Below are 56027 nucleotides of genomic sequence, written 5' to 3'. Positions count from 1 at the left end.
AGCGGAGGACGCCGTCCGGCATTACACCGGACCGTCCGAGCAGTAACGTTCCACCCCTCAGGGGTACGCCGACGACTGATCCACCGGTCGAACTGTTCGAGCAGATGCCCCACATAGTTTTCCAGCCGCCTCGTGATCGCCTCGGTGATTGCTCGGAGCCGCGGAACTCGACGAGGACAACATGAAGCTGCTGCAGCAGAGGATCTCTGCTGCAGCAGCGGCCGGGGCTGTCCCGATCCCTGGGCGGGTTCGGGACAGCCCCCTCAGAACTGTTCAGGTCATGCAGAGCCAGGAATGCAGACCGCGTACGACTGGACGGTCTGCGGGCCGGCACCACTGTTGTACGCGGAGACGTGCCAGGTGTTGGTCGGGGTGTCCGGGTAGCTCGCGGTCCAGTGGATCTCATCGTTCTGCAGCTGGTTCACGGCGCCTCCCCCGGTCAGCACGGTCCCGGCAGGGCAAGTGGCAATGATGTTCTCGACACTGCCGCCGGCGGGAATGAGCGTGGCTGCGCTGGTAGCAGTCTGGGACGGACCGACAGGCCCGGCGGGCCCGGTGGCACCCGTCGGACCGGTCGCGCCGTCAGCACCGGCCGCACCATCGGCACCAGTCGCACCGGTCGCACCCGTCGGACCCGTCGCACCATCAGCACCGGCCGCACCATCGGCACCGGTCGCACCGGTCGCACCATCGGCGCCGGTCGCACCCGTCGGACCCGTCGCACCATCGGCACCGACCGCACCATCGGCACCGGTCGCACCCGTCGGACCCGTCGCACCATCAGCACCGGCCGCACCATCGGCACCGGTCGCACCCGTCGGACCCGTCGGACCCGTCGCACCATCAGCACCGGCCGCACCATCGGCACCGGTCGCACCGGTCGCACCCGTCGGACCCGTCGCACCATCAGCACCGACCGCACCATCGGCACCAGTCGCACCGGTCGCACCCGTCGGACCCGTCGGACCCGTCGCACCATCAGCACCGGCCGCACCATCGGCACCGGTCGCACCGGTCGCACCATCGGCGCCGGTCGCACCCGTCGGACCCGTCGCGCCGTCAGCACCGGTCGCACCATCGGCGCCGGTCGCACCCGTCGGACCCGTCGCACCATCGGCACCGGTCGCACCCGTCGGACCGGTCGCGCCGTCAGCACCGGCCGCACCATCGGCACCGGTCGCACCCGTCGGACCCGTCGCACCCGTCGCACCCGTCGCACCATCAGCACCGACCGCACCATCGGCACCAGTCGCACCGGTCGCACCCGTCGGACCCGTCGCACCATCAGCACCGACCGCACCATCGGCACCAGTCGCACCGGTCGCACCATCGGCGCCGGTCGCACCCGTCGGACCCGTCGCACCATCGGCACCGGTCGCACCCGTCGGACCCGTCGCACCATCAGCACCGGCCGCACCATCGGCACCGGTCGCACCCGTCGCACCACCAGCACCGGTCGCACCCGTCGGACCCGTCGCACCATCAGCACCGGCCGCACCCGTCGGACCCGTCGCACCATCAGCACCGGCCGCACCATCGGCACCGGTCGCACCCGTCGGACCCGTCAGACCCTGCAGACCCGTCGCACCCGTCGGACCCGTCAGACCCTGCAGACCCGTCGCACCTGTCGGACCCGTCGAACCCTGCAGACCCTGCAGACCCGTCGCACCTGTCGGACCCGTCGAACCCTGCAGACCCTGCAGACCCGTCGCACCCGTCGGACCCCGCAAACCCTGCAGACCCGTCGCACCTGTCGGACCCGTCGAACCCTGCAGACCCGTCGCACCTGTCGGACCCGTCGAACCCTGCAGACCCGTCGCACCCGTCGGACCCGTCGAACCCTGCAGACCCTGCAGACCCGTCGCACCCGTCGGACCCATCGAACCGGTGGGGCCAGTCGGACCAGTGGGGCCCGTCGGACCGGTGGCGCCGGTCCCCGGGTAGTCGTCGCAGAACGGAACGGTGGTCTGTGTCGAGATGTAGCGGGCGCTCATCCAGCCACTGCCGTTGGACAGCAGGTACCACAGGGAGTTGCCGCCGACGTTCTGGCCGAACACCTGGCAGGCGATGGACACCTGGCCGCCGGACGGCACGCTGCCCACGATCGCCGACTGGGTGGTGGGACCGCTGCGGATGTTCTGAGAGATGTTGGAGATGACCGTCCCGGACACGCTGGCCAGCACCCGGCTGGCCATCACTCGGTTGGACGCCTGCGCACCCATGGGGTTCGGCGCCCCGTGAGCAGCGCTCATGGGGCACAGCGCCAGCGTCATGCCCAGCGACATGGCGCCCAGGGTCGAGCGAGACAAAATGTCCCAACTTCTCGATTTGTACATCTCGGTTCCTAACCACTTCTGCAGGGATTGGAGCCGTGAATGTGACATTTGCAACGAGTGATCGGCATATGTGCCACGCGTCGATCTGCCGTTTGAGCGCGGACCACACCTCTTGCGGGTGAGGCCGACACAACCATCTACCCCTATTTTCAATGTAATTGGATCTATTGGTTATTTCGGCGGAGACGGTATCGGACAATTGAGGGAATCCGGGTGCGAAACCGAGCAGGCCGTCCCGGAAACACCGCGTCGCGCCCCGTGCGCTCACTTCCGGTACAGCGCCTCGATCTCGGCCTCGAAGTCCCGCGCGACGGCGTCCCGCTTCAGTTTCAGCGAGGGCGTCAGATGGCCGCCCTCCTCGGTGAAGTCCACGGGCAGGACGGTGAATTTACGGATCGACTCCGCACGGGAGACCAGCCGGTTGGCCTCGTCGACGGCGCGTTGCAGCGCCTTGCGCAGTTCCTCGTCGTCGACGAGTTCCCGCATCGGCAGGTGCTGCTTCTTCGTCATCTGCCGCCAGTGGGAGAGCCCGTCCGGCTCCAGGGTGATCAGGGCGGTGATGAAGGAGCGGTTGTCGCCGACCACCATGCACTGGCTGACCAGGGGGTGGGCGCGCAGCCAGTCCTCCAGGGGTGCGGGGGTGACGTTCTTGCCGCCGGAGGTGATGATGATGTCCTTCTTGCGGCCGGTGATCGTGAGGTAGCCGTCCTCGTCGAGCGCGCCCAGGTCCCCGGTGGCGAACCAGCCGCCCTCCTGCACGGGTACCGGCCGGCCCCGTTCGGCGTCCCAGTAGCCCTGGCTCACCTGACCGCCGCTGAGCAGCACCTCTCCGTCGTCCGCGATCCGTACGGCGGTGCCGGGCAGCGGCCAGCCGACGGTGCCCAGTCGCGGCTTGAGCGGCGGGGTGACGGTGGCGGCGGCGGTGGTCTCGGTCAGGCCGTAGCCCTCGAAGATCTCGATGCCCGCGCCCGCGTAGAACGCCGCGAGCCGGTGGCCCAGCGGGGAGCCGCCGCAGATCGCGTACCGGACATGGCCGCCGAGCGCGGCCCGGATCCGGCGGTAGACCAGCGGGTCGTACAGGGCTCGGGCTGCCCGCAGTCCCAGCCCGGGGCCGGGGCCGGTGCCGTGTTCGGCGGCCTCGACGGCCTCCCCGTACCGCTGGGCGATCCGGGCGGCGCGGTCGAACGACGAGGCGCGGCCCATCTTCTCGGCGGTGGCCCGGCCGGTGTTGTAGACCTTCTCCAGCACGTACGGGATGGCCAGCAGGAACGACGGCTTGAACCCCGCCAGGTCGGCGAGCAGGTCCTCGGTCCGGATGGACGGGGCATGGCCGAGGCGGACCCGGGCGCGCAGGCAGCCGATCGCGACCATCCGCCCGAAGACATGGGAGAGCGGGAGGAACAGCAGGGTGGAGGCGGGGTCCTTGCTGACCGACTTGAAGACCGGGTGGAGCAGCTCGATCGCGTTGTCGACCTCGGCGAAGAAGTTGCCGTGGCTGAGCACGCAGCCCTTGGGGCGGCCGGTGGTGCCGGAGGTGTAGATGAGGGTGGCGGGGGTCTCCGGTTCCAGGGTGGCGCGGCGGGCGGCGACGGCGTCGTCGGGGACGTCCCGGCCGAGGGTCTTCAGCCGGCCGAGCACGCCCGTGTCGAACTGCCACAGGTGGTCCAGGTCGCCGAGCTGCTTGCGCTCCTGGCTGATCAGTCGGCCCTGGTCCGCGGTCTCGACGGCGCATGCGACGGCGCCGGAGTCCTGGAGTATCCAGCGGGCCTGGAAGGCGGAGGAGGTCGGGTAGATGGGGACGGTGACGAGCCCGGCGGCCCAGGCCGCGAAGTCGAGCAGGGTCCACTCGTAGGTGGTCCGGGCCATGATCGCGATCCGGTCGCCGGCCCCGAGGCCCTCCGCGATCAGGCCCTTGGCGACGGCGAGCACCTCTTCGGCGAAGGCCGCCGCCGTCACGTCCCGCCAGCCGCCGTCCGGCTGCTTGCGGCTGAGCACGGCGTCGGCGGGGGCCTCGCGGGCGTTGTCGAACGGGATCTCGGCGAGCGAGCCGCGACGGACGGGCGGCGCGGCCGGCGGTACGGAGACCTGCCGCACCGAGCCGTCCGCGGCCCTGACCTTGGTCGGCTCGACGAGGATGGGGACGACGGCGGGGGCGGTGGGTGACGTGGACACGTGCGGCTCCTCAACGTGGGGTCGGGTGATCCCGCCGGGTCCGTCCGGCGGCCGGTTCGTCCGAGGCGTCGGGGGCATGGCGGATGCCTCGGGCGTCTCGGGGGCAGGAGGTCAGGGGCGTTCGAGGATGGCCGTGACGCCCTGGCCGCCCGCCGCGCAGATCGAGATCAGGCCCCGGGACGATCCGTCGCGCTCCGCCAGGAGCTTGGCGAGGGTGGTGACGATCCGGGCGCCGGTCGCGGCGAACGGGTGGCCGGTGGCGAGCGACGATCCCGCGACGTTGAGCCGGTCCCGGTCGACGGGGGCCAGTCCCTGCTTCTCCCAGGCCGCGAGGGTGGCCAGCATCTGGGAGGCGAAAGCCTCGTGGATCTCGAACAGGTCGAAGTCCTCGATGGTGAGCCCGGCACGCTCCAGCAGGCGCGGTACGGCGTACGCGGGCGCCATCAGGAGCCCGTCGTCGCCGTTCACGTGGTCGACGGCGGCGGTCTCGTACAGGGAGAGATAGGCGAGCGGCTCCAGGTCGTGCGCGCGGGCCCATTCCTCGCTCGCCAGCAGTACGGTCGCGGCGCCGTCGGTGAGCGGGGTGGAGTTGCCCGCGGTCATCGTCGCGTCGGGGTGGTCGGTGCCGAACACCGGCTTCAGCGTGGCGAGTTTCCCGGCCGTGGAGCCGGGGCGCAGGTTCTGGTCACGGGTCAGGCCCTGGAACGGGACGACGAGGTCATCCAGGAAGCCGCGCTCGTACGCCGCCGCGAGCCGCTGGTGGCTGGTGGCCGCGAGGAGGTCCTGGTCCTCGCGGGTGATGCCCCACCGGCGGGCGGTGACCGCCGCGTGCTCGCCCATCGAGAGGCCGGTGCGGGGTTCCGCGTTGCGCGGGATGTCCGGGACGAGGTGGCGGGGGCGTACGCCCGCGAGCGCCTTGATCCTGCCGCCCGCCGTCTTCGCCCGCCGGGCGGCGAGGAGCAGCCTGCGCAGCTCGTCGTTGACGCCGAGGGGCGCGTCGCTCGTGGTGTCGGTGCCGCCCGCGATCGCCGAGTCGACCGCCCCGAGCATGATCTTGTTCGCGGCGGCGACGACCGCCTGGAGGCCGGTGCCGCACGCCTGCTGGACGTCGTACGCGGGGGTGCGCGGGTCGAGTGCCGAGCCGAGCACGGTCTCCCGGGCCAGGTTGAAGTCGCGGCTGTGCTTGAGCACGGCGCCCGCGACGAACTCGCCGACCCGCTCCCCCTGGAGCCCGAACCGCTCGACCAGGCCGCCCAGCGCGGCCGTGAGCAGCTGCTGGTTGGAGGAATGCGCGTACGGGCCGTCGGAGCGCGCGAACGGAACGCGGCTGCCTCCGATGACCGCGACCCTGCGGGGCTGCGGGAGTTCGAGGGGGATCATCTCGACCAGCTCCTGACTCTTGAGTAACCTTACTCCGGAGTAAATCTACGACCGAGCAGGGAGTCTGGACAATGGCCGACCGCTATCTGCACTTCACCGGCACAGCACCCGGCCGCTTTCTGACCCGGAGGCTCGGGCTCCCGCAGCCCGCCCCGCTGCGCCGCTGGTCGCCCGGGACCCCGACGCTGGACGGCCCGCTGCTGCACCTCACCGCCGGTGACTCCGCGGCCACCGACGAGCTCGGCGCGCTCCTCGCGGCCACCGGCCTCGAAGTCACCGGGAGCTCCGAACGCCCCGCCGGGATCGTGCTGGACGCCACGGCCGTCGACACCCCCGGCAAACTGGCCGGTGTCCACGCGGCGCTGCACCCGGTGATCCGCTCTCTCGCCCCGGGCGGGCGCGTCGTGGTGCTGGGGGTACGGCCGTCGGCCGACGACCACCACCAGGCCGCCGCCCAGCAGGCGCTGGAAGGGCTCGTACGCTCGCTGGGCAAGGAGATCGGCAGGGGCGCCACCGTACAGCTGCTCCGTATCGCGCCGGAAGCCGTCGGCGCGGCCGAATCCACCCTGCGGTTCCTGCTCTCGCCCCGCTCCGCGTACGTCAACGGCCAGGTGATCGAGCTGACCTCGGCCGCCCCCGGCCCCGTCGCCGACTGGGCGGCCCCGCTCGCCGGGCGCACCGCGCTGGTCACCGGTGCGGCGCGCGGCATCGGCGCCTCGGTCGCCTCGGTGCTGGCCCGGGACGGTGCCCGGGTCGTCTGCCTGGACATCCCGCAGGTGCGCGAGGAGCTGGCCCGTACCGCCGAGGAGCTCGGCGCCACCGCGCTGCCGCTGGACATCACCGCGGACGACGCCGCGGAACGGATCGCCGCAGCGGCCCCCGACGGCCTGGACGTCCTCGTCCACAACGCGGGCATCACCCGCGACCGCCGCCTCGCCAACATGCCGGCCGAACGCTGGGCCTCGGTCGTCGACGTGAACCTGGACAGCGTGCTGCGCACCACCGACGCCCTGCTGAAGGCGGGCACCCTCAACCGCGGCGGCCGGATCGTCGCCACCGCTTCCATCGCCGGCATCGCGGGCAACAACGGCCAGACGAACTATGCGGCGAGCAAGGCGGGCATCATCGGGCTGGTCCGCTCACTGGCCCCGCGCGCCGCCGCCGACCACGACGTCACGGTCAACGCGGTGGCCCCCGGCTTCATCGAGACGAAGATGACCGCGGCCGTCCCCCTCTTCATTCGCGAGGCGGGCCGCCGGATGAACTCCCTCGCGCAGGGCGGCCTCCCGGTCGATGTCGCCGAGACCACCGCCTGGTTCGCCCAGCCCGCCTCGACCGCCGTCAACGGCCAGGTCGTACGGGTCTGCGGCCAGAGCCTGCTGGGGGCGTGACACCCATGCCGAATCCGAACGTGTCACTTGGCCGGGCAACTGTCACGTTCCCGTTCAAGAGGGCCGGCCACCCCGACGGGGATGTGACCCCATGCCGAATCTGAACGTGTCACTCGTACGGGCAGCTGTCACGTCCCCGTTCAAGAGGGCCGGCCGCCCGGGGGTCACCCTGCCCGCCGACCGGGCCGTGCTCCCGGCCGCACCGATCGCCGCCGCCCCGCTCGCCTCGTACCGCCGGATCTGCGGCTTCGCCGAACCGGACACCCTGCCGCTCACCTACCCGCACGTACTGGGCTTCCCGCTCGCCATGCGGCTGATGACCGCCCGGAGGTTCCCGCTGCCGGTCGTCGGTCTCGTCCACACCTGGATCGAGATCACCCGGCACCGCCCCCTGCACCCCACCGACCTGCTCGAACTCACGGTGTACGCCGAGAAGTTGACGCCACACCGGCGCGGCACCGAGGTCACGATGGTCACCGAGGCGCGGCTGGCGGGCGAGCTGGTCTGGGAGTCCCGCAGCGGCTACCTCTCCCGGCACGCGAGGGACGCGGCCACTTCGACGGACCCGATCCCCGCCACGCGGGACGCAACCGCCACCGCGACGGACCCGGCCTCCGCCATCGCGACAGACCCGGCCTCCGCCACGCGGGGCGCGACCTCGGTCACGAGAGACACGGCCCCGGTCGCGGAGCTCCCCGCCCTCGCCCAGTGGCAGCTGCCCGGCGATCTGGGCCGGCGATACGGCGCCGCGTCGGGCGACCGGAACCCCATCCACCTGTATCCGATCACCGCCCGGCTCTTCGGCTTCCCCCGGGCCATCGCCCACGGCATGTGGACCGTCGCCCGCTGCCTGGCCGAGGCGCCGCGCCCCGATGACGTCCAGGGCGTACGGGCCGACTTCAGGGCCCCCGTCCTGCTGCCCGCCACCGTCACCTACGCGGCGGACGCCACCGGCTTCCAGCTGCGCGGCACCGGCCGCGTCCACCTCACCGGCCGGATCCTCGGCGGGGACGGTCCGCGGCAGGGCCCGGCGGCTGCCAGGGGCGGCCGTTCATAAGGTTCTCCAGCCCCGCCCAGGAGAAGTTCATCAGGGTGGCCGCGGCCTCCTTCGCCGAGACGCCCGGGGTCTCGTTCGCCCACCCGGCGAGCGACTCCGCGGCCCCCACGAGCGCCTGCGCGAGCCCCGACACATCGCGGTCGGGCAACGCCGGGTCGTGGTGCGCCTCGCGCGCCGCGGCCCCGATCAGTTCCGTCACGAAAGCAACGATCTCGTCCCGCATCGCCGTCACCTCGCCCGCGAACGGCTCCCCGTGCGTACGCGCCTGACGGTGCAGCACCGCCCAGCCGTCCGGGTGCTCCGCCGTGTGCGTGAAGAACGCCCGCAGCCCGGACCACAGTTGCCGATCGGCCGGCAGCCCCGGCTCCGCCCCCGCCCGCACCGCTTCGACCAGGGCTTTCGCCTCGCGCCTGATGCAGGCGGTGAAGAGCTCTTCCTTGGAGTTGAGGTACAGATAGACGAGCGGCTTGGACACCCCCGCCAGCTCGGCGATCTCGTCCATCGAGGCGGCCCGGTAGCCACGCTGCCCGAAGGTCTGCACGGCGGCGTCCATCATCTGCTGCTCACGCACGGCCCGCGGCATCCGTTTGCTCTTCACAGCACCCACGTCGACTTCCTCCCACCCCCGTGTGCCACTCCCCGGTAAGGGTACGGCGCGGGCCCCTGCCCCGTCGTACGCGGCGGAGCCCGCGGGGCCGCACGGGGCCGGTACGGCACAGGAGCGCCCCCGGTCCTGCCGCGAGGCGGACCGGGGGCGCTCCTGTGTGCCGTGCGTGCGCGTGCTTACGCGGCAACCGCCACCTTCTGCGGGTCGCTCTCGCGCACCTCGTCGTCGACCGGGGAGGACGTGGCCGAGTTGTACGCGTCGTGGTCGAGGATCTTCTCGCGGGCCGAGACGATCACCGGGACCAGCGCCTGGCCCGCCACGTTGGTGGCCGTGCGCATCATGTCCAGGATCGGGTCGATGGCCATGAGCAGGCCGACGCCCTCCAGCGGGAGGCCCAGGGTCGACAGCGTGAGGGTCAGCATGACCGTCGCACCGGTGAGACCGGCGGTGGCCGCCGAACCGATCACCGAGACGAACGCGATCAGGACGTAGTCACCGACACCCAGCTGGACGTCGAAGATCTGCGCGATGAAGATCGCCGCCAGCGCCGGGTAGATCGCGGCGCAGCCGTCCATCTTGGTGGTGGCGCCGAACGGGACGGAGAAGGAGGCGTACTCCTTCGGGACGCCGAGGCGCTCGGTGACCTTCTGGGTGACCGGCATGGTGCCGACCGAGGAGCGGGAGACGAAGGCCAGCTGGATGGCCGGCCAGGCGCCCTTGAAGAACTGCACCGGGCTGAGCTTGGCGACCGTGGCGAGCAGCAGCGGGTACACGCCGAACAGCACCAGGGCGCAGCCGATGTAGACGTCGGCGGTGAACGTGGCGTACTTGCCGATCAGGTCCCAGCCGTAGTCGGCGATCGCGTAGCCGATGAGGCCGACGGTGCCGATGGGGGCGAGGCGGATGACCCACCACAGGGCCTTCTGGAGGAGCTCCAGGACGGACTCGCTGAGGGTGAGGATCGGCTGGGCCTTCTCGCCGAGCTGGAGCGCCGCGATACCGGCGACGGCGGCCATGAAGACGATCTGGAGCACGTTCAGCTCGGTGAACGGGGTGATCACGTTGTCCGGAATGATGCCGGTGAGGAAGTCGAGCCAGGAGCCCGCGTGCTCCGGCAGCTTGCCGTCCTTCGGCGTGAGGCCCGTCCCGGAGCCCGGGTTGGTGATCAGACCGATCGCGAGGCCGATGGCGACCGCGATCAGCGAGGTGATCATGAACCAGAGCAGGGTGCGGGTGGCCAGCCGGGCGGCGTTGTTGACCTTGCGCAGGTTGGTGATCGACACCAGGATCGCGAAGAAGACGAGGGGCGCGACGGCCAGCTTCAGCAGCTGGACGAAGATGTGGCCGACCTTGTCGAGCGTGGTGTAGAGCCAGCCGATGTCGTACGTACGCGTGATCCAGCCGAGTACGACACCGAGGACGAGACCGGCGACTATCTGGGCCCAGAACGGGACCTTGGGTATGCGGAAACCGGAGCCGGACTGGCTGCCGGCGGCGGTGGACGCGGGGTTCGCGGACACGGACACACTCCAGATGTGACGCATCGGGGCGCACGGGGACGACCGTGCAGGGGGACGGGGGTGCGGCGCCCGCGTCAGGGGCGGCGCCGCTGCATGGTGCCGGTTCAGACGTTGCGGCAACAGACCGCGGACATACAGCGGCAGAGATCGACATGCAGGCGCTCCACGAGCGGGACGCTCGCGGCAGATCGATGGCGCACTGCTGTCTTCATGTCGAACACGTTAACACTTGAACTTTGAGAAGCTCAAAGCTCTTCTTTGACCCCGACGGTCCCGCACCGGTGCCCTCACCGCGCCCCGAACCCCTGCAGGAACGACAAAACCCCAGTACAGGAGCGGATGCTCCGGCGCTGGGGTTTCGAACGGAAACCATGCGGATGTGAGGAAGGTTACGCAGCCCTGCGGAACCTTCGCGTCACCGCCGCCGTCAGGGGGTGACGTGGTCCTCGCGGGTGCGGTTCGCCTCGAGGCGCGCCTTGGCGCGGTCGACCTTGGACACGATCTGCTCGGACATCTCGTCGCGCTGCTTGCGCAGCAGTACGTAGCTGAGCGGCGCGGACAGGACCAGGGCGAGCAGGATCACCCAGACGAAATTGGAACCGTTCGTCCCGGAGGGCAGCAGACCGAAGTGGACGGCCACGGCGGCGACGGCGAAGCAGCCGACGAAGATGCTGAGGCGCATCGCGGTGTACCGGATGGTCGCGCTCGGCTTGGCAGCGGACACAGTTGGCCCCTCTCTCGACGTGTGACGGTCCTTCGATCCTGCCCGACCAGTGAAGCATGCCCCGGAATCGATCAGTTCGCAGGGCTCCGCCAAAGGGTGCGGGGCCTGCTTCAGAGGCCGAGCGGCAGCAGCATGACGATGTCGTCGCGGTCGTCCCCGTCGGCCACCCGGATCGCGTCCGGCACCCGCCCGACCTCCTTGTACCCGCACGAGGCGTAGAACCGGTCGACGCCGGTGCCACCGCGGCAGGTGAGCCGGACGGCCTCGATCCCGTCGATCCCGCGGGCCGCCCGCGCGGCCGCGTCCATCAGGTCGCGCCCGTAGCCCCTGCCCTGGTGGCGCGGGTGGACCATCACCGTGTAGAGCCAGAGCCAGTGGGTCATCAGCCGGTGGGTGTTGAGGGCGAGGAAGGCCGTGGCGGCGACGGCGCCGCCCTCGTCGCGGCCGATCAGCAGGCGGGTGCGCCCCTCGGCCATGGCGGCCAGATGCTTGGCCAGCTCGGGCCGGATGTCGTCGTCCGTGACGGGCGGCACGAAGCCGACCGCGCCGCCCGCGTTGGAGACATCGGTCCACAGACCGGCGATCCCGTCCCGCAGCGTGCCGTCGACCTCGGGATCCAGCTCAAATGTAAGTGCCATAAGCGCAGAGTAACCATTACCGATCCACCGCCTCAAACCCTGTCCAGCACGCGAGAAAGCCCCGGCCGGCGGCCGGGGCTCCCGTACTTCCGGACTGCTGGGGACCGGTGGGTCAGACGCGCATCGGCTGCGGCGACTCGCGCCGGCCGGCGTCCGGGCCCGGGTACTCGCGGATGATCTCGTACCGGGTGTTGCGCTCGACGGGACGGAAGCCCGCGTCACGGATCAGGTCCAGCAGGTCCTCGCGGCCGAGCTTGTTCGGCGTGCCGTAGTTGTCCGCGTCGTGCGTGATCTTGTACTCGACGACCGAGCCGTCCATGTCGTCCGCGCCGTGCTGGAGCGCGAGCTGGGCGGTCTGCACGCCGTGCATCACCCAGAAGACCTTGACGTGCGGGACGTTGTCGAAGAGCAGCCGCGAGACCGCGAAGGTCTTCAGCGCCTCGGCGCCGGTCGCCATCGTCGTGCGCGCCTGGAGCTTGTTGCGGACCTTGCCGTCCTTCATGTCCACGAAGTCGTGCTGGTAGCGCAGCGGGATGAAGACCTGGAAGCCGTTCGTCTCGTCCTGGAGCTCGCGCAGCCGCAGCACGTGGTCGACGCGGTGCCGGGGCTCCTCGATGTGCCCGTACAGCATGGTCGCCGGGGTCTTGAGCCCCTTCTCGTGCGCCAGGCGGTGGATCCGCGACCAGTCCTCCCAGTGGGTGGCGTGGTCCACGATGTGCTGGCGGACCTCCCAGTCGAAGATCTCCGCGCCGCCGCCGGTCAGCGACTCCAGACCGGCCTCGATCAGCTCGTCCAGGATCTCGGAGGCGGAGAGCCCGGAGATGGTCTCGAAGTGGTGGATCTCGGTGGCGGTGAACGCCTTGAGGGAGACCTGCGGAAGGGCTTCCTTCAGGGCGGAGAGCGAGCGCGGGTAGTAGCGCCACGGCAGCGTGGGGTGCAGGCCGTTGACGATGTGCAGCTCGGTGAGGTTCTCGCCCTCCATCGCCTTCGCGAGGCGGACGGCCTCCTCGATGCGCATGGTGTACGCGTCCTTCTCGCCCGGCTTGCGCTGGAACGAGCAGTAGGCGCACGACGCGGTGCACACATTGGTCATGTTGAGGTGCCGGTTGACGTTGAAGTGCACGACGTCGCCGTTCTTGCGCGTCCGCACCTCGTGCGCCAGGCCGCCGAGCCAGGCCAGGTCGTCCGACTCGTAGAGGGCGATGCCGTCCTCACGGGTCAGCCGCTCTCCTGCGCGGACCTTCTCCTCCAGCTCGCGCTTGAGCCCGACATCCATTGCGGCTGCCTCCCAGTCGTCCATGTGCTGTGCGTTTCCCGGTGACCGTTGATACCGGGCGCAACCCCCGGTCTCCCGGGGGCTCCACCACGTTACGCCTACGACTCCTCGGGAAGTTCCCCGACCCGGTTCTCCCACTTGGTGGAGAGCACGATCGTGGTCCGGGTGCGCGAGACGCCCCGCGTACCGCTGAGCCGGCGGATGGTCTTCTCCAGCCCGTCCACGTCACCGACGCGCACCTTGAGCATGTACGAGTCGTCGCCCGCGATGAACCAGGCGTCCTCGATCTCCGCGAGGTCCTTCAGCCGACGCGCCACGTCCTCGTGATCGGCCGCGTCGGAGAGCGAGATGCCGATCAGGGCCGTGACCCCGAGCCCCAGGGACGCGGCGTCGACGGTGGCGCGGTAGCCGGTGATGACACCGGCGCTTTCCAGCCGGTTGATGCGGTCGGTGACGCTGGGCCCGGAGAGCCCGACGAGCCGCCCCAGCTCGGCGTACGAGGCCCTGCCGTTCTCCCTGAGGGCCTGGATGAGCTGCCTGTCCACCGCGTCCATATGACTGAAACCTTCCATTGTTCAGCAGTACCGCGAGTCTACGTGTAGAATCTAAGGCATGCAGGCTTCATCGCCTGCAAATCTTTCCGAGCACCCAAAAAATGCTTTCGAATCTTCAGGAGTGAAAACACCGTGTACACGATCGAGATGGCCTACGCCCGAATGCGCGAGCTGCAGGACCTGGCCAACCGCTCGCGTGCCCACCAGCCCGCCGCCGCGCACCGGGTCGACCGGACCCGTAAGCCGCGCGCCATGAAGAAGCGCTGACCACAGCCTCAGCCTCGGGAGTCACGGGAGCCGCCACCGAGCTCTCCCTCCCACCGGCGGTACAGGTCGTGCGGCACCCCCGCCGCGTCCAGTACCCGCCCGGCGACGAAGTCCACCAGATCCTGGATGTGCGTCGCCCCCGCGTAGAACGCCGGAGAGGCGGGCAGTACCACGGCGCCCGCCTCGTCCAGGCTCACCAGATGTTTCAGCGTCTGCCCGTTCAGCGGAGTCTCCCGCACCGCGACGACCAGCTTCCGCCGCTCCTTGAGCGTCACGCTCGCGGCCCGCTGGAGCAGATCCTTCGAGAGCCCGAGCGCCACTCCGGCCACACAGGCCGTCGAGGCCGGAACGATCAGCATCCCCTTCGCCGGGTACGAACCCGAGGACGGTCCCGCCGCGAGGTCACCGGCCGCCCAGTGCCGTACGTTCTCGACGTCCACGTCGAAGGTGTGCGGCTTCCCGTCCGCCCCGCGCGCCAGCCAGCTGCGCAGATCCTCCTGCCAGTGCCCGTCGCGGAACGCGATCCCGGTCTCGTCCAGCAGGGTCAGCCGGGAGGCCCGGCTCACCACCAGATCGACGCTCTCCCCGGCGGCCAGCAGACCGCGCAGCACGGCGGCGGCGAATGGGGTGCCCGAAGCGCCTGAAACCCCGACAATCCAAGGCTGCCGCTGGTGCTGACTCACTGAAGTACCGGAATCCACACACCCGAGCCTATCCGGCGGTGCGAAACCGGAACCGAGTAAGGTGCCCCGGTCGTTCCAGGGGCGGGACCAGGGACTGCCGGGACTTCGAGGACGGCAGGAGACAGCAGGGGACAGCAGCGGACTGCAGGGGGGCACGATGGCCGCGATGCCGGATCGATCCGCACCGGCGTGGAGTGCGGGCGGCCGCGCCAGGGCCGCGGCCAAGGTGATGCTGGGCTGGGTGGCCCTCCTCTGGCTGCTCGAAATCGTCGACGCCTCGACCGGCCATTCGCTGGACACCTTCGGGATCGAGCCCCGCCGGGCCGCCGAGCTGGTGGACGTCGTGCCCGCGTCCTTCATCCACTTCGGCTTCGGCCATGTCGCCTCCAACAGCGTGCCGCTGCTGGTCTTCGGCTTCCTCGCCGCGCTCGGCGGCCTCCGCAGGTTCGCCGCCGTGGCCGCGGTGATCATCGTGGTCGACGGGCTCGGCGTCTGGCTGGTCTCACCGGCCGGATCCAACACGGCGGGCGCTTCCGGACTGGTCTTCGGCCTCTTCGGCTATCTGCTGGTCCGGGGCTTCGTCGACCGCAGAGTGCTCGACGTCGGCGCCGGCCTGGCGATCGGCGCCGTATGGGGCTCGTCGATCCTGGTGGGGATCTCCCCCGCCAACACCTCGGTCAGCTGGCAGGGCCACCTCTTCGGACTGGCGGCGGGCGTGGCGGCGGCGTTCGTCTTCCGCCGCCCCGCGCGCGGCCGGATCCCCTTGCGTCCGGCTCAGCCCTCTCCCTGACCGGCGCTCCCCATCGGGCCGACCTTCACCTGGGAGCCGGAGCCGTCCGTGACGGGCAGCGTGGCGGCGCCCGGCCAGTCGAGGGTGACCGACTTCGTCTCGTCCGGCGGGGTCACCACCAGCCCCGTGATGCGGACGCCGGAGCCACCCGACTCGTTGATCGGGTAGGTGATGCCGAAGTACACCGACTTCCCGTCCTTGAGGGTCATCGGGGTGGCCTTCTCACCGGTGCGCTCCGCGGACAGCGACCCCGCGCTGGTCTTCAGGTCGACGCCCGCGTAGCCGGAGAGCACGCAGTCCCGGCCGCCGCCGTTCTTCAGCTGCACCGCGACGGTCCCGTCGGTGTCGCCGCCGACGGTGCTGTCCGACGCCGTGATCTCCAGCTCGTCGGTGCGGCACTTGCCGATCTTGCTGTTCACGTTGGAGCCGGTCCCGGCGGCCGTGCCCTGCCCGCCGGAGTCCTTCGCGCCGTCCTGCCCCGAACCGCCCGAACCGCCCGAGCCCGAACCGCCGCTCGTGGAGGACGCACCGGCCGCGGACGACGGGGCGCTCTGCCCCATGTCGTCCTCACCGTTCTGGCAGGCCGTGAGCGAGAGGCCTGCGGCAACGGCCAGGGCTGCGAAGGTGAGCTTGCGTACGCGCATCATTTCGTCCTCAGGTTCGGTGGTTCGGTGGGAGGTGCCGGTTGCCCGGTACGAGTCCGTACGAGCGAGCGTTCCTGATCACCAAGAGCCACCCGGCCGGGCAACGCGTTCCGCCCGGCCACCCTCTAATACATCCCTAAGACATCCCTGTTACACACGCGGACGGACACGCCCGGACACGCCGCACGGCAGGCCCGGAACCGGCTCAGACCGTCAGGCCCCGCACCAGCAGGTCCAGCAGCGCGCAGGCGAAGAGCGCGATCCCGATGAACCCGTTGACCGAGAAGAAAGCCCGGTTCAGCCGGGACAGATCGTGCGGCCGCACCACCCGGTGCTCGTACACGAACGCGACGGCGACGATCACCATGCCGATCCAGTAGAACAGCCCGGCCTCGGTGGCCAGTCCGAACCAGACCAGCAGCCCGGTCGTCACCACGTGGCAGACCCGCGCGCCCCACAGCGCGGCCGGGATGCCGAAGCGGGCCGGCACCGAGCGCACCCCGTGCGCCCGGTCCGCCTGGACGTCCTGGCAGCCGAAGATCAGGTCGAAGCCGCCGATCCAGATGCCCACAGCGAGACCGAGGATCACCGCGTCCCACGACCAGCTGCCGGTCACCGCCAGCCAGGCGCCGATCGGCCCTATGGCCTGCGCGATGCCGAGGATGGCGTGCGGGTAGTGGGTGAACCGCTTCCCGTACGGATAGACCACCATCGGCACGACGGCGACCGGTGCGAGCGCCAGACAGAGCGGGTTCAGCAGTGCGGCCGCGCCGAGGAAGACGACGACGGCGACGAGCGCCCCCGTCCACGCCGACTTCACCGAGACCGCCCCGGTGACCAGCTCCCGGCTCGCGGTGCGCGGGTTACGGGCGTCGATCTCCCGGTCGATGATCCGGTTGCAGGCCATCGCGAAGGTCCGCAGCCCCACCATCGCGACGGTGACGAGCAGCAGCGTGACCCAGTCGATGGACCCGTCCGCCTGGAACATCGCGGTCAGGGCGGCGATGTACGCGAAGGGCAGCGCGAAGACCGAGTGCTCGATCATCACGAGCCGCAGGAACGCCTTGACCTTGCTGCTCGGCTGTACGGGCCCTGAGCCCAGTGCTGCTTCGGCGGCGCTCACAGTCCGTATTCCTTCCACCGGCGGTCGACCTTCGCCGCCGTCTGAGGGTCGGACTCGACCATGTCCGGCCAGCCCCCGTCCCGGGTGTAGCCCTCCTCGGGCCACTTCTTCGTCGCGTCGATGCCCGCCTTGCCGCCCCAGAACTGCTGGTAGGAGGCGTGGTCGAGATGGTCGACCGGCCCCTCGGTGACGGTCAAATCCCGCGCGTAGTCCGTGTTGCCGAGCGCCCGCCAGGCCACCTCGTGCAGATCGTGGACGTCGCAGTCGGAGTCCACGACCACGATCAGCTTGGTCAGCGACATCATGTGCGCGCCCCAGATGGCGCTCATCACCTTCTGGGCGTGCTTCGGGTACTTCTTGTCGATCGAGACGATCGCACAGTTGTGGAAGCCGCCCGCCTCGGGCAGGTGGTAGTCCACGATGTCCGGCACGATGATCTTGAGGAGCGGCAGGAAGAACCGCTCGGTGGCCCGCCCCAGCGGCCCGTCCTCGGTCGGCGGCCGGCCGACCACGATCGACTGGAGCAGCGGACGCTTCCGCATGGTCACGCAGTCGATGGTCAGCGCGGGGAACGGTTCCTGCGGCGTGTAGAAGCCGGTGTGGTCGCCGAACGGTCCCTCGGGAAGCATCTCCCCGGGCTCCAGCCACCCCTCGATGACGACCTCGGCCTGCGCCGGGACCTGGAGCGGCACGGTCTTGCAGTCGACCATCTCGATCCGCTTGCCCTGGATGAACCCGGCGAAGAGGTACTCGTCGATGTCCCCCGGCAGCGGCGCGGTGGAGGCGTACGTCACCGCGGGCGGCGCGCCGAACGCGATGGCGACCGGCAGCCGCTCGCCCCGCTTGGCGGCGACCTGGTAGTGGTTGCGGCTGTCCTTGTGGATCTGCCAGTGCATCCCGATGGTGCGCTTGTCGTGCCGCTGGAGCCGGTACAGCCCCAGGTTCCGTACGCCGGTCTCCGGGTGCTTGGTGTGGGTGAGGCCCAGGTTGAAGAAGGAGCCGCCGTCCTCGGGCCAGGTGAAGAGCGCGGGCAGTTGGTCCAGGTCCACGTCGTCGCCGGTGAGGACGACCTCCTGCACCGGGGCGCTCTCCTGCTTCACCTTCTTCGGCGGCACGTGCACCATCGAGCCGAGCTTGCCGAAGGCCTCCCGCACCCCGACGAAGCCGTGCGGCAGCTCCGGCTTGAGGAGGCCGCCGATCTTGTCGCTGATGTCGGCGTACGACTTCAGGCCGAGCGCCTTGAGCAACCGCTTGTCGGTCCCGAAGACGTTCATGGCCAGGGGCATCGAGGACCCCTTGACGTTCTCGAAGAGGAGCGCGGGGCCGCCCGCCTTGTTCACCCGGTCGACGATCTCGCCGACCTCCAGGTAGGGGTCGACCTCAGCCTTGATGCGCTTGAGCTCGCCCTCGCGCTCCAGGGCCCGGAGGAGGGAGCGAAGATCGTCGTAAGCCATGCCGCCCAGTTTGTCATCACCGTCGGCGATCACCCGGGGGGCCCCACCCGGGCCGGTCCGCGACCCGGTCGCCCCCGCGTCCCGCGGCCGGTTCACCCAGCTCGCCGTGATATGTCACAGCCACCGGTTACCCTGGGCCCGAACCGGGGCGGGACAAGCCCCGCCAACTCTCCGCAGGGGGACCTTTCCATCATGTTCCGGGCCCTGATCTATCTCCTGCCTCTGGCGCTGACGATCTACGCGTTCATCGACTGCCTGAACACCCCCGAGGACGAGGCCAAGCACCTTCCGAAGATCGCCTGGGTCTTCATCATCCTGCTGTTCTGGATCGTCGGCCCGATCGTCTGGCTCGCCGCGGGCAAGATGCGCCACGCGCCCGCCGGGGGCCGTACGCCCTCCGAATGGCACCGCAACCACCGCTCGCAGTGGGTGGCGCCGGACGACAATCCGGAGTTCCTGAAGGCGCTGAAGGACGAGAACAAGAAGGACGAGTCGCTCCTCAAGGACTGGGAGGCGGACCTGCGCCGCCGCGAGGAGGAGCTGAAGCGCCGTGAGAACGGCGAGAGCCCCAGCGCCTCCGGCGAGTAGCTCCCACGACCGTGAACGACGCGGACATGCTCGCCACCGCCCTCGCCGAGGCCCGCACGGGTCTTGCCGAGGGCGGCGTTCCTGTTGGCGCCGCCCTGTACGGAGCGGACGGTGCCCTGCTCGGCCGTGGTCACAACCGCCGTGTCCAGGACGGCGATCCGTCCCTGCACGCGGAGACCGCGGCGTTCCGCGCGGCCGGCCGGCAGCGCTCGTACCGCGGCACGACGATGGTGACGACGCTCTCCCCGTGCTGGTACTGCAGCGGCCTCGTGCGACAGTTCGGGATCTCGCGGGTGGTGATCGGCGAGGCGCGGACGTTCAGCGGCGGGCACGACTGGCTGGCCCGGCACGGGGTGGAGATCGTGCTGCTCGACGACGCCGAATGCGTCGCGCTCATACGGGAGTTCGTACGCGAGCACCCCGAGCTCTGGAACGAGGACATCGGCGCCGGCTGATCCGCCGCCGCGCGGCCGGTAATCGTTCGAAATTCCTCTCTCCTCTCCAACACCCGGGCGATATCCTGGTGTTGACGGTGTGACAGATCGGATCGATCGTCGACGCTGGGGGCGCTGTGGAGAGAGAGCTGTACGGGCGCGAGGCGATTTTCGGCAACGACGGACTTGCGGCGCGCCTGACCGGACTCACTCCGTACGGCTCCGCCCGGGTCGGCTACGAGCACCGCGACGATCTCCCGGTCGCCGTGCTGACCGGCGGGCGCGGCATGGGCAAGACGGCCGTCCTCAAGCAGCTGCGCCATCTGTACCGGGAGATCACCCCGGTCGCCCTGGTCGACTGCGAGGCCGTCGTGGCCCCCGAGGACGCGGGCCCCGGCTGGACCCCGGTCACCGGGGCGCTGCCGGAGCTCGCCACCCAGCTGACGGCGAAGGTGCGTGCCGCCCGTCCGGTGCAGTTCCCCCGGCTGAGCCTCGGGCTGGTGGCGATCGCCTCCATCTCCTGGACCCGCGAGGACGAGACCCGGGCGCGGCGGGATCTCCAGTCCCTCGGCCCGATGCTGGCGACCGTGGACGGCCGCGGGGAGGCGGCGACCGGCTGGGTCACCAAGGTGCTGACGAAGCTGGCCGCCAGCGCCTTCGACTCGATGGCCCCGATGGCCGGAATGGTCGCGGAGGCCACGGTCGAAACGGTCCTGGAGGTGTCGTTCAGCCGCCTCCAGCGGCGCTCGGCCGACTGGTACGGACGCTATCCGCACGCGGGCGGCAACGGCCGGGCCGGGCTGCGGCAGCTGGCGGTCGACTTCGAGCGCGGCGGCGATCTGCGCCGCCGGGCCGAGGACCATCTGGTGCTCGCGCTCGCCGCCGACCTGGTCGCGGCGTACGGGGGCCTGGCCTGGGGCGCCCGCCGGGGCCGCCCGGTGCTGCTCGTCGACAACGCGCACACCCCGCTGGGCCGGCAGCTGGTGGAGCCGCTGCTGCGGCAGCGGGCCGCCGGGGTGCTCGACCGGATCGCGGTGTTCGCCTCCTCCCGGGTCCGGGACCACGAGGGGCTGAGCCATGCGGTGCGGCGGCGGCTGCCGGAGGTGGCGCACGGCTCGCACTGGTCCAGGGGCACGGGGGTGACGGCCGGGATCCTGGCCGTGGAGCTGACCCCGCTCACCCCGGAACAGGTGCGCTCGGCGTTCGACCGGCACGACCGGGCGAGCCGCATCCCGGCCGGGCTGGCCCGTGGTGTGCACCGGCTGACGGGCGGGCGTCCGCTGGCGGTCGAGCTGCTGGCGCTGGCGGCGGGCGAGGCGCCTGAGCCCGCCTCGCTGGTGCCGGGATCGCTGCTGGACCGCACGGTGGAGGTGCGCGAGGACCGGGCGCCCGCCCAGGTCGCCGAGGAACTGCTGACGCGGCTGCTGCCCGGCCCCGGGCAGCGGCTGGACTTCCTCGCCGTGCTGGCCGCCGCGCACGGCGAGGAGTCGGCGCGGCTGCTCGCGGAGAGCCGGCTGGGCCGGGGGTCGCCGGACGGGGACGTGGCGCTGCGGATGCGCGACGCGCTGCGGGCGGACGACTGGCCGGTCGGGCCCGGCCACTTCGTCGCCGATCCGCTGCTGCGCGCCCTGCTGCTGCACCGCCTGCGGTTCCGGGACGGCGACCATCCCTCGTACGCGGTGTGGCAGGCGGTGCACGTCTCGCTGCGCGGGGCGTACGGGCCCGGCGGCCGCCGCCCCAGCGTCCCGCATCTGCTGCACCAGAAGCTGGTGCTGGGCGACGCGGAGGCGTGCGTGGGGCATCTGCGGCTGCGGTTCGACGGGCCGGACGTGACCCAGTGGCTCGAATCGCTGCGCTTCATCGCCTCGGCACCGTACCCCCGCGTCCGGGGACACACCGGCCCCGATCCGCGGCGCGCGGTCGCGCTCGGCAGGGCCGACAACGCGGCGCCGAGAGGGCTCGAACCGGCGGTCGCGGAGCTCCATGTACTGCTGCGCCGGCTGCTGCACGGCATCTGGCTGCTGTCCGATCCACTGGCCCTGCCGGACGAAGAGGTGATCGACAAGATGGCGCACGAACTGCGACAACTGTCCGGCCGGCATCCGACGGGCAACAGCGTGCTGTGGGACGCGGCGACGCACTGGCCGCGGGACATCAGGGCCTGGCGTCCGCTGTCCATGCCTCCGGGAGAGCCGGACGCGGACGGCGGCGGGCAGCGGCGGCAGCGGGGGAACGGCGGCCCGGATGCGTAATCCACTGCGCTACCGCCTCTGGTACACGACACGGCAGAAGGTCGTCACCTCGGTGCTGGCCGGCGCCCTGGTGATCACGTCCGTCTGGTACGGCATCGGCCGGCTGACCGCCCCCGAGGACCGTTCCTGCGCGAAGGGGGTCGAACGGCCGCAGGGCAGCGACGAGTGCGTCGGTGTCTCCGGCGACGGCTACGACTTCGGGCGGTCGAAGCTGACCGAGGTGGCCTCGGCCATCGCCCGCGAGAACGCCACCCTGAAGTCCGGCCGGTACGCGACGATCGCGCTGCTGCTGCCGCTGACGTCGACGGACGCGGCGATGCAGACGAAGATGCAGCGGGAGCTGCAGGGCGCGTTCGCCGCGCAGTACCGGGCCAACCACCTCTCCAACGAGCAGGTGCCGAAGATCCGGCTGGTGCTCGCCAACACCGGGAAGAACAATCTGCTGTGGCGGCCGACGGTGGACCGGCTGAAGACGATGACCGGGGCCCCGGACAACCTGCGGGCCGTCTCGGGTGTCGCCACCAGCAGTACGCAGATCAAGTCGGCGGTCAGGGAGCTGACCGCCGCGCACATCGCGGTCGTCGGCACCACGATCACGGCCGACGACATCGCCAACGGCCCGAAGGGCGACCCGTTCCCCGGCCTGGCACGGGTCTCGCCGACCAACCGGGACGAGGCGCGCGCCCTGGCCCACTTCGGGCAGGTCAAGGCGGCCAGGGCGCTGCTGGTGCAGGACACCCGTACCGGGGACCACTACACGGACACCCTGCGGGCGGCCTTCACCGAGCTGGTGAAGGGCACCCGGTACCAGCCGGAGCTGTTCACCTCGCGCGGCGACCCCAACGACGAGGGCACCACGGCCAACACCTTCCAGCAGATCACCCACCTGATCTGCGACACGGATGCGGAGACGGTGTTCTTCGCGGGACGCCACGTCCAGCTGCGGCAGTTCATCAACGCGCTCGGGGCGCGCGGCTGCCAGAGCCGCGCGATCACGGTCCTGACCGGCGACGAGGGCTCGTACCTCGGCAGCGACAAGAAGCTCGACCGGAGCGCGCTGCGCCGGAAGGTGACCGTCCGCTACGCCTCGCTGGCGCACCCGGACACCTGGGCGGTCGGACGGAAGGGCGAGAGCGCGACGGGCGGTTCCCCGGCGGACTACCGGGCCTTCCTGGATCTGCTGGCCACGGTGTCGAAGAAGCCGGCCGGCCCGATCGGCCCGACGGACCACCAGGCCCTGACCGACGGCCAGGTCATCGTCGCGCACGACGCGATGACCCTGGCGGTGCACGCCGTCCGGCAGGCGACCCCACAGGACGCGCGGCTGCCGCTCCTCGCGGACGTGGGCGAGCAGTGGCCGCGGGTGAAGAGCTCGCTGAAGGTGTCGGGGGCCGGTGGCTGGATCTGCCTGGACAACCACGGCAACCCTTACAACAAGGCGGTTCCGGTGGTGGAGCTGGCGCCCGAGGACGCCCGTCAGCGGTTCGTGGCGATCGCCTGGCCGGAGGGCGGGCCGCCGGACCCGAAGTGCCTGCCGCCGTCCTCGGCGCCGTGACCGGTCACCGCTCGGCCGCCACGTACTCCTCACGCAGCCCGGCCCACCGGACCGGGGTCCACCTCGACCAGTCGGCGGGGTATCCGTCGAGCGCGTCCACGAGGTAGCCGAAGTGGTCGTGCCAGCCGGCCAGACAGTCCAGGCGCAGTTCGTCGTCGCCCCGGAACTCGTTGGTGAACCGCAGCAGCACATGGTCGCCGCGCGGTGGCTCCAGGTGGAAGCGGATGCGGCCGTGGAGCCCTTCGAGGGTGTACTCGGCGACCCGTTCGACGTCCCAGGCGGTGACGGTGCCGGAGGCGACCGTGGCCTGCCCGTCCTGGCCGGTGTTGAGCCAGCGGAGCGTGATCGCCCCGCCGATGCGCGGCTCGAAGGGGTCGGCGGCGGCGAGCCAGCCGACCAGCCCCCCGGAACTGGCAACGGCTGCCCACACCCGCGGAACGGGGTGGGGCAGCCGTAGCGTGAACCTCAGAGTGTGCAGGTCACCGTGGGTCTCGCTGGTTCCGGACTCGATGACCTCGGTCGCGTCGGTCATGGTTCCAGCGTGGCCCTCGGGTGCGGGATCCGCACCCGTACGGGGGAACGGGTCAGACGCCGGCGTAGGAGTGCTTGCCGGTGACGAAGATGTTCACTCCGTAGTAGTTGAAGATCCAGCAGCCGAAGGCGATCAGCGCCAGGTAGGCGGCCTTGCGGCCCTTCCAGCCGGCGGTGGCGCGGGCGTGCAGGTAGCAGGCGTACGCGACCCAGGTGATGAAGGACCAGACCTCCTTGGGGTCCCAGCCCCAGTAGCGGCCCCAGGCGTCGCCCGCCCAGATGGCGCCCGCGATGATCGTGAACGTCCACAGCGGGAAGACGGCGGCGTTGATGCGGTACGAGAACTTGTCGAGCGAGGCGGCCGAGGGCAGCCGGGAGAGCACCGAATGCGCGAACGCACCCGGCTCGCCCCCGTTGGCGATCTTGTTCTCGTAGCTGTCGCGGAAGAGGTACATCAGCGTGCCGACGCCGCCGAGGAAGAACACGGCGCCGCAGATGATGGCGGTGGAGACGTGGATCCACAGCCAGTACGAGTGCAGCGCGGGCACCAGCTGGTCGCTGTCGGTGTAGAGCCACGTGGTCGCGATGCCGAGGTCCAGCAGGACGGTGGTGACCAGGAGCAGCCCCATCCAGCGGACGTTCTTCTTCAACGCGAGGAGGACCAGGTACGCGCCGACCGCCACCGTGGAGAAGGTGATGGAGAACTCGTACATGTTGCCCCAGGGGGCACGCTGCACGGACAGCGCGCGGGCGATGACCCCGCCGGCCTCGACGAGGAAGGCGAGCACGGTCATGGAGACCGCCATCCGCCCGTAGAGGTCGCCCTTGAACGTGCCGCCGGCCGCGCCGGGCCCGTCCGGTACGTCACGGGTTCCGGCCGCCGCACGCGTGATGATCTTCGGGCGGTCCATCACGGCGGTGCCGCCGCCCTGCTGCGCGACCTGCACCTTCACCGAGGCCGCGGCGCCCGCGCCCTCGGCCCCGGCCCCGGTCAGCGCGGCGGCGGTGCGGCCGACCTTGCTGCGGCTGCCGAACACCCATTCAGCGATGTGGGCGAAGAAGGCCAGGGTGTAGACGGCCATCGACGAATAGATCAGCACATTGCTGGTGTGTGCCAGGTTCTCGTTGGTTGCGGCGGCGAGATTCACTTCTCAGCCCCTTCGGCAGGTTCTTCGGAGGATTCTTCGACGGAGTCGGAATCGGAGTCGGAATCGGGTTCGGGTTCGGGGGATGAATCGGACCCGGTTCCGGACTCGTTTCCGGGCTCGGCGTCCGGCTTGGGGGGTGCCGATTCGATGAGCGTGCCCGCGAGGTCGGCCAGCTCCTCGGGAAGCTTCGCGGACTCGCTGCGGCCGAGACCCGCCATTTCGACGACCGTGACGCCGTCCGCGCCGCGTACCGCCCGCACCCAGACCCGGCGCCGCTGGATGAACAGCGAGCCCGCGAGTCCGGCGATGGCGGCGATGGCCCCGGTGAGCGCCCAGCCGCTGGCCGGCTGCTCCGTGATCTGGAAGCTGGCCCACTCCTGGACGCCTTCGAAGGTGATGGAGCCCGCGTCGTCGGGGAGCTTCATCGTCTCGCCGACCAGCAGCCGCTGCTTGAGCTGCTTGCCGTCGGCGTCCTTGAACTCCGTCATCTTGGACTTGTCCAGCTGGTACACGTTCTGCGCCAGCCCGGAGTCGGGGCCGAGGTAGCCGTGGAAGCCGTTGAGTGCCAGTACGGGCATGTCGGCGGCCGGGAACTGCGAGAACATCGTGCCCTTGCCGTTGCCCGCGAAGGTCGGCACGAAGAACGCCTGGAAGCCCAGCTGGGTCTTCTTGCCGTTCTTGTCGCGGTAGCCGTCGAAGACCTTGATCGCACCGGACGAGGTGACGTTGTTGTCGATGGGCAGCAGCGGCACCGCGCTCCGGTAGACCTCCTTGCCCTTGCCGTCCTTGACGGAGACGATCGGCGCGTAGCCGTGCGCGTTGAGGTAGACCTTGGTGCCGTCGATGACGAGGGGCTCGTTGACCCTGATGACGGCCTTCTGCGACTTGCCGTACGCACCCTTCTCGTACGTCACATGGGCCTCGTAGGTCCTGGGCGTACCTCGCTGGGGGCCGCTGCGCTCGTACGTGCCGACGAAGTTGTCGAGCTTGAAGCTGAACGGGGCGAACGAGTCGGTGTCGAAGAGCGAACCGGACTTGAAGTCGTCGTACTGGGTGAGCGTGTTGGAGAAGCCGTCGCCCTCGACGACCAGCTTGCCGCCCTCGGACTTGTAGAGCTGTCCGACGGCGAACGCCACCAGCATCACGATCAGGGCGATGTGGAAGACCAGGTTCCCGGCCTCGCGCAGATAGCCCTTCTCCGCGGCGACCGCGTCGCCCACGGTGTGCGCGCGGTAGCGCCGCTTGCGCATCATCGCGAGCGCGGCCTCACGGACCTGCTCGGGCTCGGCCCCGGTGCGCCAGGTGGTGTACGCGGGCAGCCTGGTCAGGCGCTTGGGGGCGCCCGGCGGGCGGCTGCGCAGCTGGCCGATGAACTGGCCGGTGCGCGGCACGATGCAGCCGATGAGCGAGATGAACAGCAGGATGTAGATCGCGGAGAACCACACCGAGCTGTAGACGTCGAAGAACTGGAGCTTCTCGTAGATCGGCGAGACGGTGGTGTGGGCCTTCTTGAAGGTCTCCACCTTCAGCTCGTCCACGCTGTTCTGCGGGATCAGCGAACCGGGGATGGCGCCGAGCGACAGCAGGAAGAGCAGGATCAGCGCGACCCGCATCGAGGTGAGCTGCCGCCAGAACCAGCGGGCCCAGCCGATGACGCCCATGGCCGGCAGCCCGGCCGAGCTCTCCTCGCTCGGGGCGGTGGAGAGATGGGAGCCCGCCGCGCCCAGTTCGGAGACGTTCTCCCGCTCCCGCTCGTCCCGGGCCTCCCGCTCCGGGGCGGAGGGGTTGGACTTGGTGTTGCTCATGGAACTCAGATCCCCACCGTGAAGCCGTTGGACCAGACCTGCAATTGCTGCATCATCGTGCCCCACGCGCCGGTCAGCAGGAGGAGACCGGTCACGATCATCATGCCGCCGCCGATGCGCATGACCCATGCGTAGTGGCGCTTGACCCAGCCGAACGCGCCGAGCGCCTTGCGGAAGGCGACGGCGGCGAGCACGAAGGGGACGCCGAGGCCGAGGCAGTACGCGACGGTCAGTATCGCCCCGCGCCCGGCGGTGCCCTGGTCCACCGCGAGGATGCTCACCGAACTGAGAGTGGGGCCCAGGCACGGGGTCCAGCCGATCCCGAAGAGGGCGCCCAGCACGGGCGCGCCCGCCAGCCCGGTCACCGGCCTCTTGTGGATACGGAACTCACGCTGGGTCATCCAGGGCATCAGACCCATGAAGAAGATCCCCATCAGGATCATCAGCACGCCGAGGACCTTGGTGAGCACCTCGCTGTGCGCCTGGAGGGTCTGGCCGAAGAAGCCGAAGAGCGCGCCGCCGGAGACGAACACGGCGGTGAAGCCGAGCACGAAGAGCGAGGCGCCCGCGACCATGCGCCCTCGCTTGGCCTGCGCCAGGTCCGTGCCGCTGACCCCGGTGACGTAACTGAGGTAGCCGGGCACGAGCGGCAGGACGCACGGCGAGAAGAACGAGACGAGTCCGGCGAGCACGGCGAGGGGCAGGGCGACCAGCAGGGCCCCGCTCCTCACGATCTCGTTCTGGGCGGCGGCGAGGGCGATCACCTGATCACTTCTCCGCGATCAGCGGGTCGATCATCTTGTGCAGCTTCTCGGAGTCGAGCGCGGCCAGCGAGCGGGCGGCGATCTTCCCGTCCCGGTCCAGGACCACGGTCGACGGAATGGCCTGCGGGTTCAGCGTGCCCTTGGGGAAGCGGAGCATGAGCTTGCCGGTCGGGTCGAAGAGGCTCGGGTACGGGACTCCGTAGTCCTTCTCGAAACTCACCGCGGGGCCCTTCTGGGGGTCCCGGGTGTTGATCCCGACGAACTGGACGTCCTTGTCCTTCATCTCCCTCGCGACCCGCGAGAAGTACTGGGCCTCAAGACGGCAGGGCCCGCACCACGAGCCCCACATGTTCAGCACGACGACCTTGCCCTTGTAGTCGGCGACGTCGAGCTGCTTGCCGTCGAGGGTCTCGCCGTCCAGCTTCGGGGCGGCCTTGCGGGCGCCCTTGTCCACGGTGGAAATGCCGCCACTGCCCGTGACGAAGTTCGTGTTGCCACCGCCGCCGGCCTTGTTGCCGTCCCCGCCGCACGCGGTCAGCGTGAGGGCGAGGGCGGCGACCGCAGCAGGGGCGGCGAGCAGGGTGAAGCGGCGTCGAGGTGCGCGGCCATAGCTCATGTGAAAAGTTTCGCATGGCGGTTCCGGCGATCTCGGGCACCCCCCTCGGTGCCCGTAAAGCCCGTTGTCAGGCTTGTTTAAAGAAGGCGTTCCAGCCGCCTTCGGGCGACTGTCCGACCTCCAGTGTGCGGAGCTTGTCGAGTACGGCCGGGGTCTGGACGTCGAGCCAGTCGACGAACTGCCGGAAGGAGACGAGCCGCACATCCGGCTTCCCCGCGATTTTCTTCAGCACTTCCTCGACGGCGTCCATGTAGATGCCGCCGTTCCACTCCTCGAAGTGGTTTCCGATGTAGAAGGGTGCGCGATTCGAGGAGTACGCGCGGTTGAAACCGGCGAGGTACGACTGGGTGGCCTGCTCGCGCCATTCGGGATACCGCGAGGGCATGCCCTTGGTCGAATTCAGCGACTGGTTGGCGAGGATGTTGTAGTCCATGGAGAGGACCTCGAAGGTGTGCCCCGGGAAGGGCATCGCCTGGAGCGGCAGGTCCCAGACACCGTCCCGCTTCTTGGGCCAGACCTGGGTGCCGCCGGGCGAGCTGGCGTCGTAGCGCCAGCCGAGCCTGCTCGCCGTCGGCAGCAGATTCTCCTGGCCGAGCAGACAGGGGGCGCGGCCGCCGACCAGCTCCTTGCGGTAGTCGAAAGGCAGCGGGTCGAGGTCGGTCCAGCCGGTGTTCGTGCGCCATTCGGTGACGAACGAGACCGCCTGATCGATTTCGTTCCGCCACTGCTCGGACGACCAGTTCGCGACCGATCCGGAACCGCTGCAGAAATGCCCGTTGAAGTGGGTTCCGATCTCGTGCCCGTCGAGCCAGGCCCGACGGACGTTCTTCAGCGTCTCCTTGATGTGGGCGTCGGTGAGATAGCCGATGTCGGAAGCGCCGACGGGGTTGTTGGGCGGCCGGTACATGGACTTCTTCGACTCGGGCAGCAGATAGATCCCCGACAGGAAGAAGGTCATCGCCGCGTCATGCTCCTTGGCGAGTTCCAGAAAGCGCGGGAAGAGTCCGTTGCCGACCTCGCCCGCCCCGTCCCAGGAGAAGATCACGAACTGCGGCGGGGTCTCGCCGGGTTCGAGGGGCACCGGCCTGGCGGGCTGGTGCGGCTGCTTTCCGGTGTCGGCGGTGGAACCGTCCCCGATCTCCCGCACGTCCTTCTTCGCGGGCCCGGTTCCGCGAGTGCTCCCGTCGGACCCCTTCTCCCCCGTGGTCCCCGACCGGCTCGTGCCGGAAGAGCCGGAAGAGCCGAAGGTGCCGCAGCCCGCAACCCCGACGGCGGCGGCTCCAAGCCCGGCTCCGAGCAGACCCCTTCGGCTGATGTCACGCATGATTACCCCATCTGCGGTCGTTTTGCCTTAAGTCCATACAAACTGGCGATGGGTTAGATGGCGGAATCAACACAGGGGTTCCGCTGATTAACACACAAATCTTTGCGTGACCAGGCCCCAGCCATGACCGAACGCATGACCTAGCAGGCGGGACGAGACAGGGCGGGAGCAGCGCTCGACCGCCATCGCGGACCGCGATCGCGGACCGCGAACGAATCGCCGGACGGGCGAAGATCACGCCCGTCCGGCGATTGAGGACAAAACATCGACCAAGAACAAACCGGCACCCGGCGACCGGGCCCGGGACCCCCGCACCCCGCCCGGCCCTGGCCGACCCATGGGCCGGCTACGCGCCGAACGCCTTCGACTTCCCCTTCACCGGCTTCGCCCCGGCCAGCAGATGCGCCGGCACCAGGTCCCGCGCCGGCTCCGAGTACCCGACCGACACGATCTTGTCGCCGTGGTACGTGAAGCTGGTCAGCGAGGCGAGGGTGCACTGCCGCTTGCGCGGGTCGTGCCACAGCCGCCGCCGCTCGACGAAGCTGCGCACGATCCAGATCGGCAGCTGGTGGCTGACGCACACCGCCTCGTGGCCGCGGGCCGCGTCGCGCGCCGCGTCCAGAGCGCCCATCATCCGTACGACCTGCTCGATGTACGGCTCGCCCCACGACGGGCGGAACGGGTTGGTCAGGTGCTTCCAGTTGTCCGGCTTGCGCAGCGCGCCGTCGCCGACGCCGAAGGTCTTGCCCTCGAAGACGTTGGCCGCCTCGATGAGCCGCCCGTCGGTGGCCAGGTCCAGGCCGTGCGTCTTGGCGATCGGGGTGGCCGTCTCCTGGGCGCGCTCCAGCGGCGAGGCGACGACATGGGTGATGTCGCGGCCGGCCAGGTGCTCGGCGACCCGGTCGGCCATCTGCCGGCCGAGCTCGGAGAGGTGGTAGCCGGGGCGGCGCCCGTAGAGCACGCCCTCCGGGTTGTGCACCTCGCCGTGCCGCATCAGATGGACGACGGTGATGTCCTTGCCGTCCTTGCCCTTGCGGGCTCCGTCCTCCTGCTTACCGCTTCCGTTCTCGCTCATGCGGTGGCCTCCGAGGCTGCGCGGGCGGCGGCGGGCAGGGCGGCGGCGATGCGCTCGACGGCCTGCGTGTCATGGGCGGTGGAGACGAACCAGGACTCGAAGGCCGACGGCGGCAGGTAGACGCCCTGCGACAGCAGCGAGTGGAAGAAGGCGGTGAAGCGGAAAGCTTCCTGCTGCTTGGCGTCCTCGTAGTTCCGCACCGGGCGGTCGGTGAAGAAGACGGAGAACATGTTGCTCGCCGCCTGCACGGTGTGCGCCACGCCCTCCTTGGCCAGCGCCTCGCTGACCAGGCCGCGGATCTCCGCGGAGACCGCGTCCACCTTGGCGTACGCCGCGTCGTCGAGCAGCCGCAGCTGGGCGAGACCGGCGGCGGTGGCGATCGGGTTCCCGGAGAGGGTGCCCGCCTGGTAGACGGGACCGGCCGGGGCGAGGTGGGCCATCACGTCCGCGCGCCCGCCGAAGGCCGCGGCCGGGAAGCCACCGCCCATGACCTTGCCGAAGGTCATCAGGTCGGGCCGCACCCCGTCGACGCCGTACCAGCCGGCCTTCGACGTACGGAACCCGGTCATGACCTCGTCGGAGATGTAGAGCGCACCGTTCGCGGCGCACAGCTCCTTGAGCCCGGCGTTGAAACCGTCCAGCGGCGGTACGACGCCCATGTTGCCCGGCGATGCCTCGGTGATCACACAGGCGATCTCGCCGGGGTGCGCGGCGAACGCCTCGCGGACGGCGTCCAGGTCGTTGTACGGCAGCACGATCGTGTCGCCGGCCTGCGCACCGGTGACCCCCGGGGTGTCCGGGAGGCCGAAGGTCGCGACCCCGGAACCGGCGGCGGCGAGCAGTGCGTCGACGTGGCCGTGGTAGCAGCCGGCGAACTTCACCACCTTGGCCCGGCCGGTGAATCCACGGGCGAGGCGGATCGCGGACATGGTCGCCTCGGTGCCGGACGACACCAGCCGCACCTGCTCCACGGGCTCGACCCGGGCCACGATCTCCTCGGCGAGCGCGACCTCGCCCTCACCGGGCGTACCGAACGAGGTGCCGCGGGCGACGGCCTCCTGGACTGCGGCGATGACCTCCGGGTGGGAGTGGCCGAGGATCATCGGCCCCCACGAGCACACGAGGTCGACGTACTCACGGCCGTCGGCGTCGGTGAGGTACGGACCGTTGCCGGACACCATGAAGCGGGGCGTACCGCCCACGGCCCGGAAGGCACGTACGGGAGAGTTCACGCCGCCGGGCGTCACGAGGGACGCGCGGTCGAAAAGCGTCTGCGAAACTGGGGCGTCATAGGGAAAGCTCACACAAGCCATGGTGTCAGAGCCACGGACGGTCTTGCGGACAGGTGTTTCACCGCACGCCCGTGGGGGAGGTCACTGACACGATGATCGGGTTGCGCGGCGGGGGCTGTGTCTCCTAAGTAGTAGTCGGGTGGATGAGATATGCATCGCGGTGGCGGAGTGGGCGAAGGGACCGACGACCTGGGGCCCGAGCCTGCCCGGCGGGGTCGGCACCGGCGTGATGCGGAGCGCGAGCAAGGCATACGGGCCGGTGGGGCGCAGCATGGCGAAGCCGGAAGCAGGAGTGGTGGCCGGGTGGGGGTGACCTACAAGTACTTCGGTGCCCCCGACGGGGCCACCGCGGCACGCGTGCCCATTTCGATGCGCCCCGAGGAGCTCGGCGGTGACGAGCTGGGCATGGGCGGCATGTTCACCAAGATCAAGCCGGAGACGGTGGCGGCGATGGTCCTCACCGGAATTCAGGGCGTGCCCCTGCACAAGGTCCCGCCACTCGAACTGGTGGTGCTGCACCCCGACTACGCGGTGGTCAAGCTTCCGATGACGGTCGTCGACCCGCTGCGCGGCGTCGGCGAGGAGTCGGTGGGTGCCGCGGCGTTCATCTGGTCCACGGTCCCGGACCGCGGCGGCCCGCGCGACGCGTTCAACGTCTACCAACTCCTGCACGAGTGGCAGGACTTCTCGCACCGGCTGCACGACGCGGGGCACCAGGCGTACTGCCTGGTCTGGCCCTGACCCGGAGGGCCGGGGGCCGGGGGCCGTGCCGTACGGGGCAGGCGCCCGGCAGCGAGGCGGTGGCCCCGGGGTGAGGAAGCGCAAGCCCTCGTGGGAACAGCACCGCGTGCGGCCGCGGGGTGGCGTCCTCGCCCACCCCGCGGCCGCACGCGGATGAATCGGAGATGGAACAGAAAGGTCAGGCGGCCACGGAAGCGGCCGAGCGGACCTTGGCGATCACGTCGGCGAGGGCGGTGACGACCTCGGCGTCGTCGGCCGGGTGGGTCTCCGCGAAGCGCGTCACGGAGCCGGGGATGGACAGCTTGACGTCCTCCAGGACCGCGGCACCCGCGATGCCGGCGGACTTGCGGGCGTCGTCCTGCGCCCAGACGCCGCCGTACTGACCGAAGGCGGTGCCGACCACGGCGACCGGCTTGCCGGAGATGGCGCCGGCGCCGAACGGGCGGGACAGCCAGTCGATGGCGTTCTTCAGGACGGCCGGCATGGTGCCGTTGTACTCGGGCGAGAAGAGCAGGAACGCGTCGGCGTTCGCCGCCGCCTCACGCAGCCGGGCGGCAGCGGCCGGGACGCTTCCCTCGACGTCGATGTCCTCGTTGTAGAAGGGCACCTCGGCCAGGCCCTCGAACAGCTCGATATCGGCGCCCTCAGGGGCGTGCTTGGCGGCGGCTTCGGCGAGCTGGCGGTTGTGCGAACCGGCGCGGAGGCTGCCGACGAGCGCGAGGATGCGTACAGACATGGGTAACTCCCGAGAGGCGGAGAGGCATGTACATCGAGTACATCAAATGAGCCGTATCAAGCGGACCGCGGTCCGTTTAAAGTTGTACCACCTAAACGGACCGCGGTCCACTTGTCTCTCCCGGGCGTTACGCTGAGGACATGACCGGCTCCGCCACCCCTCCGACGCCGAGGCTGCCCGAACCAGGAGAAGCACGGACGAATCTCCCGCTCGCCCCGATCGACGAACCCCCGCAGCTGAGGGCGGACGCGGCACGCAACCGCACGCTCCTGCTGGACGCCGCTTCCCGGCTCCTGACCGGATGCGGGGCGGCGGATCTGACCATGGAGTCGGTGGCCGCCGCGGCGGGGGTGGGCAAGGGAACCGTCTTCCGGCGCTTCGGCGACCGGGCCGGGCTCCTGCTCGCGCTCCTGGACCACCGGGAGAAGCAGCTCCAGGCCGCCTTCCTCTCCGGCCCGCCGCCACTGGGCCCGGACGCCCCCGCAGCGGAGCGGCTGCACGCCTTCGGGCCCGCCGTCCTGCGCCACGAACGCGACAACCACCCGCTGATCCTGGCCAGCCGGACCGACCCGCTGCGCAACTACACCGTCCCGGCGCTCCGTCTGCGCCTCAACCACCTCGCGATGCTGCTGCGGCAGGCGAAGGTGCCCGGCGATCCGGAGCTGCTCGCGCACACGCTGCTGGCCTCCATCGACGCCGCCCTCGTCCACCACCTCACCACCGAGCGCGGCATGCCGGTGGAGCGCCTGGAGGAGGCCTGGCACCACCTGGTCACCCGCCTCGGGGCAGCCGTCCGAGGAGGGCAACCGCCCGAGGACGGCCCGGGGCAGCCGTCTGCGGCCGCGCCGGGGCAACCGCCCGGCGAGACCGCTCCGGCGTCCGGGTCGGCATCCGCTTCGGCGTCCGCACGTCGGGCGGCAGGCGCGCGAGCCGGGCGGCGGGCGGCGGGCGCGTGAGCCGGGCGGCGGGCGGCGGGCGCGTGAGCCGGGCGGCAGGCGGCGGGCGCGTGAGCCGGGCGGCAGGCGCGTGAGCCGGGCGGCGGGCGCGTGAGCCGGGCGGCGGTGATGCCGGTCCGGGTAGCGGCGCCGCAGCTCCGCGGCGGTCTCCTCCGGCACCCGTCCGGCCCATTGCCCGGGCATCTCGCCGCCGGCCTGCGGCGCGTACGAGAACGGCTGCCACTCCCCCTCTCCACGCTCCCCCACCCGGCGAGACCCCGGAAACCCGGACCGTCTCCCGTACCGTCCCGGCGGCACTTGATACATGCTGGAAGGACATCGACAGTTCCCGATCCGCGGGGGTCAGATGTCCGCCCAGACGCTCACCGACACGGTGGTGACCGACCTCGTCGCCGACGCCACCGCCGCACCGTCCATGCACAACGCCCAGCCCTGGCTCTTCCGGTACTCACGCGGCGACCGCACCCTCGCCCTCCGGGCCGACTTCGAGCGCGCGCTGCCGGCGGCCGACCCCTCCGCCCGCGCCCTGCACGTGGGCTGCGGCGCGGCCCTGCTGAACCTGCGGGTGTCCGCCGCCCACCACGGCCTGGCCGCGGCCACCACGTTGCTGCCCGCCCCGTCGGATCCGGCGTTCCTGGCAGTCGTACGGCTCGACGACGCCCTCGGCAGCCGCCCCGGCACCCCGAGCGATCGGGCCGACGAGGCGCTCCGCGCCCTCCACCCCGCGATCGCGGAGCGGCACACCAGCCGCTACCCGTTCGACGAGCAGCCGATCCCCGACGACGTCCGCGCACGCCTCGTGGGCGCGGCCCGTACCGAGGGCGCGGACCTCACGTTCCTGGTCCCGCCCCATCTGGAGACCGTGCTCGACCTGATCCGGGACGCCGAGGGATACGACCGGGGCGACCCGGCGCGAGAGGCCGAGCAGGAGCACTGGGCCCGGTTCACGAAGACCGACGCACCGGACGACGGCATCCCTGACTACGCCTTCGGCCCGCGCGACGCCTCCGAGCGGGCGGTCAACCGCGACTTCACCGGCACCCGCGCCCCCGACGGCCGGGCCCGCGTCCTGTTCGAGCGGCGGCCTCAGCTGGCCCTGCTGAGCACCGAGAACGACCGCCCGGCGGACTGGCTCCGCGCCGGTCAGGCGCTGGAGCGCGTCCTGCTCGCCGCCACGCTGGACGCGGTGTCCACCTCGTTCGCGACCCAGCCCATCGAATGGCCGGACCTGCGCTGGGTCCTGCGCGACCCGCTCCACGGCACGGGACACCCCCAGATGATCATCCGCCTGGGTTACGGGCCCACCGGGCCGCGGACACCGCGCCGCCGCCTGGACCGGGTGCTGACGATCGAGCCGTAGGAACGGTCGACACACCGTGAGGGCGATCGGACCGACGCGGAAGCGGGAAAGGCGGTGGGGGCGATGAGGTTCCCGGTGGTCGTCGGGGTGGACGGCTCGGAGGGCAGCCTGCGAGCCCTGGACTGGGCCGCGGCGGAAGCGGCCCGCACCCGGCTCCCCCTGCGCGTCGTCCACGCGTCGCTGTGGGAGCACTACGAGGGCCTGCGGCCCCCCGCCGACCCCCAGGTCCCCGGCGAACAGCTCCTCGCCGAGCATCTGGTCGCCTCGGCCCGGGACCGGGTGCGGGATCTCAGTCCCGAGGTGAGCGTGGTGGCCGACGTGCAGCCCGAGGACCCGGTGGCCACCCTCGTACGGGAGAGCCACGAGGCCTCACTCGTCGTCCTGGGCTCCCGGGGCCGGGGCCGGATCGCCGGAATGCTCCTGGGGTCCGTGGGGCTCGCGCTGGCCGGCCGGTCGCACTGCCCGGTCGTGGTGATTCCGGCGCGGCAGCCCGGCACACCGGCGACACCCGGGAGCGTCGTCGTCGGCATCAGCAACGCCACCGGTCCGTCGGCCGCCGCCGTCTTCGCCCTGACCCAGGCCGCGTCGCGACACGGCGAGCTCACCGCCGTACGCGCCTGGCGCCGCCCCGCGCACGCGCTCCTCAGCCACCCGCCGCTCCCCGGCTCCTCCTCGTCCGCCTACCGCCGCCAGGCCGAGGAACACCTCGAAGAGGTCCTGAAGGCCCTGGAAACCCTGGAGGCACGGAAGAAGCAGGACAGGCAGGACGCGCAGGACAGCCAGGAGGCCCACGACGACGGCTCCGGAGCCGTCGTCATCCACCGGTCGGTGGCGCAGGGACCGGCGCACCAGGTACTGATCGAAGCCGCCGAGACCGCGGAACTCCTGGTCGTCGGCGCCCGGCGGGCCGGCGGATGGCACGGACTCCAACTGGGCCCGGTCAACCACGCGGTGCTGCACTACTCGCCCTGCCCCGTCGCCATCGTCCCGGACACGTACCAGGGCTGAGGGCACCGACCGGGCGCCCGTCGGCCGGCCTTACGGTTCTCCCCGTACCGATGCGCCGACGTACGGGTCGACGCACACGCACGCACTCGCTCGCTCGCTCGCGAAGGGGAGGACCCGCCCATGGCCGGCAGAGCCGCCGCACGCCTCGTCACCACGCTCGCCGCACCGCTGGACCGCGCGCAGAACACGGCGGACGCCCCGCAGCTCCTGCACTGGCCGGACGCAGAACCCACGCCCGGTGACGGGCAGCGGGCAGTCGGCCGACGCCTGCTCGTCCAGCGCGGCGACGCCGAACTGATCGCCGTCGACCCCGGCGCCCCGGACGCGGCGCCGGTCCGCTTCCCCGCGCCCTGGCCCCGCAACTTCGGCACCTTCACGGTGTCGCCGCGCGGCGACCTCGCGGTCTTCGCCGGGGTACACGCGGTGCGCGCGGTGGATCCCACGGGGGCGGTGCGCTGGGAGGTGCGGCACGGCTGCTGGGACGGCAGCTGCCGCACGCTCCACAACGCGTACGAGGAGTACGCGGCCGATCACAGGCATATCTACGCGGACAGCGGCTCGGCCGTGTTCTCCGCGGACGGGGCGCTCGTCTGGGCCCATATCCGCGGGCCGGTCGCCGCGTCCGGCCCCGATCCGGAGGCGCTGGACGAGTGGCTGGTCATCGACGCCGCCGACGGACGGGTGCTCGGCCGGGCGGAGACCGAGACGGTGGCGGCCGGTTCCGATCACGTCCCGCATCCCGACCCCGCCCGGATGGGGCTGAGCGTCGGCGAGGGCCAGGACGGGGTACCGCTGCGGTGGGGCCGGTGGGACGGCGAGAAGCTCTCCGTCGAGCAGTTCTGCAACGACGAGCGGATCCTGACGGGGGTGAGCCCCTCGGGGGACCGCTTCGTGACGGTGACCCATTACGGGGAGGCGCTCGGCGTGCACCGGGTCGACGACGGTTCCGTACTCGCCGAACTCGACACCGAGCACACCGTCCCCCGCCACCCCGAGGCCGATCCCGACGACCGGGACGCCGACGAGACGTGCTGGGACTACGAGTGCGGCTTCCTCGACGAGGAGACCGTCATCGCCGGTACGGCGGAGCGGGACGAGGAGTACGGCGAGCCGCGCCACTGGCTGGTGAGCACGGCCGGGGCGGAAATGCGGGTGGCCGCGCAGGTCACGTACCCGTTCCCGATATCCGGCGCTCCCACGGCGCTCGGCGACGGCACCTGGTACACGGTGTCGGAACCGGGGTCGGAGTCGGGCGACGCGGTGCATGTGTGGAGCCGGTAGACCGGCCGAATCGATGGCCGAATCATCGGCCGAAGAAAGATCTACAGCCGGCCCGGCGAACCTGCCGATGCAGAAGAGACCTGCCTTCGTCCCGTGTGTGCGAGGAGGTCTGCCGGGGGCGACGCCCTGCTGGCCCTGTCCATCCCCGTGCTGCTCTTCGCCTGCGGCATCTACGCGGCGTGCGAGAGCTGGTGGCGGCGTCGGCGCCCGGCGCCCCCGACCCCGTACCCCCATCGGGCGGCCCACCGGGCGGCCCGGCTGGACGAGCGCGCGATGCTGGTGGACGCCGAGGGGGTCGTGGACGGCGCGTTCACCGGACTGGACGGCCTCTACGACACCCCGGATGCCCCGGAGGGCGGGTCCCCCGCCCCCGCCCTCCGGCCGCCGAGGTCAGGCGACGGGCGGTCTCCAGCCGGGATCCCGGCCGGTCAGAGCGAGCACCTCGTCGAACGGGCCAGCCCCGTCCGGTACGGGGTGCGGCTCGCCGAACACCTTCGCCTTCCTGGCCATCGGGGCCATCGAGGCCAGCGCGGTACCGATCTCGCCCAGCACGGACTCGTCCGGGGTGAAATCCTGGCCGGTGGCCCGCGCCAAGTCCCAGGCGTGGACGGTCAGATCGCCCAGCACCATGTTCCCGACGGTCCTGGCCGGAAGCCCCATGGCCCCCGTGGTCCCCTCGTCCGCGCCGGGCACGGCCCAGGCCGCCACCAGCTTGGCCGCCTCCTCGCCGAAGCGGGTCCGCCAGTCCCCGGTGACGACGTCCGGCGTCGTACCGAAGTCGGCCTCCTGCCTGGCCGCCAGGGCCTGGAAGTTGACGATCACCTGGAAGAGATGGTTGATCAGGGCCCGTACGTCGTACTCCGCGCACGGCGTGGGCGCGCCGAGGCTGTTGTCGTCGATCCCGTCCAGCACGGCCACGGCCGGTCCGACGGCCGTATCCAGCAACTCACTGATCTTCGTCATCGTTCGACGATGCACGACCGGGCGGACGGGCGCTTGAAGAAATGCGACATCGCCCGCACCCCGACGGCCCGCAGATCATAGGATCGCCGCCATGGCCGGTCCTCGACGCGACACCCGGGGCATCGTCGACGCCCCCGAACTCTTCGCCCAGGTACGTTTCCGGCGCCGTGAACCCGCCGCCGGGCTACGGCCGTACGTCGACCACTACTGGCTCATCGACTGGGACCTGTCCCAGCCGTACGCCTCCCATGTGGTGCCGCACCCGTCGGTGAATCTGGTCTTCCAGCGGTTCGAGCAGGAGAATGGCACGGCCCTGCCCGGCCCCGCCGGTTTCGTGGAGGTCTCGGGCATCGGACTGGAGCTCTTCACACAGAAACTGGAGCGCCGGGGCCGGGTCTGCGGGGTGAAGTTCCGGCCCGGCGGATTCCGGCCGTTCGCACCGGGGAGGCCGGTAGCGGAGTGGACGGGGCGGCGGCTCCCCGCCGACGAGGTGTTCACCCCGCCCGCCCCGCCGTCCGACATCCTCGGCCCGGCGGACGAGGACGCGCGGGTGGCGGCGCTCGACCGGTACCTGCTGGCGCTCGGCCCGGAACCCGACCCGCAGGCCGAACGCGCGATGGCCCTGGCCGACCTGGTGCGCACGGACCGCACGGTGCGCCGCGTCGACGAACTCGCCCGCGCGGCGGGGCTGTCGCCACGCTCGCTCCAGCGGCTCTTCGCCACGTACGTCGGCGTCGGCCCCAAGTGGGTCATCCTCCGCTACCGCATCCACGAGGCGCTGGAGCGGGCCGAGTCGGACCCGCGGGTGGACTGGGCGGCACTCGCGGCGGAGCTCGGCTACAGCGACCAGGCCCATCTGATCAGGGACTTCACCGCCACGGTCGGCGTGCCCCCGACGGCGTTCGCACCGCACTGACCCCGGTTGTCAGTGCCGCGTCCTACAGTTCCGGTATGGAACGCACCGCTTCGTCGTCCGTACGGATCGAGGCCTGGTCGGATGCCGACCTGGAGCTGCTCCGCCGTGCCAACGCGCCCGAGTTGATGGACCACTTGGGCGGCCCCGAGACGGAGGAACAGCTCATAGCGCGTCACGAGCGCTACGTGGAGCTGAGCGCGGACCGCACGGGCCGGGGCAGGATGTTCCGCATCGCCCTGACGGACGGGGCCGGCGCCGTGGGCACGATCGGCTTCTGGGAGCGCACCTGGCAGGGCCAGGAGGTGTACGAGACGGGGTGGGCCGTCCTCCCCGAATTCCAGGGGCTGGGCATCGCCACGGCCGCGACGACGGCCGTCGCCGAACAGGCCCGCGCCGAGCACAAGCACCGTTTCCTGCACGCCTATCCGTCCGTGGGGAACGGCGCTTCGAACGCGGTGTGCCGCAAGGCGGGCTTCACCCTCCTCGGCGAATGCGACTTCGAGTACCCGCCCGGCCATGTACTGCTGACGAACGACTGGCGACTCGACCTCGAAAACGTTTGACGGGCCGGTCCCACCCCTGGATATTTATCTGCGTCACGCAGCTTATTCGTGACACAGTCGCATATCCGCCATTCCTGCGGATCTGCCATGCCCGCAGACCCGCCATGCCGCAGATTTGCCCTGCCTGCGGATCCACGGATCTGCCATATCTGCACCTGCAGAGGGGACCCCTCCACCATGCTCACTCTCGTCACCGGATGCCGGGGCCGTATCGGCTCCACGCTCGTCTCGCTGCTGCACCGCGACGGCCACGCCGTCCGCGCCGCCTCACGCACCCCCGAGGACCTCGCCGCCACGGCCACCGCACTGCCCGCCGGTGTACCCGTCGTGGCCTGCGACCTCGGCGACCCGGCCACCTTCGAAGCCGCTCTGGACGGCGTCGATTCCGTCTTCCTCTACGCCGAGCCGTCCGGCATCGACGCCTTCCTGTCGGCGGCCGAGACGGCCGGGGTCGGCCACGTCGTGCTGCTCTCCTCCAGCTCGGTCCTGGCCCCGGACCCCCAGGACAACCCGATCGCGGCCTCCCACCACGCGGTGGAGCAGGCCCTGCTCGCCTCACCCCTCACCACGACGCTGCTGCGCCCAGGGGCCTTCGCCTCCAACGCGTACCAGTGGGCGCAGTCGGTACGGGCCCATGGCACCGTCGACCTCCCCTACCCCAACAGCCACACCAGCCCCATCGACGCGACGGACATCGCCGAGGCCGCCCTCGCCGTGCTCACCGACCCTCGCCTCCAGGGCGAGGCGTACCACCTGACCGGCCCCGAATCGCTCACCGCCGCCGAGCAGGTCGGCCTGCTGGCGGCGGCGTCCGGGCGCCCCATCGCCATCAACACCGTGACCGGGGCGGCCTGGAAGAAGTCCGTCGCCGGCTTCGTGCCCGAGGCGTTCGCCGACGCGCTGCTCGCGTACACGGCCGCTTCGGACGGCATCCCGGACGAGGTGACCGGCGACGTCGAGAAGCTGACCGGCCACCCGGCCCGCACCTTCGCCGCCTGGGCCGAGGAGAACGCCGCCGCCTTCCGCCCCTGAGCCCTCGCCCGCCGGGTACGCGTCCGGCTCACCCCGACAACCGAAACCCCCTGGCTGGCGCACCCGGCCGATGACATCCTGGCGGAGTGAACGGACCGGAGATCCACCTCGAAGTCGCCCCCGAGCTGCGGCTCTTCGTCGCGCATGAACGCCGCCGGGGGCGCACGGCCGTGACCACGGACGGCGCCTCCACCCTCGGCCATGTCGTGGAATCGCTCGGCATCCCGCTCACCGAGGCCGGACAGATCCTGGTCGACGGCCGGTCCGTACCGGTCTCGCACATCCCGGGGGCCGGTGAACTGGTCGAGGTGCGTGCCGTGGAACGCCCCCAGCAGGTCCCGGGCGCGCCCTTGCGGTTCCTGCTCGACGTGCACCTCGGCACGCTCGCCCGGCGGCTGCGGCTGCTGGGGGTCGACGCGGCGTACGAGAGCGAGGACATCGGCGATCCCGCGCTGGCCGCCCGGTCGGCGCAGGAGCGGCGCGTACTGCTGTCGCGGGACCGCGGCCTGCTGCACCGGCGGGAGATCTGGGCCGGGGCGTACGTCTACAGCGACCGCCCGGAGGAGCAACTCCGCGATGTGCTGGAGCGGTTCGCCCCGCGCCTCGCGCCCTGGACCAGGTGCACCGCCTGCAACGGCCCGCTGAAGGAGGCCGACAAGGACACGGTCAGTGACCAGTTGGAACACGGCACCCGGCACTCGTACGACGTCTTCGCGCAGTGCACGGAGTGCGACCGTGTCTACTGGCGGGGCGCCCACCATTCGCATCTGGAAGCGATCGTCACGAAGGCCCTCCAGGAATTCGCGCCCACGTCGGCGGACGGTACGTAGACCCGGAGCCGGCCGTCACGTGCCGCCGTCGGCCTGCCGCAATGCCTCGACCTGCAGTGCGCTCAGCTCGACCGTCCGCCGCATGTGGGTGATGAGCAGGGCCACTTCTTCGTCGTCGTACGCCTCGAACATCGCCGCCCAGGCCCCGTTCAGCCGCTCCCACACCGCACCGATCTCCGCCATCCGCTCCGGCACGGTCGCGACGAGCACCCGTCGGCGGTCGGCGGTGTCCCGCTCGCGCCTCACGTACCCGCCCCGCTCCAGCCGGTCGACCAGCCGGGTCGCCGACCCAGTGGTCAGCCCGGTCAGCTCCGCGACACGGCCCGTGGTGACCGGCCCCGCCTCCAGGCCGAGCAGGTTGAGGCACTGGAGATCGGTCGGGTGGAGCCGCAGATGGTCCGCGACGGCCTGGTTGAAGAGCGCGTAGGCGGCCATGTAGCGGCGTGACTCGACGGTCAGCTCGGCCATCAGCGCACCGCGGCCGGGCTGGGACTTCTGCGACATGCAGAGAGTGTACGAAGCAGACAACGCCTGACCGACCGGCCGAACCGGCCCCCGTCGAGCCGGCCTCGGTCTGACCGGCCCCGGCCCGGCGGGCCCGGCCCGGCCTGCCCGCTCGGGCTACGGCTTCTCGGCGGTCAGGTAGCGCTGGACGGTGGGCGCGAGCCAGGCGATCACTTCCTCGCGCGACATCTCGACGGCGGGCCCGAACCGAAGCACGTAGCGCGCGAGCGCCATCCCCAGTATCTGCGAGGCGACGAGCACCGCACGGCGGGCCGCTTCGGCCGGGACGGGGCAGACCCCGGTCGTGACCGCGCCGATCTGCCCGGCGAAGATCGCCCTCATCCGCTCCGCGCCCGCTTCGTTGGTGACGCTGACCCTGAGCATGCCCGTGAGGACGTCGTCGCCCTCCCAGCGGTCCAGGAAATGCCCGACGAGCACCGCACCCACGTGCTTGCCCGGCATCGCCCCCAGGTCGGGTATCCGCAGGTCGATCGCGGAGGCGGCGACGAAGAGCCCCTCCTTGTTGCCGTAGTAGCGCATGACCATCGACGGGTCGATGTTCGCGTCACGGGCGATGGCACGGATGGTCGCGCGCTCGTACCCGTCGGCGGCGAACCGCTCGCGCGCGGCATCGAGGATCGCGGCCTTGGTGGCATCCGAACGGCGGGGCGCGGCGACGGGCTCTGTCATGCCAACAACTGTAGGCCAACAACCGTTGACACGCCAGTCGCACCGGAGCTACCGTTGCCAACAAGCGTTGACCAACGTTCGTTGACCAACATGCGTCGGCGCGAAGGTGACAGCTGATGGACGGGCCCAGGAGGCAGCCATGACCACCACCCCGAGCACCGCACCCGAGACCGTCGACGTACTCATCGTGGGCGCGGGCCCCACCGGCCTGCTGCTGGCAGGGGATCTCGCAGCCCAGGGCGTCTCCGTCACGCTCGTGGAGCGCCGCCCGAGCCGGACCAGCAACATGACGCGCGCCTTCGCCGTACACGCCCGCACGCTCGAACTGCTCGACAGCCGCGGCCTGGCCGACGAGCTGATCAGGACGGGCACGCCCCTCACCTCCCTGCGCTTCTTCGGAAAGCTCTCGCTCGACCTCTCCCGGCTGCACACGCGCTTCCCGTTCGTGCTGATCACCCCGCAGTACGAGGTGGAGCGCCTGCTGGAGCGCCGGGCCCGCACCGCCGGCGTCCACTTCCGGCACGACACGGAGCTGACCACGCTCCACCAGAGCCCCGCATCGCAATCCGTCACCGCCGAACTGCGCGAGCCGGACGGCAGCCGGACGACCCTCGCCGCCCGCTACCTCGTCGGTACCGACGGGATGCGCAGCCCCGTGCGCCATGCGCTCGGGCTCCCCTTCCCCGGCAAATCCGTGATCCGGTCGATCGTCCTCGCCGACGTCCGGCTCGCCGAGAAGCCCTCCGACATCCTGACGGTCAGCGGCGGCGGAGACGCCTTCGCCTTCATCGCTCCCTTCGGCGACGGCTGGTACCGCGTGATGGGGTGGCACCGCGGGCGCCAGGCCGCCGACAGCGACCCCGTCGACCTCGACGAGCTGCGCGAGATCTGCCGCGTCGCCCTCGGCTCCGACTTCGGCATGTACGACGCCCGCTGGATCTCCCGCTTCCACAGCGACGAACGCCAGGTGCCGTCCTACCGGACCGGCCGGGTCTTCCTCGCCGGGGACGCCGCCCACGTCCACTCCCCGGCGGGCGGTCAGGGCATGAACACCGGCCTCCAGGACGCCGCGAACCTCTCCTGGAAGCTCGCCGCCGTACTGCGGGGGCACACGGCCGACCCGGAGGCGCTCCTCGACAGCTATCACGCCGAACGGCACCCGGTCGGCGCGACCGTGCTCCGCACCAGCGGCGCGCTCGTCCGCCTCGCCATGGCCCGCACCCCGCTCCAGCGGACGGTCAGGACCCTGGTGGCCAGAACACTGGCCACCGTCCGGCCCGCCTCCGACAAGGCCATCGGCATGGTCTCCGGCATCGCCATCGCCTACCGGGCCCCGCGCGGCGCACACCCCCTGACCGCGAAGCGCGCCCCCGACCTGAGCCTGCGCGAGGGCCGCCTGCACCAGCTGTTGCGCGACGGCACGTTCGTCCTGGTCACCCCCACCGGCGCCGCCATTCCGGCATCACCGGCCCCACTGGTGCACGCCCACTGGCAGGGCGACCGCACCACCACCCTGCTCGTCCGCCCCGACGGCTACATCGCCTGGGCGAGCGACCACCCCGACTCGGCGGCCCTGCAGGCCGCACTCACCCGATGAGCCCGGCACCCACCCCGCCCGCCCCGGTGGGCGCGGCACCCACCCCGTCGGAGCCGATGAGCGCGGGTCCCGCCTCACCGGCCCCGCCGGCCCGGGCTCAGAACACGTACTCGTCCCCGGTGGCCGGGGCCAGCACCTCGTGGTCGTTGTTCCCGGGGTTCCGGTCGGTCGCTCCGCCGTTCCACAGCGTGTCGACCCGCACGACGACCTCGTCCGGCCGTGCCGCAAGCCGCAGTTCGAGGGCGAGCCGCCGCTCCTGCGCCCCGTCGGCGCGCAGGCCGCCGGTCCGGCACAGCACGGTCCACCGGTCGGCCTGCAGACAGCTCTGCGGAAGTTCCTGCTGTCCGGCGAGCGCCACCGACGTCCGCACCCGCACGGTCACACCCGCCAGGTTCATCGGGCCGTGGTTCTCGGTCCGCACCCGGACCTTGAGCCCCGCCCCCCACAGCAGGACATGCCCGTGGTGCGCCACATCGGCCTCAGGCGCAATGACCGCGAAGGGGCCGGGAAGACCGGAGGGCTCGGGGAGGCCGGAGGGCGCAGCGGCCGCGGCCCCCACCCCCGCCGCCAGCACCACGCTCCCGGCCAACATCGCCGTCGCGGAGACGGCCCGTGCAGCTCCATGTGTCACTAACATGTCCCGAAGATACAGATCACCCCGAATCATCCGTATTTACCGACTGGTTCGGCGCGCCTTGCTTCTCTCCTCACATGGCAGCCTTGTCCCATGTCGATCGCCCGATCCGTTGCTCTGTTCGTCGTCGCCGCGCTTTTCGAGATCGGGGGCGCCTGGCTGGTCTGGCAGGGCGTGCGTGAGCACCGGGGCTGGATCTGGATCGGGGCGGGCGTCATCGCGCTGGGTGCCTACGGCTTCGTCGCAACGCTCCAGCCGGACGGCGAGTTCGGCCGCATCCTCGCGGCGTACGGCGGGGTCTTCGTCGCCGGTTCGATCGTCTGGGGCATGGCCGCCGACGGCTACCGCCCCGACCGCTGGGACGTGATCGGGGCGCTGATCTGCCTGGCCGGCATGGCGGTCATCATGTACGCCCCCCGCAACTCCTGACCCCGCACCACTCCACCCCACCGTGCCCCGCACCGCCTCGCCCCGGCACACCCCGCGCCGCCCGGCTCCACCCCGTACCCGCCTATCCTGACCCCCGTACCGATCAGCTGTCCGAGGAGTCCGCCATGGCCGCCACCCCGATTGCCGTCATCACCGGAGCGAGCAGCGGCATCGGCGCCGCGACCGCCCGACAGCTCGCCACCGCCGGCTACCGCGTCGTGGTGACCGCCCGCCGCAAGGACCGCATCGAGGCGCTCGCCGCCGAGATCAACGAGGCGGGCCACCAGGCCACGGCCTACGAGCTGGACGTCACAGACCGCGACGCGGTGAACGAGTTCGCCACGGCGTTCCGCACCCTCGCCGTCCTCGTCAACAACGCGGGAGGCGCGCTCGGGGCCGACCCCGTCGCCAGCGGCGACCCCGCGGACTGGCGCCAGATGTACGAGACCAACGTCATCGGCACGCTCAACGTCACCCAGGCACTGCTCCCCGCCCTCACCGCGAGCGGCGACGGCACGGTGGTGATCCTGTCCTCCACGGCGGGCCTCTCCACGTACGAGGGCGGCGGCGGTTACGTGGCCGCCAAGCACGGCGAGCACGTCCTGGCCGAGACGCTGCGCCTGGAGATCGTCGGCACCCCGGTCCGCGTCATCGAGGTCGCCCCCGGCATGGTCAAGACCGAGGAGTTCGCCACCACCCGCTTCCGCGGCGACACCGAGAAGGCCGCCAAGGTGTACGCGGGCGTCGACGCCCCCCTCACCGCGGACGACGTGGCCGACACCATCTCCTGGGCCGTCACCCGGCCCAGTCACGTCAACATCGACCTCCTGGTCGTCCGCCCCCGCGCCCAGGCCTCCAACTCCAAGGTCCACCGCACCGCCTGACCGGACCGGACTCGACCAGACCGACCTCGACCCGACCGGACTGAACCGGAAAAGGGCAGGCAGGAAGGGGCCCGGGACACACCACCCGCGTCCCCGGCCCCTTCGTCCGCCCGTGCCCGAAGGCCTGGATTCAGCCCTTCACGCACACGATCTGCTTGAGCTTGGCGACGACCTCCACCAGGTCCCGCTGCTGCTCGATGACCTTCTCGATCGGCTTGTACGCGGCCGGGATCTCGTCCACGACACCGGAGTCCTTACGGCACTCCACGCCCCGCGTCTGATCCTCCAGGTCGCGCGTCGAGAAGCGCCGCTTCGCGGCGTTCCGGCTCATCTTCCGGCCGGCTCCGTGCGAGGCCGAGTTGAACGACTTCTCGTTCCCGAGCCCCTTCACGATGTACGAACCGGTGCCCATCGAACCCGGGATGATCCCGAAGTCCCCGGAACCCGCACGGATCGCGCCCTTCCGCGTGACCAGCAGGTCCATCCCCTCGTACCGCTCCTCCGCCACGTAGTTGTGGTGGCAGGAGATGACCGGCTCGAAGGTCACCTTGGCCTTCTTGAACTCCTTGCGGACGACGTTCTGGAAGAGCGCCATCATGATGGCCCGGTTGTGCTTCGCGTACTCCTGCGCCCAGAACAGGTCGTTCCGGTACGCCGCCATCTCCGGGGTGTCGGCGATGAAGACCGCCAGGTCCCGGTCGATCAGGTCCTGATTGTGCGGCAGCTTCTGCGCCTGCCCGATGTGGAAGTCGGCCAGTTCCTTGCCGATGTTCCGCGATCCGGAGTGCAGCATCAGCCAGACCGAACCCGCCTCGTCGAGACAGAACTCGATGAAGTGGTTTCCCGATCCGAGCGTCCCCATCTGCTTCGTGGCACGTTCCTGACGGAACTTGACCGCATCGGCCACGCCGTCGAACCGTCCCCAGAAGTCGTCCCAGCCCGGCGCCCGGAAGCCGTACAGCCGGTCGGGCTCCACGGCCTCGTCATGCATGCCCCGGCCCACCGGAATGGCCTGCTCGATCCTCGACCGCAGCCCGGACAGGTCGCCCGGCAGGTCATTGGCCGTCAACGAGGTCTTCACCGCGGACATTCCGCAGCCGATGTCCACGCCGACCGCCGCCGGACAGACCGCGCCGTGCATCGCGATCACCGAACCGACCGTCGCGCCCTTGCCGAAATGGACGTCCGGCATGACGGCGAGACCCTTGATCCAGGGCAGCGTGGCAACATTGCGCAGTTGCTGCATCGCGACGTCCTCGACCGAGGCCGGGTCGGCCCACATGCGGATGGGAACCTTCGCCCCCGGCACCTCTACATACGACATAGTTCCTCGATTCCCCCGAAAAGCCTGAAAGCGCAAAACCGGTGCCAAGGTCGGCAAATAAGTCGGTCGACCGGCATTCACAGCGGCGCGTGCGATACACATTGTCTCCACCGGTCGCCATCGGGCGGCAACCGTTTTTCGCACGAAGGGAGCCCAGGACCGTGCGACGAATGGCCTACGTCACCGGCACCGCGCTACTGGCAGCGTTCGTCGTCGGCTGCAGCGCCGACACCGGAACCGGTGGTTCCGCAGCCGACAGCAAGTCCGGCACGGAAACCGTCGCCGCCGCGGCCCCCGGCAAGTACCGCACTCTTCCCGAGCCGTGCCGCGCCGTCGAGTCATCGATGCTGAAGGACCTGCTCCCGGGCGCCGCCGAACTCACCGAGGACCAGCAGAGAAAGGTGTACGAGGGCACCGCCTCCGTCACCTACGACACCGACCGCCGGGTCGGCTGCCGCTGGAAGTCCGAGGGCTCCTCCTCCTCGCACAGCCTGTTCATCGACTTCGAGCGCGTCGTGTCCTACGACCCCGCGGTGAGCGACGACGACCGCGCCCGCGAGGTGTACACGAAGAAGGAGACCGCCGCCGGCCTGTCCTCCCCCTCCGCGACCCCCGACGCCACGGAGAGCGCGGAGAGCACGGAGGGCGGCGACGGCAAGGGCGAGAAGAAGCAGACGCCCCCAGCCGACTCCGACGAAGCCTCCGGAGAGACCTCCGACGACACGTCCGGCGACGCCTCCGAATCCACCTCGCACGCCCTGACCGGCCCCACCCCCGAGGGCAAGAGCACCGACGACGAGAACACCGACGACGGCGCAGGCGCCCCGGACGAGAGCCTTCAGCCACGCATCCTCGACGACCTCGGCGACAGTGCATTTCTGGACGATCTGCTCACCCGGGCAGGTTCCACCGCACAACACCGCACGGTGAAGGTGGTATTCCGCACATCGAACGTCATCGTGACCGTCGAGTACACCGAGCAGCCGGCCGTCTCCACCGCCGTCCCCGACAGCAAGGAACTGCAGGAGAAGGCCCAGGCACTGGCCCGGAAGCTGGTCGACGAGTTCAGCGAATGACCCCGCCCCGGGCGACCCTGACCGGAGCCGCCCGCGGCCACCGGGCCCCCCGCCGAGGCGGCATCCGGTCGCAGTCCGTCGTACCGTGGCCCTCCGGAAAACCCTCCGGAGCAGCTTCCGGGACACCCTCCGGAACCCCGGCCGACCACCGCCCGGCCACCCACCCGACCGCCTGGCAGCCCGCCCGCCGCGCCACCCGAGTGAAGGAACCATGCACCGTTCAGCCCCGCGACTCTCCCGCATACTCGCCTGCGCCGCCGTACCGGTGATGCTCGTCGTCGCCGGCTGCTCGTCGGACTCCGACGGCGGCAAGAAGGATTCGGGCTCGTCCGCGTCGTCCGCAGCGCCGAGCGCGAGCAAGAAGGCGGAACCGACCGTCGAGCCGGCGAAGTTCGCCCAGCTGCCCGACCCGTGCAAGTCGATCACCAGGAAGACGGTCACTTCCCTCGTCCCCTCGGCGAAGTCGAAGAACGGCACGGCCACCAAGTCCAGCGACCTCACTTCCCGCGCGGGCTGCTCCTGGAACGGCCTCGACGACAACGGTGTGAAGGGCTCCCAGTACCGCTGGCTCGACGTCGGCTTCACCCGCTTCGACTCGGACCAGGCCCTGGGCAGCGGCGCCAAGCGCGCGCAGCAGGACTTCGCGAAGCAGGTCGACAAGGCGAAGGCGGCCGAGGGCGCCAAGAAGGTCGCCGAAACGCCCGCCGACGGTATCGGGGACCAGGCCACCACGGTCACCTACGACCTCGCCAAGACCAGCGAGGACTTCAAGTACGCGACGGTCGTGGCCCGTACGGAGAACGTCGTCATCACCCTCACCTACAACGGTGCGGGTTACGCGGGCGCGAAGACCCCCTCCGCCGACGACATCCGGAAGGGCGCCGAGAAGGCGGCCAAGGAAGTGGTGGCCGCGGTCGCCGCCGACAAGGACTCCGGCTCGACCGCTCCGAGCCAGAAGGCCACCGACAAGGCGGACGACCCCAAGTCCTCGGACAGCGGGTCCGACGACCACAAGAAGTCGACGGACAGGAAGACCTCCGCCCGCAAGTCGTCCGTCAAGAAGACGAGCTAGCAACCCCCGGACCGGCCCGGCGGACGAGCGGGCCACACCCCCGGACCGGCCCGGCGGACCGGTCCGCAACGCCCCGGCCCGGAAGCGGCATCACGAAGCCCGGTACTCCCCCGAGTACCGGGCTTCGCCCCTCCCCGCGCAACGCCCCGCGCCCTCGTGTGCCAGGCTGTGCCCGCCAGAAGTCGGAGCACGACGCCAGAACATGACGTCGGATACGGGAGAACGGGGAGGGAACGCGGGTGGCCGCGATGCAGCTGACACGCACCCACCGGATACTCATCGGTCTCGTGGTCGCCGGAGCGGTGCTCATCGCCGCGATCGGGTTCGCGGGTTCGTACGCGGCGGTGCGCGAACTCGCCCTCCAGAAGGGCTTCGGGGACTTCTCGCTGGTCTTCCCGATCGGTATCGACGCGGGTATCTGTGTCCTGCTCGCCCTGGACCTGCTGCTGACCTGGCTGCGCATCCCGTTCCCGCTGCTGCGCCAGACCGCCTGGCTGCTGACCGCCGCGACGATCGCCTTCAACGGAGCCGCGGCCTGGCCCGACCCGCTCGGCGTCGGCATGCACGCCGTCATCCCGGTGCTGTTCGTGGTCTCCGTCGAGGCCGCCCGCCACGCGGTGGGCCGGATCGCCGACATCACGGCCGACAAGCACATGGAGGGCGTCCGCCTCACCCGCTGGCTGCTCTCCCCCGTACCGACGTTCAAGCTGTGGCGCCGCATGAAGCTCTGGGAGCTGCGCAGTTACGAGCAGGTCATCAAGCTCGAACAGGACCGGCTGATCTACCAGGCCCGCCTCCAGGCCCGCTTCGGCCGCAACTGGCGCCGCAAGGCCCCCGTCGAGTCCCTGATGCCGCTGCGCCTGGCGAAGTACGGCGTCCCGCTGGCCGAAACCGCCCCGGCCGGCCTCGCCGCCGCGGGCATCGAACCCGCCCTGCTCCCCCCGGCCCCGGCCCCCGCCCTGGCCCAGGCCGAACCGGCCGAGCTGCAGCCCGAGTTGCCGTACGTCCCCGAGCAGCAGTACGCCCAGCAGCACGAGCAGGACCAGAAGCAGTACGAACAGCAGCAGCAACACGGGCCGCAGCACCAGCAGTACCAGCAGCACAGCCACCCCTCCGACCCCGGTGCCGCCGCCGAGGAGTGGCCCCAGGAAGGGCCCGGCTCGCACGAGAGCCCCTGGTTCGTGGCGGCCCAGGTCCCGGACGACACGTACGAGAGCGCCTACGACCCCGCGTACGAGGAGGGCCTGGAGCCGGGCCCTGTGATGGTCCCGTCGGGCCCCGGCGGCCGCACCCGCCCCCTGGGCAGCGTGGGCACGATCGGCGCCGTCCCCGGTCCCCGGCAGGAGCAGGAGCCCCTTCAGGAACAGCTCCAGGAACACCCGCAGGCCGGGGAACAGGCCCGGCAGCAGGCCCCGGAGCAGACCCAGGAACCCGAGCCGGACCCCGTCGAGTGGGCGCAGGAGGACGCGGAGTTCGCCGCGATCGCGTACGAGGTGTTCGCCGCGTTCGTGAACCAGCACAACAACTACCCGAGCGTCGACGCCCTGGACATACACGTCACGGACGGCCACAACGTCAGGCACCCGCGCAGCGCGGCACTGATCCGCCGCATGATGCCGGAGTTCAAGAACCGCTACCACTCCGAACTCGAAGCGGACCACATCGCCTGAGCCACCCCGCAACCAGCAACGACGACGGAGGGCCGTCACCCGAATCACCGGGTGACGGCCCTCCGTGCAAAAGGCGCAAAAGGCGTCTACGCGCCCCGCAGCCTACTCACCGAGCAGCCTGCGCACCCGCTCGGCGCCCACGGCCAGCAGCAGCGTGGGCAGCCGCGGCCCGGTGTCCCGGCCGACCAGCAGCCGGTACAGCAGCGCGAAGAACGACCGCTGCGCGACCTTCAGCTCGGGCGTCGGCTTGGCGTCCGGCTCCAGGCCCGCCAGGACCTTCGGCACGCCGTAGACGAGCGTGGTGAGTCCGTCCAGCGACCAGTGCGAGTCCAGCCCCTCCAGGAGCAGCCGCAGCGACTGGCGCCCCTGGTCGTCCAGCGAGCCGAGCAGCTCCTTGTCCGGCTCCTCGCGCACGATCGTGCGGGCCTCGGCCGGGACCTGGCTGGTGATCCAGTTCTCGGCCCGGTCGAGACGCGGCCGCGCCTCGTCCAGCGAGGTCAGCGGATTCTCCGGGTCCAGCTCGCTCAGGATGCGCAGCGTCTGCTCGTCGTGCCCGGCCGTGATGTCGACGACCGACGCGAGCGTCCGGTACGGCAGCGGGCGCGGCGTGCTCGGCAGCTCACCGGCGGCCGTGCCGATGGCCCGCGCGTACGCGGCGGCGTCGGCCGGCAGCACCGAGCTGTCGGCGACCTTGCGCGCCAGCGAGTCCCACTCGTCGTAGAGCCGCTGGATCTCCTGGTCGAAGGCGATCTTGAAGGACTGGTTGGGCTTGCGGCGCGCGTACAGCCAGCGCAGCAGCGGCGCCTCCATGATCTTCAGCGCGTCGGCCGGCGTCGGCACGCCGCCCTTGCTGGAGGACATCTTCGCCATGCCGGAAATGCCGACGAAGGCGTACATCGGGCCGATCGGCTGCACGCCGTCGAAGACCTCGCGGACGATCTGGCCGCCGACGACGAACGAGGAGCCCGGCGAGGAGTGGTCCACCCCGCTCGGCTCGAAGATCACGCCCTCGTACGCCCAGCGCATCGGCCAGTCGACCTTCCAGACCAGCTTTCCGCGGTTGAACTCGCTCAGCCGCACCGTCTCGGCGAAGCCGCAGGCCGTGCAGGTGTAGTTCAGCTCGGTGCTGTCGTCGTCGTACGACGTGACGGTCGTGAGGTCCTTCTCGCAGTTGCCGCAGTAGGGCTTGTACGGGAAGTAGCCGGCCGAACCGCCGCTGCCGTCGTCCTCGCTCGCCGCGCCGGAGCCCGCCTCGGCCTCCAGCTCGGCCTCGTCGACCTTCTTCTGCTGCTGTGGCTTCTTGCCGCCCTTGGCGCCCGCGGCCGCCGGGTCCTTCTTCGTCCGGTACCGATCGAGGACGGCGTCGATGTCGGCGCGGTGCCTCATCGCGTGCAGGATCTGCTCGCGGTAGGTGCCCGCCGTGTACTGCTCGGTCTGGCTGATGCCGTCGTACTCGACGCCCAGCTCGTCCAGCGCGTCCGTCATGGCGGCCTTGAAGTGCTCGGCCCAGTTCGGGTACGCGGACCCGGCCGGGGCGGGCACCGAGGTCAGCGGCTTGCCGATGTGCTCGGCCCAGGACTCGTCGATCCCCGGGACACCGTTCGGGACCTTGCGGTACCGGTCGTAGTCGTCCCACGAGATCAGGTGCCGGACGGCGTACCCGCGGCGGCGGATCTCGTCGGCGACCAGGTGCGGGGTCATGACCTCGCGGAGGTTGCCCAGGTGGATCGGGCCCGACGGGGAGAGGCCGGACGCGACGACGACCGGTTTGCCAGGCGCACGACGCTCCGATTCGGCGATGACATCGTCCGCGAAGCGGGAGACCCAGTCGGCCTCGGTGCTGCTCTGACTCTGAGCCACGGTCTGCACGTCCTTCTCTCTTGTAGGACTCGTTGGAACTCGTTGGAACACCCCTGTGGGACTCACAGGGCAGCCCCTGGGGGCTGAGCCCATTCTCCCAGGTCCACCGGCGGCACGAAAACGGCTTACGGCCCGCACGCGGGAACGGCTTCGGGAACGGCAACGCGAACGCCTCACGGCCCGCGCGAAGAAAACGGCTTTACCGCCCGTGGAATACTGGGCGTGATCCCTTGTACTCCTACGGAAACGGCAGCCAGCTCATGGCCTCGGTCAATTCCCTCGCTTCCACGCTCCAGCAGCAGCTGGCGGACGCCCTGACGGCAGCTCTGCCGGATGCCGGCACCGCGGACCCGCTGCTGCGACGTAGCGACCGGGCCGACTTCCAGGCCAACGGCATCCTGGCCCTCGCCAAGAAGCTCAAGGGCAACCCGCGCGAGCTCGCCTCGCAGGTCACCGCCGCGATCCCGGCGGGCGGCCTGATCAAGGAGATCGAGGTCTCCGGCCCCGGCTTCCTCAACGTCACGCTCGCCGACAGGGCGATCATCGAGACCCTCGCCGCGCGCGCCGCGGACGACGAGGGCCGGCTCGGTGTGCCGTACAACAGCGCCGCGGGCACGACCGTCATCGACTACGCGCAGCCGAACGTGGCCAAGGAGATGCACGTCGGCCACCTGCGTTCCGCCGTGATCGGTGACGCGATGGTGCAGATCCTGGAGTTCACGGGCGAGTCCGTGATCCGCAGGCACCACATCGGCGACTGGGGCACCCAGTTCGGCATGCTCATCCAGTACCTGACCGAGCACCCGGGCGAGCTGACCCACGAGGGCGCCGGCGGCGAGGCGGAGGGCGAGGCCGCCATGTCCTCGCTGAACCGGCTCTACAAGGCCTCCCGCGCGCTCTTCGACTCCGACGAGGAGTTCAAGGCCCGCTCCCGGGACCGCGTCGTGGCGCTCCAGGCCGGCGACGCGGAGACGCTCGCCATGTGGCAGCGCTTCGTCGACGAGTCGAAGATCTACTTCTACTCGGTCTTCAACAAGCTCGACATGGAGATCCGGGACGCCGACATCGTCGGCGAGTCCGGCTACAACGACATGCTCGAGGAGACCTGTCGCATCCTTGAGGAGTCGGGGGTCGCCGTCCGCTCCGAGGGCGCGCTCTGCGTGTTCTTCGACGACGTGAAGGGCCCGGACGGCAACCCGGCGCCACTGATCGTCAAGAAGTCGAACGGCGGTTACGGCTACGCGGCGACGGACCTCTCCGCGATCCGCGACCGGGTGCAGAACCTCAAGGCGGACACCCTGCTGTACGTCGTGGACGCCCGGCAGGCCCTGCACTTCAAGATGGTCTTCGAGACCGCCCGCCGGGCCGGCTGGCTGAACGAGGACGTCAAGGCCGTACATCTCCCCTTCGGCACGGTGCTCGGCAAGGACGGCAAGCCGTTCAAGACCCGCGAGGGCGAGACGGTCCGGCTGGCCGACCTCCTGGACGAGGCGATCGACCGGGCGTCCGCCGTCGTGCGCGAGAAGGCCAAGGACCTCACCGAGGACGAGATCACCGAGCGGGCCACGCAGGTCGGCATCGGCGCGGTGAAGTACGCGGACCTGTCGACGTCGGCCGCCCGCGACTACAAGTTCGACCTGGACCAGATGGTCTCGCTGACCGGCGACACCAGCGTGTACATCCAGTACGCGCACGCCCGGTCCCGCTCCATCAAGCGCAAGGCGGGCGAGCTGAAGTCCCAGCCCCACCCGGAGCTGGAGCTGGCCCCGGCCGAGCGCGCGCTGGCCCTGCACCTGGACCAGTTCGCCGAGGTCGTGGCCGAGGTCGCCGCCGCGTACGAGCCGCACAAGCTGGCCTCGTACCTCTACCAGCTGTCGTCGCTCTTCACGACGTTCTACGAC

General features: G+C 70.8%; 52 protein-coding genes and 2 pseudogenes (1 of these 54 only partly in view). 25 read left to right on the top strand and 29 right to left on the bottom strand.

What is annotated here, in order from left to right; translation table 11 throughout:
- Window positions 1-278 precede the first annotated feature (278 nt).
- From OG842_RS22620 to OG842_RS22605, 4 genes and pseudogenes are all read right to left on the bottom strand, one after another.
- A complete protein-coding gene (locus OG842_RS22620) occupies window positions 279-425 on the bottom strand; it encodes a hypothetical protein (RefSeq protein ID WP_266733866.1) in 147 nt (48 codons plus the stop codon).
- 1608 nt (window positions 426-2033) lie between these two features.
- Window positions 2034-2195, bottom strand: a pseudogene (locus tag OG842_RS45245) (hypothetical protein); the annotation flags it as partial.
- A gap of 405 nt (window positions 2196-2600) precedes the next feature.
- Window positions 2601-4508 carry an AMP-dependent synthetase/ligase gene (locus OG842_RS22610; RefSeq protein ID WP_266732078.1) on the bottom strand — a complete coding sequence of 636 codons (1908 nt, stop codon included), beginning with the start codon at window positions 4506-4508 and terminating at the stop codon, window positions 2601-2603.
- Window positions 4509-4619: 111 nt separating this feature from the next.
- A complete protein-coding gene (locus tag OG842_RS22605; RefSeq protein WP_266732076.1) occupies window positions 4620-5888 on the bottom strand; it encodes an acetyl-CoA C-acetyltransferase in 1269 nt (422 codons plus the stop codon).
- 71 nt (window positions 5889-5959) lie between these two features.
- Between OG842_RS22605 and OG842_RS22600 the strand changes: the two genes are divergently transcribed.
- A complete protein-coding gene (locus OG842_RS22600) occupies window positions 5960-7279 on the top strand; it encodes a 3-oxoacyl-ACP reductase (RefSeq protein ID WP_266732074.1) in 1320 nt (439 codons plus the stop codon).
- 91 nt (window positions 7280-7370) lie between these two features.
- A complete protein-coding gene (locus tag OG842_RS22595) occupies window positions 7371-8336 on the top strand; it encodes a MaoC/PaaZ C-terminal domain-containing protein (RefSeq protein ID WP_266732072.1) in 966 nt (321 codons plus the stop codon).
- Here OG842_RS22595 and OG842_RS22590 read toward each other — a convergent pair.
- The 6 genes from OG842_RS22590 to OG842_RS22565 all read right to left on the bottom strand — a co-directional run bounded on the left by OG842_RS22590 (window position 8266) and on the right by OG842_RS22565 (window position 13655).
- Window positions 8266-8919: a TetR/AcrR family transcriptional regulator gene (locus OG842_RS22590; protein ID WP_266733754.1), complete on the bottom strand. Its 654-nt coding sequence runs from the start codon at window positions 8917-8919 to the stop codon at window positions 8266-8268. The genes OG842_RS22595 and OG842_RS22590 overlap by 71 nt on opposite strands.
- Window positions 8920-9119: 200 nt before the next feature.
- Complete coding sequence (locus tag OG842_RS22585) at window positions 9120-10463, bottom strand: dicarboxylate/amino acid:cation symporter (protein WP_266732070.1); 1344 nt, start codon at window positions 10461-10463, stop codon at window positions 9120-9122.
- Between the two features lie 427 nt (window positions 10464-10890).
- On the bottom strand, window positions 10891-11145 hold the full coding sequence (locus OG842_RS22580; protein WP_266733752.1) for a DUF4229 domain-containing protein: 255 nt from the start codon (window positions 11143-11145) through the stop codon (window positions 10891-10893).
- Window positions 11146-11297: 152 nt separating this feature from the next.
- The gene (locus tag OG842_RS22575) at window positions 11298-11825 is read right to left on the bottom strand and encodes a GNAT family N-acetyltransferase (RefSeq protein WP_266732068.1); all 528 of its coding nucleotides are present in this window, start codon (window positions 11823-11825) and stop codon (window positions 11298-11300) included.
- A 112-nt stretch (window positions 11826-11937) separates the two neighbouring features.
- The gene (mqnE, locus tag OG842_RS22570; RefSeq protein ID WP_266733750.1) at window positions 11938-13101 is read right to left on the bottom strand and encodes an aminofutalosine synthase MqnE; all 1164 of its coding nucleotides are present in this window, start codon (window positions 13099-13101) and stop codon (window positions 11938-11940) included.
- Window positions 13102-13199: 98 nt separating this feature from the next.
- Window positions 13200-13655, bottom strand: coding sequence for an Lrp/AsnC family transcriptional regulator (locus OG842_RS22565; protein WP_266732066.1), 456 nt, complete (start codon window positions 13653-13655; stop codon window positions 13200-13202).
- A 132-nt stretch (window positions 13656-13787) separates the two neighbouring features.
- Between OG842_RS22565 and OG842_RS22560 the strand changes: the two genes are divergently transcribed.
- Complete coding sequence (locus tag OG842_RS22560; RefSeq protein WP_256260259.1) at window positions 13788-13922, top strand: hypothetical protein; 135 nt, start codon at window positions 13788-13790, stop codon at window positions 13920-13922.
- An 8-nt stretch (window positions 13923-13930) separates the two neighbouring features.
- On the opposite strand, the gene OG842_RS22555 is transcribed toward OG842_RS22560, so the two are convergent.
- On the bottom strand, window positions 13931-14605 hold the full coding sequence (locus OG842_RS22555; RefSeq protein ID WP_266732064.1) for a UbiX family flavin prenyltransferase: 675 nt from the start codon (window positions 14603-14605) through the stop codon (window positions 13931-13933).
- A 166-nt stretch (window positions 14606-14771) separates the two neighbouring features.
- Between OG842_RS22555 and OG842_RS22550 the strand changes: the two genes are divergently transcribed.
- Complete coding sequence (locus OG842_RS22550) at window positions 14772-15395, top strand: rhomboid family intramembrane serine protease (protein WP_266732062.1); 624 nt, start codon at window positions 14772-14774, stop codon at window positions 15393-15395.
- Here OG842_RS22550 and OG842_RS22545 read toward each other — a convergent pair.
- From OG842_RS22545 to OG842_RS22535, 3 genes are all read right to left on the bottom strand, one after another.
- The gene (locus OG842_RS22545; protein WP_266732061.1) at window positions 15380-16039 is read right to left on the bottom strand and encodes a DUF4232 domain-containing protein; all 660 of its coding nucleotides are present in this window, start codon (window positions 16037-16039) and stop codon (window positions 15380-15382) included. The two genes, OG842_RS22550 and OG842_RS22545, sit on opposite strands and share 16 nt — an antisense overlap.
- A gap of 205 nt (window positions 16040-16244) precedes the next feature.
- Entirely contained in the window at window positions 16245-17162 is a 918-nt protein-coding gene (mqnP, locus tag OG842_RS22540) for a menaquinone biosynthesis prenyltransferase MqnP (protein ID WP_266732060.1), read from the bottom strand.
- Window positions 17159-18616: a menaquinone biosynthesis decarboxylase gene (locus OG842_RS22535; RefSeq protein ID WP_266732059.1), complete on the bottom strand. Its 1458-nt coding sequence runs from the start codon at window positions 18614-18616 to the stop codon at window positions 17159-17161. Before OG842_RS22535 ends, mqnP begins: the two co-directional genes overlap by 4 nt.
- 192 nt (window positions 18617-18808) lie before the next feature.
- Between OG842_RS22535 and OG842_RS22530 the strand changes: the two genes are divergently transcribed.
- The 4 genes from OG842_RS22530 to OG842_RS22515 all read left to right on the top strand — a co-directional run bounded on the left by OG842_RS22530 (window position 18809) and on the right by OG842_RS22515 (window position 23445).
- Window positions 18809-19204, top strand: a complete 396-nt coding sequence (locus tag OG842_RS22530) for a PLD nuclease N-terminal domain-containing protein (RefSeq protein ID WP_266732058.1) — start codon at window positions 18809-18811, stop codon at window positions 19202-19204.
- 26 nt (window positions 19205-19230) lie between these two features.
- On the top strand, window positions 19231-19659 hold the full coding sequence (locus OG842_RS22525; protein WP_266733748.1) for a nucleoside deaminase: 429 nt from the start codon (window positions 19231-19233) through the stop codon (window positions 19657-19659).
- Between the two features lie 116 nt (window positions 19660-19775).
- A complete protein-coding gene (locus OG842_RS22520; RefSeq protein ID WP_266732057.1) occupies window positions 19776-21890 on the top strand; it encodes a hypothetical protein in 2115 nt (704 codons plus the stop codon).
- Window positions 21883-23445, top strand: a complete 1563-nt coding sequence (locus OG842_RS22515) for a hypothetical protein (RefSeq protein WP_266732056.1) — start codon at window positions 21883-21885, stop codon at window positions 23443-23445. The genes OG842_RS22520 and OG842_RS22515 overlap by 8 nt, the downstream gene beginning before the upstream one ends.
- 4 nt (window positions 23446-23449) lie before the next feature.
- On the opposite strand, the gene OG842_RS22510 is transcribed toward OG842_RS22515, so the two are convergent.
- The 8 genes from OG842_RS22510 to hemL all read right to left on the bottom strand — a co-directional run bounded on the left by OG842_RS22510 (window position 23450) and on the right by hemL (window position 32021).
- Complete coding sequence (locus OG842_RS22510) at window positions 23450-23977, bottom strand: hypothetical protein (protein ID WP_266732054.1); 528 nt, start codon at window positions 23975-23977, stop codon at window positions 23450-23452.
- Window positions 23978-24029: 52 nt separating this feature from the next.
- A complete protein-coding gene (gene ccsB, locus OG842_RS22505) occupies window positions 24030-25124 on the bottom strand; it encodes a c-type cytochrome biogenesis protein CcsB (RefSeq protein ID WP_266732052.1) in 1095 nt (364 codons plus the stop codon).
- A complete protein-coding gene (resB, locus tag OG842_RS22500; RefSeq protein ID WP_266732051.1) occupies window positions 25121-26929 on the bottom strand; it encodes a cytochrome c biogenesis protein ResB in 1809 nt (602 codons plus the stop codon). The genes ccsB and resB overlap by 4 nt, the downstream gene beginning before the upstream one ends.
- 5 nt (window positions 26930-26934) lie before the next feature.
- Window positions 26935-27693 (bottom strand): cytochrome c biogenesis CcdA family protein, encoded by a 759-nt coding sequence (locus OG842_RS22495; RefSeq protein ID WP_266732049.1) that lies wholly within the window; start codon window positions 27691-27693, stop codon window positions 26935-26937.
- Window positions 27694-27697: 4 nt separating this feature from the next.
- Entirely contained in the window at window positions 27698-28309 is a 612-nt protein-coding gene (locus tag OG842_RS22490; RefSeq protein ID WP_266732048.1) for a TlpA family protein disulfide reductase, read from the bottom strand.
- A 67-nt stretch (window positions 28310-28376) separates the two neighbouring features.
- Window positions 28377-29633, bottom strand: coding sequence for a hypothetical protein (locus tag OG842_RS22485; RefSeq protein ID WP_266732046.1), 1257 nt, complete (start codon window positions 29631-29633; stop codon window positions 28377-28379).
- Between the two features lie 346 nt (window positions 29634-29979).
- Window positions 29980-30708, bottom strand: a complete 729-nt coding sequence (locus OG842_RS22480) for a histidine phosphatase family protein (RefSeq protein ID WP_266732044.1) — start codon at window positions 30706-30708, stop codon at window positions 29980-29982.
- Window positions 30705-32021 (bottom strand): glutamate-1-semialdehyde 2,1-aminomutase, encoded by a 1317-nt coding sequence (gene hemL, locus OG842_RS22475; protein WP_376307137.1) that lies wholly within the window; start codon window positions 32019-32021, stop codon window positions 30705-30707. Before hemL ends, OG842_RS22480 begins: the two co-directional genes overlap by 4 nt.
- A 118-nt stretch (window positions 32022-32139) precedes the next feature.
- On the opposite strand from hemL, the gene OG842_RS22470 reads away from it, so the two are divergent.
- Both OG842_RS22470 and OG842_RS22465 read left to right on the top strand, forming a co-directional pair.
- Window positions 32140-32313 carry a hypothetical protein gene (locus OG842_RS22470; RefSeq protein WP_266732040.1) on the top strand — a complete coding sequence of 58 codons (174 nt, stop codon included), beginning with the start codon at window positions 32140-32142 and terminating at the stop codon, window positions 32311-32313.
- The gene (locus tag OG842_RS22465) at window positions 32304-32741 is read left to right on the top strand and encodes a hypothetical protein (RefSeq protein ID WP_266732038.1); all 438 of its coding nucleotides are present in this window, start codon (window positions 32304-32306) and stop codon (window positions 32739-32741) included. The genes OG842_RS22470 and OG842_RS22465 overlap by 10 nt, the downstream gene beginning before the upstream one ends.
- 178 nt (window positions 32742-32919) lie before the next feature.
- Here the strand turns inward: OG842_RS22465 and OG842_RS22460 are convergent, their stop codons facing one another.
- A complete protein-coding gene (locus OG842_RS22460) occupies window positions 32920-33477 on the bottom strand; it encodes an NAD(P)H-dependent oxidoreductase (RefSeq protein ID WP_266732036.1) in 558 nt (185 codons plus the stop codon).
- A 140-nt stretch (window positions 33478-33617) separates the two neighbouring features.
- Between OG842_RS22460 and OG842_RS22455 the strand changes: the two are divergent.
- The 4 genes and pseudogenes from OG842_RS22455 to OG842_RS22440 all read left to right on the top strand — a co-directional run.
- A pseudogene (locus OG842_RS22455) lies at window positions 33618-34259 on the top strand (TetR/AcrR family transcriptional regulator); the annotation flags it as partial.
- Between the two features lie 520 nt (window positions 34260-34779).
- Entirely contained in the window at window positions 34780-35793 is a 1014-nt protein-coding gene (locus OG842_RS22450; protein WP_266732034.1) for an Acg family FMN-binding oxidoreductase, read from the top strand.
- Window positions 35794-35856: 63 nt separating this feature from the next.
- Entirely contained in the window at window positions 35857-36801 is a 945-nt protein-coding gene (locus OG842_RS22445; protein ID WP_266732032.1) for a universal stress protein, read from the top strand.
- A 120-nt stretch (window positions 36802-36921) separates the two neighbouring features.
- Window positions 36922-38082, top strand: a complete 1161-nt coding sequence (locus OG842_RS22440; RefSeq protein WP_266732031.1) for a hypothetical protein — start codon at window positions 36922-36924, stop codon at window positions 38080-38082.
- Between the two features lie 390 nt (window positions 38083-38472).
- Here OG842_RS22440 and OG842_RS22435 read toward each other — a convergent pair whose 3' ends face one another.
- Complete coding sequence (locus OG842_RS22435; protein ID WP_266732029.1) at window positions 38473-39045, bottom strand: TIGR03086 family metal-binding protein; 573 nt, start codon at window positions 39043-39045, stop codon at window positions 38473-38475.
- Window positions 39046-39136: 91 nt separating this feature from the next.
- Here OG842_RS22435 and OG842_RS22430 point away from each other — a divergent pair, with 91 nt between their 5' ends.
- From OG842_RS22430 to OG842_RS22415, 4 genes are all read left to right on the top strand, one after another.
- Window positions 39137-39961 carry a helix-turn-helix domain-containing protein gene (locus tag OG842_RS22430; protein ID WP_266732028.1) on the top strand — a complete coding sequence of 275 codons (825 nt, stop codon included), beginning with the start codon at window positions 39137-39139 and terminating at the stop codon, window positions 39959-39961.
- Window positions 39962-39996: 35 nt separating this feature from the next.
- The gene (locus OG842_RS22425) at window positions 39997-40524 is read left to right on the top strand and encodes a GNAT family N-acetyltransferase (protein ID WP_266732026.1); all 528 of its coding nucleotides are present in this window, start codon (window positions 39997-39999) and stop codon (window positions 40522-40524) included.
- A 177-nt stretch (window positions 40525-40701) separates the two neighbouring features.
- Window positions 40702-41556, top strand: coding sequence for an NAD(P)H-binding protein (locus tag OG842_RS22420; protein ID WP_266732025.1), 855 nt, complete (start codon window positions 40702-40704; stop codon window positions 41554-41556).
- An 86-nt stretch (window positions 41557-41642) separates the two neighbouring features.
- Window positions 41643-42386 (top strand): Mut7-C RNAse domain-containing protein, encoded by a 744-nt coding sequence (locus OG842_RS22415; RefSeq protein ID WP_266732023.1) that lies wholly within the window; start codon window positions 41643-41645, stop codon window positions 42384-42386.
- Window positions 42387-42401: 15 nt separating this feature from the next.
- Here the strand turns inward: OG842_RS22415 and OG842_RS22410 are convergent, their stop codons facing one another.
- Both OG842_RS22410 and OG842_RS22405 read right to left on the bottom strand, forming a co-directional pair.
- Complete coding sequence (locus tag OG842_RS22410) at window positions 42402-42890, bottom strand: MarR family winged helix-turn-helix transcriptional regulator (protein WP_266732022.1); 489 nt, start codon at window positions 42888-42890, stop codon at window positions 42402-42404.
- Between the two features lie 117 nt (window positions 42891-43007).
- Window positions 43008-43580, bottom strand: a complete 573-nt coding sequence (locus OG842_RS22405) for a TetR/AcrR family transcriptional regulator (protein ID WP_266732021.1) — start codon at window positions 43578-43580, stop codon at window positions 43008-43010.
- A gap of 139 nt (window positions 43581-43719) precedes the next feature.
- On the opposite strand from OG842_RS22405, the gene OG842_RS22400 reads away from it, so the two are divergent.
- A complete protein-coding gene (locus OG842_RS22400; protein WP_266732020.1) occupies window positions 43720-45177 on the top strand; it encodes an FAD-dependent monooxygenase in 1458 nt (485 codons plus the stop codon).
- 97 nt (window positions 45178-45274) lie between these two features.
- Here OG842_RS22400 and OG842_RS22395 read toward each other — a convergent pair whose 3' ends face one another.
- Window positions 45275-45814: a hypothetical protein gene (locus tag OG842_RS22395; RefSeq protein ID WP_266732019.1), complete on the bottom strand. Its 540-nt coding sequence runs from the start codon at window positions 45812-45814 to the stop codon at window positions 45275-45277.
- 90 nt (window positions 45815-45904) lie between these two features.
- On the opposite strand from OG842_RS22395, the gene OG842_RS22390 reads away from it, so the two are divergent.
- Window positions 45905-46240: a YnfA family protein gene (locus OG842_RS22390; protein WP_266732017.1), complete on the top strand. Its 336-nt coding sequence runs from the start codon at window positions 45905-45907 to the stop codon at window positions 46238-46240.
- Window positions 46241-46365: 125 nt separating this feature from the next.
- A complete protein-coding gene (locus OG842_RS22385; RefSeq protein ID WP_266732016.1) occupies window positions 46366-47124 on the top strand; it encodes an SDR family NAD(P)-dependent oxidoreductase in 759 nt (252 codons plus the stop codon).
- 130 nt (window positions 47125-47254) lie between these two features.
- Here the strand turns inward: OG842_RS22385 and OG842_RS22380 are convergent, their stop codons facing one another.
- On the bottom strand, window positions 47255-48448 hold the full coding sequence (locus OG842_RS22380) for an RtcB family protein (RefSeq protein ID WP_266732015.1): 1194 nt from the start codon (window positions 48446-48448) through the stop codon (window positions 47255-47257).
- 170 nt (window positions 48449-48618) lie between these two features.
- On the opposite strand from OG842_RS22380, the gene OG842_RS22375 reads away from it, so the two are divergent.
- From OG842_RS22375 to OG842_RS22365, 3 genes are all read left to right on the top strand, one after another.
- Window positions 48619-49524: a DUF3558 domain-containing protein gene (locus OG842_RS22375; RefSeq protein WP_266733746.1), complete on the top strand. Its 906-nt coding sequence runs from the start codon at window positions 48619-48621 to the stop codon at window positions 49522-49524.
- 211 nt (window positions 49525-49735) lie between these two features.
- Window positions 49736-50596 carry a DUF3558 family protein gene (locus OG842_RS22370; protein ID WP_266732013.1) on the top strand — a complete coding sequence of 287 codons (861 nt, stop codon included), beginning with the start codon at window positions 49736-49738 and terminating at the stop codon, window positions 50594-50596.
- Window positions 50597-50844: 248 nt separating this feature from the next.
- A complete protein-coding gene (locus tag OG842_RS22365) occupies window positions 50845-52266 on the top strand; it encodes a DUF2637 domain-containing protein (protein ID WP_443063996.1) in 1422 nt (473 codons plus the stop codon).
- A 102-nt stretch (window positions 52267-52368) separates the two neighbouring features.
- Here the strand turns inward: OG842_RS22365 and lysS are convergent, their stop codons facing one another.
- The gene (gene lysS / locus OG842_RS22360) at window positions 52369-54135 is read right to left on the bottom strand and encodes a lysine--tRNA ligase (protein WP_266732010.1); all 1767 of its coding nucleotides are present in this window, start codon (window positions 54133-54135) and stop codon (window positions 52369-52371) included.
- 251 nt (window positions 54136-54386) lie between these two features.
- On the opposite strand from lysS, the gene argS reads away from it, so the two are divergent.
- Window positions 54387-56027, top strand: the 5' portion of a protein-coding gene (gene argS, locus OG842_RS22355; RefSeq protein ID WP_266733744.1) for an arginine--tRNA ligase. Its footprint extends 132 nt past the window's final position; only the first 1641 of its 1773 coding nucleotides appear in the window; the start codon lies at window positions 54387-54389; its stop codon lies off the right edge, out of view.

The sequence above is a fragment of the Streptomyces sp. NBC_00376 genome (assembly GCF_036077095.1).
In the GTDB taxonomy this organism is placed as follows: Bacteria; Actinomycetota; Actinomycetes; order Streptomycetales; family Streptomycetaceae; genus Streptomyces.
The sequence above is the reverse complement of the archived record's forward strand: the minus strand, read 5'-3'. Positions and strand labels throughout refer to the sequence as shown.

Bases quoted from the DNA above. Each gene is read 5' to 3' on its own strand.
- OG842_RS22605 (WP_266732076.1), bottom strand. From the start codon at position 5,888: ATGATCCCCCTCGAACTCCCGCAGCCCCGCAGGGTCGCGGTCATCGGA.
- OG842_RS22600 (WP_266732074.1), top strand. From the start codon at position 5,960: ATGGCCGACCGCTATCTGCACTTCACCGGCACAGCACCCGGCCGCTTT.
- OG842_RS22595 (WP_266732072.1), top strand. From the start codon at position 7,371: ATGCCGAATCTGAACGTGTCACTCGTACGGGCAGCTGTCACGTCCCCG.
- OG842_RS22590 (WP_266733754.1), bottom strand. From the start codon at position 8,919: ATGCCGCGGGCCGTGCGTGAGCAGCAGATGATGGACGCCGCCGTGCAG.
- OG842_RS22580 (WP_266733752.1), bottom strand. From the start codon at position 11,145: ATGCGCCTCAGCATCTTCGTCGGCTGCTTCGCCGTCGCCGCCGTGGCC.
- OG842_RS22575 (WP_266732068.1), bottom strand. From the start codon at position 11,825: ATGGCACTTACATTTGAGCTGGATCCCGAGGTCGACGGCACGCTGCGG.
- mqnE (WP_266733750.1), bottom strand. From the start codon at position 13,101: ATGGATGTCGGGCTCAAGCGCGAGCTGGAGGAGAAGGTCCGCGCAGGA.
- OG842_RS22565 (WP_266732066.1), bottom strand. From the start codon at position 13,655: ATGGACGCGGTGGACAGGCAGCTCATCCAGGCCCTCAGGGAGAACGGC.
- OG842_RS22550 (WP_266732062.1), top strand. From the start codon at position 14,772: ATGCCGGATCGATCCGCACCGGCGTGGAGTGCGGGCGGCCGCGCCAGG.
- OG842_RS22545 (WP_266732061.1), bottom strand. From the start codon at position 16,039: ATGCGCGTACGCAAGCTCACCTTCGCAGCCCTGGCCGTTGCCGCAGGC.
- OG842_RS22535 (WP_266732059.1), bottom strand. From the start codon at position 18,616: ATGGCTTACGACGATCTTCGCTCCCTCCTCCGGGCCCTGGAGCGCGAG.
- OG842_RS22530 (WP_266732058.1), top strand. From the start codon at position 18,809: ATGTTCCGGGCCCTGATCTATCTCCTGCCTCTGGCGCTGACGATCTAC.
- OG842_RS22525 (WP_266733748.1), top strand. From the start codon at position 19,231: ATGCTCGCCACCGCCCTCGCCGAGGCCCGCACGGGTCTTGCCGAGGGC.
- OG842_RS22515 (WP_266732056.1), top strand. From the start codon at position 21,883: ATGCGTAATCCACTGCGCTACCGCCTCTGGTACACGACACGGCAGAAG.
- OG842_RS22510 (WP_266732054.1), bottom strand. From the start codon at position 23,977: ATGACCGACGCGACCGAGGTCATCGAGTCCGGAACCAGCGAGACCCAC.
- resB (WP_266732051.1), bottom strand. From the start codon at position 26,929: ATGAGCAACACCAAGTCCAACCCCTCCGCCCCGGAGCGGGAGGCCCGG.
- OG842_RS22490 (WP_266732048.1), bottom strand. From the start codon at position 28,309: ATGAGCTATGGCCGCGCACCTCGACGCCGCTTCACCCTGCTCGCCGCC.
- OG842_RS22485 (WP_266732046.1), bottom strand. From the start codon at position 29,633: ATGCGTGACATCAGCCGAAGGGGTCTGCTCGGAGCCGGGCTTGGAGCC.
- OG842_RS22480 (WP_266732044.1), bottom strand. From the start codon at position 30,708: ATGAGCGAGAACGGAAGCGGTAAGCAGGAGGACGGAGCCCGCAAGGGC.
- hemL (WP_376307137.1), bottom strand. From the start codon at position 32,021: ATGGCTTGTGTGAGCTTTCCCTATGACGCCCCAGTTTCGCAGACGCTT.
- OG842_RS22460 (WP_266732036.1), bottom strand. From the start codon at position 33,477: ATGTCTGTACGCATCCTCGCGCTCGTCGGCAGCCTCCGCGCCGGTTCG.
- OG842_RS22450 (WP_266732034.1), top strand. From the start codon at position 34,780: ATGTCCGCCCAGACGCTCACCGACACGGTGGTGACCGACCTCGTCGCC.
- OG842_RS22445 (WP_266732032.1), top strand. From the start codon at position 35,857: ATGAGGTTCCCGGTGGTCGTCGGGGTGGACGGCTCGGAGGGCAGCCTG.
- OG842_RS22440 (WP_266732031.1), top strand. From the start codon at position 36,922: ATGGCCGGCAGAGCCGCCGCACGCCTCGTCACCACGCTCGCCGCACCG.
- OG842_RS22435 (WP_266732029.1), bottom strand. From the start codon at position 39,045: ATGACGAAGATCAGTGAGTTGCTGGATACGGCCGTCGGACCGGCCGTG.
- OG842_RS22430 (WP_266732028.1), top strand. From the start codon at position 39,137: ATGGCCGGTCCTCGACGCGACACCCGGGGCATCGTCGACGCCCCCGAA.
- OG842_RS22425 (WP_266732026.1), top strand. From the start codon at position 39,997: ATGGAACGCACCGCTTCGTCGTCCGTACGGATCGAGGCCTGGTCGGAT.
- OG842_RS22420 (WP_266732025.1), top strand. From the start codon at position 40,702: ATGCTCACTCTCGTCACCGGATGCCGGGGCCGTATCGGCTCCACGCTC.
- OG842_RS22410 (WP_266732022.1), bottom strand. From the start codon at position 42,890: ATGTCGCAGAAGTCCCAGCCCGGCCGCGGTGCGCTGATGGCCGAGCTG.
- OG842_RS22405 (WP_266732021.1), bottom strand. From the start codon at position 43,580: ATGACAGAGCCCGTCGCCGCGCCCCGCCGTTCGGATGCCACCAAGGCC.
- OG842_RS22400 (WP_266732020.1), top strand. From the start codon at position 43,720: ATGACCACCACCCCGAGCACCGCACCCGAGACCGTCGACGTACTCATC.
- OG842_RS22395 (WP_266732019.1), bottom strand. From the start codon at position 45,814: ATGTTAGTGACACATGGAGCTGCACGGGCCGTCTCCGCGACGGCGATG.
- OG842_RS22390 (WP_266732017.1), top strand. From the start codon at position 45,905: ATGTCGATCGCCCGATCCGTTGCTCTGTTCGTCGTCGCCGCGCTTTTC.
- OG842_RS22385 (WP_266732016.1), top strand. From the start codon at position 46,366: ATGGCCGCCACCCCGATTGCCGTCATCACCGGAGCGAGCAGCGGCATC.
- OG842_RS22380 (WP_266732015.1), bottom strand. From the start codon at position 48,448: ATGTCGTATGTAGAGGTGCCGGGGGCGAAGGTTCCCATCCGCATGTGG.
- OG842_RS22375 (WP_266733746.1), top strand. From the start codon at position 48,619: ATGGCCTACGTCACCGGCACCGCGCTACTGGCAGCGTTCGTCGTCGGC.
- OG842_RS22370 (WP_266732013.1), top strand. From the start codon at position 49,736: ATGCACCGTTCAGCCCCGCGACTCTCCCGCATACTCGCCTGCGCCGCC.
- OG842_RS22365 (WP_443063996.1), top strand. From the start codon at position 50,845: ATGCAGCTGACACGCACCCACCGGATACTCATCGGTCTCGTGGTCGCC.